The sequence below is a fragment of the Paenibacillus helianthi genome (assembly GCF_001909055.1).
Lineage (GTDB): Bacteria > Bacillota > Bacilli > Paenibacillales > Paenibacillaceae > Paenibacillus_AQ > Paenibacillus_AQ helianthi.
Genome location: NZ_LVWI01000081.1, coordinates 57,672 through 115,342, shown reverse-complemented (window position 1 = coordinate 115,342; position 57,671 = coordinate 57,672). Strand labels below are relative to the sequence as shown.

The following is a 57,671-nucleotide window of genomic DNA, read 5'->3' as shown; positions in this document are numbered from 1 at the left end:
ATGACAAACATGCCTATCGTCAGTCTGTTATCCAGAACAAGATTTCCACCATAGAGAAAAATAAAGATCACTGCTCCCCATTTCAGCGGATCACTCAGCATAATCTGTCGGTTAATGATCTCCCCCTCTTTAACAATGCTATTGAAGTAGGCAATGAATTTTTTATTATACAAACGGTTTTCCCACTCTTCCCGATGAAAGGCAATCACTTCCCTCGTGGATGAAACCCCTTCCTCCAGATGGATTAACAATTTTGAACGATGGCCGTTAACCCCGGAGGATATTTTTTTTCTGATAGGAGCTAAATACCCCCCGATGATGATATACATCAGCACAAATAGCAATAAAACCATCAAGATGATGGGACTGGCCTTATCCACTAAAATGATGATTGCAATCACAGATACTGCCTGTTGGAACAGTCTCGGAAAATCACTTGCTCCAAAGTGTGCAGTTACCTGCAAATCTTGCGTGAAATGATATACATATTCCGCCGTGCGTTCTTTTTGTATTACGCTTACCGGGATTCGGAATATATGTTTCATTAACTCAATCCCCATTGATGTCCGCATTTTGGCAATTGAATGCTGCAATAGATGGGGGCCAATTGTGAACAAGATGGAATATGTCAGATATGCTATTCCAAGTTGAAGCAAGATGAACCAGAATTTGTCTGTTTGGCCTCCGATCATGACGCGGTCTATCATTTTTTGCTGGAGAGCAATTGTTGCCACATTAGATAACGCCTCACAAAACAATACCAGAAAGGATAACCCATACAAGCCCTTTATCTTTCTAACATGAGACCATAACCACTTATAATTAGCCACCCGAAGCCTCCGTCCCTCTGGAAGCTGCAAGTGTGCTAAAGGCTCCACCCAATGCCAATAGCTCAGCATATGACCCGTTCTCTACCACTATCCCGGCTTCAATGACCACAAATCGGTCAAAGTCCTTTATTGTCGATAACCTATGGGCAACAGCAATAATAGTCCTTCCTTTAAAAAGCTCATTCATCGCTTTAAATACTTGAATCTCGCTTGTATTATCCAAAGCTGAGGTGGCCTCGTCTAACAAAATAATTGCTGGATCGTGAATAAACATGCGTGCGATGGCAATTCGTTGTCTTTGACCTCCTGAAAGGTTAACTCCCCGTTCACCAATTTGTGTATCATACCCATCCTGCAGATTAAGGATAAAATCATGAGCATATGCCGCTTTTGCGGCCCTCACAACTTCCTCCTGGGTTGCGTCCGGTTTACCGAATTTTATATTCTCCGTTACTGTGGAGCCAAAAACATAAGTATCCTGAAATACATAACCCATCGCCATTCGCAAGGATGAAAATGAAATATCTCGCAATGGAACATTGTCTATAAAGATACTCCCATTATCAGGATCATAAAACCGTCCAATCAGCTTCAATATCGTGGTTTTTCCATTTCCGCTCTTCCCCACAATAGCTACCCGTTCACCAGCAGCGATCGATAAATTTAGCCCGTTTAGAACCGATTGTCCAGAATTATACGTAAAGCAGACATTATCCAAGCGAATATCCCCCTTTACTGGCATCAACCCCACTGGATTTGACGCTTCTACTAGTGAGGGCTCCGAACGTAAGAAGCTATACAATCGTTCTGCCTGATGCATAAGCAGCCTCTGTTCGGTAATGTTGGTCACGACAGCCGTCAACCTATGCATAACCGTAAAGTAATAGAGGATAAATGAGATAAACTCACCTATGGATAACTGGCTGTGTCCAAACAGAAAATTACCATATACAAAAATGGCAATGCCGCCAATATTATAAGTGATTCGTCTGTTTGTCCCCCGGAGATATGCATACCAATATGCTTTAATCATACTTGCGTTGTATAATTTCACTTTTTGCTCGTATCTGCCGATTTCCCATGTTTCCGATTCATAGGCACGAAGCTCTAAAGAAGCGGATATACTTTCATATACCTTCTGATTTTCATCAATGCGGGCTTGCGACATGTTCTTCCCGTGAATTGCCGCTTTGCGTTCAAGCATCGGTCCAAATACGTAATAGAGCAGGAAACTCGGCAGCACGATGACAGAAAGATGAAGACTGGTGGACAACATCATTACAGCCGAAATGAATGAAAAAATAAGACCCTCGATCAGTACAGGAAAATACTGGCGGTACAGACTTTGCATGGATGCAACTTCTGTATTTAGCAATGAGAGCGTTCTCCCTACCGGATTTTGCTCATAATAAGCAAACCCCAGCTTGCGCAGATGTTGGAAAACGGCAAACTGAATATCCTTGGCGGCTTTTTCCTGGAGATGACGACTTAGCGTATTTTGCATCATTTTGGCAGCGAGTATTACTACAATGACTCCAATTAGCACAAAGATAAAGAGGGAGAACTTGCTATAGTCTTTAGCCGGAAAAATAACATCCACAAAATATTGAATATATTTTGGGATAAACAATTCCGCAGAGGATAATAAAAAATATGAGCAAATAAGCAGCGATAAGATCAGTATATAAGGCTTTACAAAGGATAATGCCCACCAGTAGACTCGCCACAACGAAACCGGCTTATCAATGGTGGCGCTTTGATCTTTTCCGGTGTCTGACTTCAGTTAAATCCCTTCTCCCGCTATGGAGGTTTCACTTGAATCTTCCATTATCTTCTCTATAATCAGAGCAGTTGTTTGCTCAAGATTCTGCCCAACTGCCAACTCGTAAAAGTGTACTCCCTCTAGCAGTCCATGTACCCGAAAATTGGGTTCCTGATCACATTTCAACAGTAGCCAATCCGGATGATCCCTGTCTTCATTAATAAAATGAGCCGAGATTTGTGAAATCCCTTCTTCGTAACTCAAAGATTTAATACTAGAGACTTCTTCTCCCAGATCGATCCTGGAAAAAATGATATGCCGCAGTGAACTTCTGTTAACGATACTGGTACCCAGTGCCTGTTCAATTTCGTTGATTGCAATCGGCACTTTCGGCAGTGAATTATCCCCGCTATTTTCTTCGCTTGGCAGTAATGAACTGTATTTAGAAATTGAAGCCAATGTTCCTCTGCCGATTAAACAGACTGTTGGCCAACCGTTAACGGACGGAAGCTTGTCATTGCCTCCCCTTCTGATTTCAAGCACATCATTGGTAATATAATTTGAACCACAATAGCCAATCATGCTGAGCAGTGTAGTTGTTTTACCGGCACCTTTATTGCCTGCTACGGCGACTCCATTCCCATTATACTCAAAAGATGAGGCGTGCAGCCTCGCACCTCCTCCAAGTTCCAGCTGTCTTGTCTGAATTTGCCGAATGGCTTTACGAGTGATTTCATATACGATATTTTCACAGCTTCCTGTAATGCTCAGTTTGTGACTATTACGATATATTGAGAACTCTTTTTCCTTGAAAATGTGCATTTCACTGTCAAGAAATCCGATCATAGCCATCTCTCCATGTTCGATTGTATGAGGTGAATATGCAGAGGTATAGGATTGGGCATATCTTGAGAGGTCGGGTTCTATGCTGATATTCATCTCCCATTCACCCTTTTCATCATTCATTAAGCGAACGTCATAAGTGATTTCTAACAGTTTTATCAACCGATCACATAAACTGCTGCTTTCCTTAATGATGATTCCAATACTGGTTTCATAATTCTGCACAATAATTTTATAAATCATAGCAGCTTCTCCTTCATTATTGGATTGTTTTCACATAAATAATTGAGATACTGCTTCAACCCTTCTTGTATAGAGGTATATTCTGAGAGATAGCCTGCATTCCTGAGTTTGTTGTTGTTCGACTCTGTAAACATCTGGTACTTTCCAATCAGCTCCTCAGGAAAATCAATATAGGTAAGCCTTCCGTATCCCAATGTTCCTATCATTGTCCACGCAATATCATTAAAACTGCAACTTATTCCTGTACCACAATTGAAAATCCCTGAAATCGCAGGTCGTTGTAAAAAGAACAGGTTTATGTCTATGACATCATTAACGTGGATAAAATCTCTTCTTTGTTCACCGTCACGGTCAGCTTCTGTTCCCCGAAACAGTTTGATTTCCCCATGTTCTTTAAGCTGGAAATACATTTTATAGATCATTGAGGCCATTCTCCCTTTGTGGGCTTCCCCAGATCCGTAAACATTAAAGTAACGCAATCCAACGATCTGGCTCTCTGCATCTGGGAGTATGGATGTTACATATTGATCAAATAGATACTTTGAATGCGCGTACAAATTCATCGGTTTCTTACATTTGGAACAATCTTCGACAAAACCACCCGTACCCTGGCCATATATTGAAGCCGATGAAGCGTATACAAAAGGAATTCTGTTCTTTAGGCTTAGGTCCAACAATTTCTTGCTGTACAAAAAGTTATTTGCATACAGATAGTCACTGTCGGTCTCCATCGTATCCGAACAGGCACCTTCATGAAAAATAAAGTCTACCTCCGAGGCAAAGAATGGGTCCGACATACGTTCTTGCAATTCATCCGGAGACAATATCATGTTGTATCTAAGACCCTTTAGATTTCCCAAGGTATGAGGGGAAACACGATCTGCTATAATCACATTATCCTCTCCAAGTTGATTCAACCTTCTCACCAGGTTGCTTCCAATAAAACCAGCACCGCCGGTAACGATAATCATATATTTATATCAGCTCCTCTGAACTATAATTGAAGAGTATGTTAGAAATTATGGAAGACGTTGAATATTTCTCGATCAGAGGAACGATAACGACGTCGTTAACTATCTCTTTGCCCACCACATTGGCATTGTCATAATCCCCGCCTTTTACGATTACATCAGGCTGCAGCTCATGTATAAGATTTAATGGTGTCGGTTCATCGAATATAATGACACAATCCACAAAATCGAAGGATGCAATGATTCTCAACCGATCCTTTTCCTTAATGATAGGCCGCTTCTTTCCCTTCAAAAATTTTACGGATTTATCCGAATTGATCCCTACGATCAAACGGTCCCCAAATTTTCTGGCTTGCTTCAGCAAGTGAATATGCCCATAATGAAGCAAATCAAAACATCCGTTAGTAAAGATGATTTTTTCGCTGTCTGCTTTCCATTTCCCCACTAGTTCTGCTGCTTCATCAAGGCTTGCTATTTTTGCCCGAAAATCATTTAATTCACTTTCTATCTCAGCTATCCTTTTTCTTATTTCGGCTTTGTTAACGCTACTGGTTCCGTCCTTTTCTACTGAAAGACCTCCTGCAATATTGGCGTAGTACACTGCATGCTCGATTCCACTTCCTTCGGCAACGGCTACTGCTAATGCTGCAACCAACGAATCTCCTGCCCCGGTCACATTCCGGGTTTGATTAGCGTAGGACCGATATTCTTTTGTCCCTTCTTCATTTATCAGGCATACGCCTTTTTCGGCACGAGTAATAAGCAGATGATCTACGTTCAATTGATTTCGTAGTTCCATGCCTTTATTTCTGATCTCCTGTTCATCATTTCCTGAAATTCCTGCAATTTGGAGGAACTCTTTATGATTTGGCGTAAGAAAAGTGGCCCCACGATACTTTTCCCAATATTTTTCTTTAGGATCAACGATTATCGGGATATTCTTCCTGGTACATTCCAGGATCATTTCCTGACAAAGAAAGTTGGCGCATGCTCCTTTATTGTAATCGGAGATAATGACCGCCTTGATATTTCCACTTAACTCACCATTGAACCACTCAAGGAGTTCATCGTGGTTATATTGTGCCTTAAGTGAACTATTCTCGTAGTCTATCCTGATTAACTGATTTCCTCTTGATACAACTCTCGTTTTTTTTATAGTTTGCAAAGAATTTTTCACACCGATGCCATCAATTTCATGTGAATGCAATAATCTCCTTACCTGTTTGCCATCATCATCATTACCTACAAAACCACCTATTTTCACCTTCCACCCAAGGGATCTGACATTACAGGCGACATTTGAGGCCCCCCCCAAACAATAGAATTCACTCTGCCAGTTGAACACAGGCACAGGGGCTTCAGGTGAAATTCTTTCAACATCACCAAGACAATATTGATCCAAGATAATATCCCCAATGACCAGAATAGTACCTTGTTGGGAATCAATATTCGATTTTAGCGGCAAAACCGGTTTGTCTATTCTTCGCATGGATCTATCTCCATTCAATCTTAGTTAACATCTGATATCAGCTAAACCCACGGCTAGCCTGTGCAGTGTATCCTTTTCCGAAATGACTTTTAGAATATGGCTGGGTGTGCTTCGTGGATTACAGATTCCGCACAATAAACCCGTAATTGAAGCTATAGTATCTGTATCACCTCCCATTTCGACTGCCTTGCAAATTGCAGCTTCCGCGTTCCATAATGCAGAAGCCAGCGCAAGAGCAAACGGGACTGCTTGGACAGTTAAGCCTCCGAATAAATCTCCTTCACCTGCCTTTTCCCGATATTTTTCGTAACCTAAATTGCATGCGGTTTCTATTTCCTGATATACTGCTGGCAATCCATCACAATCGCCATAACCTCTCATTAACCATGCGCCTTTTATAGATTGTTCAATAACCTGATCGCATGCGCACCCATCCAGAAGAGCGCTGGCGGCAAAGGCTATCGCCGCAGCTCCAGCTAAGGCGGATTTACTGTTGTGGGTAATTTGCGTCGCTTTCAGAACCTCAGAGACAAGTCTCACCTCATTTTTTATGGAAAAAGCTATACCTAGTGGAGAAATCCTCATAGCTGCTCCAGAATTAACTGAAAAGCGCCTCTTATAAGGATTGGGATCCTTCTTCAATCTTCCGGTCGAAGATTCGATTTTGGCATATTTATCGGGCAGGCAGATAAATGCCTTAACCAATTCTTTTTTATTAATTCGATGGTAACAGACAAGATTCTCTGCAATCACAATTGTTTGATAAGTATCGTCCGTGACTTCACCATAATTCCACTTGGTCCGGGATGGACTTGAAGGAATAGGCGTAACCAGCCTACGTGGAACTGCTCCGTATGTATTTATAAGTTCAGCCGGGTTATAGCCAACCGCAAGCACGCCAAGTGCATCACCACAAGCCAACGAAGACAGTCCTCCCCAGATACGTTCATAAATCTCCATGCAAGCCTCCGTCTTCACTTAGTTGATATTCATCATTAAGATTTGATCATTGCAAGCTCTATGCTTTTTGTTGCATTTTTTTATGTTTATTTTGACTGTCTTCATTTCGGCCTTTGAAGCTGCCTCAATTCCAACCAACGAATCCTCAAACACCCGACATTCAGGTGGCTTAACCTTCAATAGTCTGCTGGCCCGCAAGTAGATTTCAGGATGCGGCTTGAGGTACACGACATCTTCTTTCGTTAATATCACGTCAAACACATTACGGCAGCCAAGGCGCTCTATAATATGTGATACAGAAATTTTTGAGGAATTCGAAACTACTCCAAGGTTGAAATGGCCGTAAAAGGACTCTTTGATTTTTTGCACAAGCATAAAATTAGGTACCATATACCTGTCTAGATATTCAGTTATTATAGTGTTTTTTTGTTTAATCAGTTCCCGCAGGACCTTTGTATCATATTTGTCTCCTGTCATATCCTTAAGCATGCTCAAAGAGCCACAGCTAAACATTCTATAATATAAATTTTTATCAAAAGCTAAACTATTTTGCTTGAACACTTTTTGATAGGCCTTTTCATGAGCCATAATTGTATCTGCTAACGTCCCATCACAATCGAACAGCAAAGCTTTTATCCTATGCTCCTTCATAAAATTAATCACCATCCATCAATAGTTTTTGTAGGATTTGAGATACCATCGGGTAGGCAAGATCGTCGTATACTGACGATACCAGTCCAGAATATCCTCCGAGACATTGACGAAGGCATACTCCTTCAGCAAATCCAGATTTAATAAGTCGTTAAGGACGTATGGTGTAGAACATAACGATTGATGCATCCATGATTTTGCTAGCTCAAATTCAAGCCTGCATAATTCTTCAACGGGATCTCCAAACCGGCAACGCTCCCAATCCAATATTGCACTAATAAACCAATTACCTTTATGTTTCTCGACTAATATATTGTTCGCCTGTGGTCCCAGGTCACTATGGAGCAGTGAATCCGGTTCATAGGGATTTGGAAAAACACATGACATAGAATGGATAAGATAATTTATTGCTTTTCGGTAGGAGGAATTCGGCCTTTCATATTGATACTCATGTAGTTTGGCAAGCAAGGAATCGGCAACCGATTTTTTTTCATCCGGGAAAAAATCCACTACTTTCATTGAATGCACCTGCTTTAGATATTGAAGCAATTCGGTAATAAGTCTAGCTCTTTGGCTCGGCTCGATATCCCAGAATACAGATCCAATGGGAACACCTTTCATTTGTTGCATGATTAAATACTCTTGGTTACCCAGATACCCCACACACTCTACCTTTGGAACAGGAAGATCTGTTGCCTCTAACTTTCTAAGAATATGCGCTTCCTTATGTAAGCTGTCTGATCCAATTTGTTCTTCCTTTAAGAATCTATTTCTAGACATTTTGATTACTTTTGGGCAACCGTTAATCTGAAACTGAAAGATATCATTGAAATGCCTTTGGCTGTGCAGCTTCACATCTGTATACTTCACCCCATATAACTGGCGGAGCAACTCTTTCACCCTACTCACCTCCTCAATTCATCAGCTTTAGGAATTTCTGAATAATCGGCCTAAGCTCAATGTTCCTATTAGCTTGCATATAAACTCGTTTATTTCGAAGCAGCGCCCAAAATATGCCCTCCTGCCAAAAATAAGAGCCCTCTTCCCTGTTTTCTATCTTAATTTGGTCTCTAACAGCTTGCGGTGAAGAAAGATAAAGCGGCAGATCAAATCCGTCCATATAGTCTATAAACAATAAATAAGACTTTTCGCTACCATGCCCAGTGGTATGCAAACATTGATGAATATCTTTCGTTTTTTCAGGCATGGTTCTATTCCCAAACTCTGAGTTGTAATAAAGCCCCTTGGCTTCTTCACTTAAAAGACAGATTATAGCTGGTAATTCCAAGTTGCCTAGTAATTCATCGAACCCATCTGCTCTCAACATACAGGTTCCTCAAAATAACTTTTCTCCACTATTTCACATATAATATGCCCTATCATGATGTGTGCCTCCTGAATTCTAGCAGTATTTGTGGTTGGCACCTGGATACATACATCGCAGAATTCATTCATCATTCCACCTGTTTTCCCGGTAAACCCTATAATGATTGCACCTATTTCTCGGGCTGCCTGAACTCCACGAACAATATTCTTGCTGTCGCCAGAGGTCGAGAAAGCGTATACAATATCACTTTTATGAACAAATCCTTTAATTTGTCTTGCAAACACTTCCTCATATCCGTAATCATTCCCGAGCGCTGTCATAATTGAAGTATCCGTCGTCAGCGCATGAGCGGAAAGCGCACCTCTATTGATTCGGAATCTACCTACCAGCTCTGCTGCTAAATGCTGACAATCTGCTGCACTGCCGCCGTTGCCAATTAAGTATACGGATCCATTTTGCCGCAGGGCCATTAGAGTAAAGTCGATTACAAGCTGGATTTGACTAATCAGTTGAGTGTCCAACCGATTGATCATTTTGTTGTGCTCATTGATTAGTTCCTGGATCATAATTACCCTCCTAGTTAAATAATGGACTTGATTTGATCCCACACCTCCTTTACCGTGATCTCCTTAATGCAGGCAGCTGGAGCATCTGATGCGGTAGGATAAATGCAGGACCAGTTGCACCCAAAGCACTCCCATTTCTTCTGAACAACGATCGGCAATCTACTATTGCCAAATTTATCAGGATAAGGCAAAAATCTCGCTGGATGAAAACCACCTACAATACATATGGAAGGAATGTTCAAACTTACAGCAATATGTACAGCACTTGAATCATTAGTAACAAGAAAACTGCAACTGGAGATAAGATCTGCAACTTGCTCTAGTGAGGTTTGTCCCATTTTATCGATTAGCGGTGAAGTACTTCTCTTCATGATTTGGCCGGCGAGATGTTTCTCTTCATCGCCCCCACAGATAAGACCTGTCATACCGGTTTTCTGATAGATCAGATTTGTTATTTCGGCAAAAGAAGAAGTCGGCCATTTCTTGATGTCTCTACTTGAACCCGGAAAAATAATATAATATGGATTTTGCAATAGTTTGTGCCTAGTAATAGGTAAGGGCCATTCAGGAATACCAGATGTAAATGAAGGAAGACCAATAAAGTGGTTGAATTCCGCATTTCGGTCTAATTCCATCATAGTTTCTATTCTTGACTCTATTAAATGCGTGTACCATTTATTGCTTATTTTCCGCTCCATGCTGCTGATATTATTTAAGTCTCCGCAGAATCCGATTTTGACGGCCGCCCTAGAAAATCGCACCACGGCATCGCTGTACAGAAACTCTCTTGAATACATAGGATTCAATAAGATGGCAGATTCAAAAGCAAATATGCTTTTAAAAATTTTTATTCTGTATGATAGATGATGCACAAATTTGGAGCGGTTTACAGGAATAATTCGGGATAGAAGTCGATGATTAGTAAATAATTCTGAACAATATTCATTGCAGATCAGGATGTACTCGTATTCCTCGGCTGGATATCGTTCAATCAAGGAATTGAAGGCATCCAGCCAAAGAACTGTATCTCCCAATGCATCTAATCGGACAATGAGTAGTGGCGTTTTGGCAATCGGTTTATTTGGCTTGACAGCACTAGAGCAATGCTTAAATATAAAAAGCAGCAATGTATCAAAACAATATAGTCTAATAAGGGAAATACTCTTTTTCATTACAGAAAACATATAGTATACCTATCACTCCTTAACATTAATTTCATTTACAGATCAGCCAATTCACCGCATCCTGCAGGTTATCAGCAATATAATCAGGACTGGTTTCAATCCAATTATCCCTATATCTCCCTAAAGCTTCGTTCCCCCAACCGGTTCTGACTAATATTTTTAACGCATTCACCGCATAGGCAGCCAACATATCTGTATCACCAACGTCGCCAATAACCGCACATTTTTCCAAATCCAGATTATATTTTTCAGCAGCTTTTAGTAATAAACCCGGTTTAGGTTTTCTGCACAAACAGTTATCAGTTGCTTCATGGGGACATATAAAAGCATCATCGAAACCAAAGGAGGAAAACTGTTCCATAAATTCTTCTGTTGTTGCTTCACCTTTGGAAATATGGTATTGATTGGTAAAAGCAAACACCATGATGTCATGCAGTTTGAGTTTTTGGACTGATCCCAAAGTATAAGGGAAAAGAGTAAAATGCTTCGGATGAATAAAATGACCTGTGCCTCCCATCGTTCCGTCTCTATCAATAAATACAGCTTGGATTGAAGACTTCATGATTCCCCTCCTTTAAAAATCTTTAGGACTTATTGTTATCGTGTTTTCCAGGTATAGAATATTTTTCTCCATACCTCTGCGACTCACATAATTTAAGAGGACAGACTGAATAGAATCGTTTAAAGCATACAAATGGGTAATTTGTAGAAGCTTCTCATCAGGTAACATCCTATACCCTACAAAACCCACAATTTCAGAGGTTGTCTGGGCAAAGGTTATTTCGTAGCCATCCTGCAAACTTAAGTACTGATCAAGCTCATCTAAAAAAGAATCTAGGCGAAACCCCTTTAAAAACGTTTTTATTCTTTGGTGTTCTTCACCTCTGTAATGCCATCTTTTTCTGCCCCTCAAAAAAATCATACTTTGCAGTCCTACCGAATCATTAACTTTTCCAAGAAACCATTGTATGACCTTTGGTAGTTTTTCTGCAAGAACAGCCAATTCCTTTGTTTGTTTCTTTGGCATCCAGTCTTTGCGAAGTTGAAAGGCACTTCTGAATTCCTCTAGAAAATCAGTGAAAAAGCTTTGATACTGTTGAAACGCGTCTTTTTTCGTTACGAAAAGATGCTGCTGTACAAACAAGACGGCTCTGCAAATAGAAATGTATAACATCGGTATTACTTTATATTTTTGGTGAGGTGCATATTTCTCTAGAGTGCCAAGATCACAAATTTCAGCATTGTCGGCAACGTCATGATAAAGTTGTATACGTTCAAGTGTGGAGTGAACGAATGCACGGATCAGGCTATTTGGCGATATAAATCTTAGTGTAGCTTCTATCCATTTAGATTGATTATTTCCGGACAACAGTTTCCCATGTTGCCTGGTTTCAAATAGAGCCCTGATTACAGCTGAATTATCAAAATACATATACTCGCTTTGAACAAGTGACGCAGTCTCATCTTTAAAGACAATTCCGATATCAATAACCGAATCCCCGGTTCCGGCAAGCCGCCCTCTATATTTCTGATTGACATCTCTGATCAATTGATTAATATTTTCCAGACATTTCATATTTCTTGCAGGCAAGAAAACCAGAAAATCAATATCACTCCACGAAGGAAGAAATTCGCCATATGAATTGCTGCCGATCTGATAAACAGCATCAATTATAGGTTCATATATCCTTAAACACAGTAGAACTTCATCTATAATCTGATCTTTCAGCAACAAAATAGATGTATCGTTATTGTTAATCACTGATATATGACACACTCCTTCATTATGTAAATGCAAGAATACCTAAATTATCCACTTCTTCAGGATCATCTTCGTTTCCGTAGCCTCCCATATTAACCGGCAATAAGCGCTCGCCGTAATCTTCCCACAACACTGAATAATATCCGTATTTGCAGCTTGTATCAGCACTCAAGACTTCTTCTAATGGAATTGTGACTTCGACCTCTGTCTGACTTCTTTGTACTTCTTCAAGCTGAATTCGCTTGATAGGTTTAGTATCCAATTCAATTTCTATTTTGTCGTTGAATACCTTAAACAAAATTTCTCTAATATTAAAATTAGCTGATGGTCCGCATAAATCTAACGAATTTGTATAAAAGTAAAACGACAGATGGTATTTCTCAGGCCAAGTCGATTGGATAATCAGGTACAGATTTTCAGCATCGTATTCATATCTGTATGCATACTGCAGGTTATGATCTCGATAACCAAAGCATTTCCGGAAATTCCTAGGTAATACAGAATCTTTCCTATTTAAAATTTTTACAGGTTTGTTGAAATTAACATTCATCGGGCTGAACCAGCGTTCTAGACATAATCCCCGATACTCAAGAATTCTATCATTATAATTAAACATCCGATGGGAGAATGAAGTTTTCCAAGCAACGACGGAGCCTGTTTCATATCCTTGGTAGTTGTAAGTATTATTAACCGTGTTAAAGATCTCAATGATATTTGTGGGTATGCAATCAAATAAGGAATTCAAATTATTCAAAACACAAAATATTTTGTGTAGCATTTCATATTTATTGCTTAACTCTGCTATTAAGTTCCAATCCATTCGGGTTTGGTATTTATTAAGATAGCTGTAGATATCAACATAATCTCTCAATCTGAAGCCTCTCTCCACGCCGACTCGCTCTTCCGAATCACTGTAGGCATTCGCACATAAATGCAAGAAGGTATGTAGCATATCGTTTGATACTATTTTTACTCCTTCGACAATATAAACCTCGTTTTTTTCACAGAACTCTTTAATATGTTTTCTGGGAATGGCGCTAGTATTGCTTTTTAGTTCAACAGCTATTTTTAATTCCCCCACCTGTTTCAGATACCAATATTCATGAAAGATACCTTGATTTGATGAATTTTTGACCAAAGTTTCAACAGCATATAAACTGTCGCTATATAAAGTTCGTTCAAATTTAACATCCCTCAACAGTTCTGAGAATGCCAGAAAATCGTTTTCATCAACAACAATATCTATATCGTTACTGTCCCTGGCATTCAAATCATCATAAAGTAAATTGGAGATGACAAATCCCTTTAAATAGGTATATTTAATCTCTCTTTGCTGTGTTATTTCAATAATTTGTTTAAGTTCGCTTAATAAACGATTCTTGAACATGGCTTTATAAGAAAACCGCTTCGCAAATGGCTCCTTCTTCTCATCCGGTATATATCGCTCCATTGCTTTATAGAGAAGTGTGAATAGCTTATGCCGTACACATACTGTAAATAAACGATCCCAATCCATCTGTTCAATGAATTCTTCGCAGTCAAATGATGTTAATTCAAAGTGATACTTCGCCAAATGCAGTAAAAACAATTCTTCGTGCGATAGTTCGTTCATATTAGTTCTCCTGTTCAAAATGAAGTTTACGATAAGTCCAATATGAAATCGATTACATTTACCAAGCTATCTGACTAATGACGTTTTATATTAAAGAATTATAAATCATAAAACAATAAAAACGTTTTTATTGAATATAAATACACAATATCATTTCAATAATGTCGAAGTCTGTCACAATATGGAATTAAAGAAAATATTTTGAACAAAAAAACCGACGGTACATGCACCATCGGTTTTTCTCGCTTCATATCAAATCTAAAGAGGCTTGATCAAGAGTCTCATGACAAGCAGTACTTCACAAGTGCATCGCGCACGCCATTATTATTATTGGTTCCCGTAATTACATCTGCAGCCGCCTTAACCTCAAGCGGTGAGTTATCCATGGCAATACCAAGTCCGGCGTATGTAAGCATGGAAATATCATTATAATAATTCCCGATGGACAAAACATCCTCTTGAGATATACCCAGATGTATAGCCAGATTCATTAACGCATTGCCCTTGGAGGCTTCCGGATGCATTAAATCTACGAAAAACTCCCCGCTGCGGACAATATTATACTGCTGCGTCCAGGTGCTCCATTCCCGCTGGGCTTCGTCAAGAATATCCGATTTGGTGAAGACAGTAAACTTGACAACCGGTTCGCGAAAATCCTCCCAGGCCGGGAGCGTCGCTGGTGTCACCCGAAAATGCTCATACATATGATTAGCTTCCGAGGTCAGATTAGCGACATTATCTACATACATGTCAAAGGCAGTATTCACATCATAATGAATATTATGGGCACGGCAGTACTCTATATACGGGTCCAGACCGCGGGCATCCAGTCCATAGATATGCAGTACCTCGCGGTCTTCTACACGCACCGTCGCCGCTCCATTATGTCCCAGGACATACCCGGCCAGTCCCATCTCTTCCATTAAAGGAATCGAATTCTGCGGGCTGCGCCCTGTACATAGGACAATCAGCCCGCCCTCCCTTGTCACTTCAGCGATAGCCTCCTTATTTTCAGAGCTCAACTGGTGATCGTCATTCAGGAGCGTGCCGTCTACATCCAGCGCAATCAGCTTGTATTTCATACCCCACCATCCTTGTTCGTCTTTATCTGTATCTAACCATTGTATATTACATCCGTTAACAGAGACTGTTAATTTAATTAACCGTGGATAAAACCTCCACTGATTCCCTTAAGTTTCCGCTTCCCCGCCGCCAAGCAGCGCCAGTTCTTCAGCAGTCAACTCCCGGCAAGCACCGGGCGCCAGTTGCTCATCCAGCTTCAGCCCGCCCATAGAGACCCGCTTCAAGAAAATCACCTTTTTGCCAACCGCCAGAAACATCCGCTTCACCTGATGAAATTTCCCCTCTGTAATGGTCAGTGAAATCTGGGAGAGGGTTTTGCTTCCGCGTTCCCTTCCCATAAGGGTAAGCTGTGCAGGCAAAGTCACATATCCGTCCTCAAGCTCAACACCTGCGGCAAAAGCTGCTACATCTGCAGCATCCACCTCACCCTCGACCGTAGCCTCATAGGTTTTCGGGACATGCTTGCGGGGCGAGAGCAGCTCATGGGCCAGTTGCCCATCATTGGTCAGCAGCAGCAACCCTACCGTATCCTTATCCAGTCTTCCGACCGGAAAAGGCTCAAACTGTGCATATTCCTGCTTAAGCAGATCCAGCACTGTCCGGTCCCGTTTGTCTTCTGTGGCTGACAATACGCCAGGCGGCTTATTCATCATCAGATAGATGAATTCACGGTAAATTACAGGCTCTCCACCCACCTGGATTCTGTCCGTGTAGGGATCAACATGATAACCACTATCCTTAATAACGGCGTCGTTCACGGTAATCAGCCCTTGCTTCGCCTGTTTGCGGATATCACTGCGTGAACCTTTGCCCATATGGGACAATACTTTATCGATCCGCTGTTTTTTTACAGCATTTCCTGATGCACTCATCCTTTACGTCCACCTCCAGCCTGCGGGATATTCATTCTTCAGCATACCGTCCTGCCATTTCCCCCAGCCAGCGCTGTACCCGTCGACACAGACAAGCACGTAACCTTTGGCGGAATTGCCAGGCCGTACCGTTAAGCGTTCCTCGGGGATAGACAATGTTTCCCCTTTCAGATAGGAGACCGCTTCGCTGCTTCCGCTGGATAATGAGAGGCTGCGGATACTCTCGGCGGGATGCAGAGCGGTAGCGAGCGGATGTCCGGGAATAAATCTGCCGCTGCGGATATGACCCGCATACCAGCCGGGACGAATCGTCTTTAGGCCGTTAAGTGCAGCCTTGGGCAGCGGTGAGAGATACAAATGGTCACCGAACAGCACCGGAAATCCGGATGGCTGCCAGCCTAGCTGGTCTTCGGTAAATAGGGAATACGCAGCTCTTGCGGCCTCTTCTCCCCCGCCTTCAGACTGGCGTCCAGGCGAAGTACCGCCGGACTTGCCGGAGGTTCGCCCCCCTTTGCCGCCCCGTCCGCTTACCTGTCGGGCAGAACCAGCTCTGGCAGTGGCCTCACCCTTGACTCCATTGTTCCGCGAAGAAACGGAAAGTGTTCTTTCCGCAACAGCCTGTCCCGGATCGGATGCAGTTTCCTCTGGGGAACGGGGACTTCCGTCATGGCGCAGTACAGCCATAAAATGCCCCTCGCCCTTGACCTTATGCGGCCACAGCCGGGCAGCTCCAGACAATCCTTGAAGTCCAGGTGCAAAGGAACCTGTTCCGCCTACAGTAACAAGCGAAAACTCAGGATGAGTATCCAAAAACTCACTGATCGTACCTTCGTTCTCCTCCGTGGCAAAGGTACATGTGGAATATACCACGGTTCCCCCCGGCTTCAGCGCTTTTACGGCTGAATTCAGAATGTCCCTCTGCATAGCAGCATACTTCAACGGCGTTTCAGGCTCCCACTGCTTGACCATATCTTCATCCTTGCGGAACATGCCTTCACCCGAGCAAGGCGCATCGATCAGAATACGGTCAAAAAAAACAGGAAAAGCCGCAGCAATCCGTTCCGGACTTTCATTCAATACGATTCCGTTGCGGACACCGTACAACTCCAGGTTCTTAGCCAGGGCCTTGGTCCGCTCCGGGTGGAGATCGTTGCTGATGAGAAGCCCTTCACCCTTCAGCTTGGCCGCAATCTGCGTAGATTTACCTCCTGGCGCGGCACATAAATCAAGCACATAGTCGCCTGGTTGTACGCCGAGCAGTTCTACCGGAGCCATCGCACTTGGCTCCTGAATATAGTACAGTCCCGCATGATAATACGGATGTTTGCCGGGTCTCGCCCCTTCTTCTGTATAGAACCCGGCTGGGCACCAGGGAATTGGAGCAAGTTTGAAGGGAGAGAGCGTGCGCAGTTCCTCCACCGATATTTTTAATGTGTTGGCACGAATGCCGCCATAAGGAGTCTCCTTGTACGACTCTGCAAATTGCTCATACTCCGGTCCCAGCATTTCCTTCATGCGCTGCATAAAAGTGCCGGGCAATTGCACTGCCATGATGCCGTCCTCCAATAATCAAGGAACACCCCTGCGGGTGCTCCTGTGGTAGTCTTGCTATTCAGAATTCCCTATTCGCGCGGTGGGAAGTTAGTGGTCTCTGAGGACCACGGCGCTGTGGATGATTGGGTACAATCTCTTTACCTGCAGCGGTCACTTCTTCTACCAGAATCGGGTCAATCAGCTCAATCGTGAGATCATAATATTCAAACGGCTGGTCCGCATAGGAGTCCAGCTTACGGGCATAATCTTCAACTTCACGGACCAGCTTCGTAAGATTGATTCCCAGGGTATCCCCAGGATACTGCTGGAGCACCTCCTGCGACCGGTTCAGCATCATTAAGCCGCCGCGCACATTGTTGTTCCGGAAATGATACAGTCCTACTGCAGTCTGCAGCAGAGCCTTGTACAGCGGATCACGTTCCCTGGCCAGCCACAGCTCTTCAAGAACCTCATGACATTCAAAATAATCCCTGTCCCGGTTGAAGTAGACCAGGAAAGCCAGGTACAGCGGTTCATAAGCCATCCGGCAGACTGTCCTTTTTGGCATCCGACAACAGCTCGCGCACATGTTCCAGCAGGTCCTTCATCGCTTCCATATCCTGCGCCTGCCAGATCTGATTGAAGCGTTCCTGGCTTTCAATGGCTTCATTCACCAGATGGTAGAAGTACAACTGATGTATGGCTTTCAGAAGCTGGGTCGTTGTATTCGAATTTTCCTCGAAGGTTTTCTGCGCCTCCAGAATTTCTTCACGGATACTGGACATTTCACTGTCCAGTATAGACGCGGCTTCCGCAGCCGTCTTCAGGCGCAGCCGCATTTCATCAGGCAGGCTTTCCCGGTATTTGTAATTCAGGGAATGCTCAATGGTTGCCCAGAAGTTCATAGCGAGCGTGCGGATCTGAATCTCGGCGAGCACGATCTTTTGCCCCAGGGCTGTCTGCACCGGATATTTAATGATCATATGGAAACTGCGGTAGCCGCTTTCCTTATAGTTCGTGATGTAATCCTTCTCGTAAAGAACCTCAAGATCCTTGCGGGCGCGGATATATTCGGCCACTCTGCGGATATCCTCCACGAACTGGCACATGATGCGAATGCCGGCAATATCCTCAATCCCTGTTTCCAAATCCTCCATCTTTACATTTAAGCGTTTGGCTTTCTCCAGTATACTTGACAGCCGCTTGACGCGCCCGGTTACGAACTCGATCGGTGTATACTCTTCTCTTTTCTTGAGCTCCGAACGCATTGTTTTGAATTTAACCTTCAATTCCTCCACAGTTTGTTCATATGGAAGTAAAAATGTTCCCCAGTCCCTGACGTCCATCGCCTTCGTCCTCCTGTCCATTCATCCTTCAGTGATGATCAGCGCCCACTGCTTCTAGGATATGAGAGAATCCGTCCTGCCGCAGCAGCTTCCGTAATCCGGCATGCACTCTGCGGTTAACCTCCGGTCCTTCATAGATGAGAGCTGTATAAATTTCGACCAGACTCGCGCCTGCCCGGATCTTGTCATATGCGTCCTGGCCGGTAAAAATACCGCCCGAACCAATGATCGGCAGCTTACCTCCTGTCTGGCGGTAAATCCTGCTGATAATTTCCGTGGAGCGGTCACGCAGCGGCTTGCCACTGAGGCCACCTGTCTCTCCTGCCTTGTCACTCTTAAGCCCTTCCCGGCTGAGTGTGGTGTTGGTGGCAATCACACCGTCCATTCCGGCGTCAGCGATTGTATGTACCATATATTCCAGTTCGCCGTCGCTGACATCTGGCGCGATCTTGACCAGCAGGCTTTTGGAAATACCGCTCTGTTTGTGCTGAAGCTCCATTTCCTCCTTAACCTGGGCAAGAAGATTAGACAGCTCGCTGCCATGCTGAAGACTGCGCAGGTCCGGCGTATTCGGCGAGCTGATATTGACCACAAAAAAATCACCGTACCGATATAGCGTACGGATACACTGGCGGTAATCCTCATGTGCCGACTCATTAGGCGTTGTTTTGTTACGCCCGATATTCACCGCGACCGGAATTCTTCGTTTCCCCAGCGCCTTGAGCCGTCGTGCCATCGCATCAGCACCTTCATTGTTGAAGCCCATACGGTTGATCAGCGCTTCGTCAGGCAGCAGCCGGAATAACCGCGGACTGTCGTTTCCAGGCTGTCCTTTCGGTGTTACCGTGCCCACTTCCATAAATCCAAAGCCAATGGAAGAAAATCCTCCCACAGCCTCAGCATTCTTATCCAATCCTGCCGCAAGCCCCACTGGAGTCGGGAAATGCTGGCCGAATAAATCCACTGCAAGATCGGCGGTCTCGGGAACGCCGTACATAAGACGCATCGCGCTATTGCCACCGGGCACCAGATCTGATTTGTTCAGTCCGCTAATGACGAGATGGTGCGCTTTCTCCGGGTCCATTTTAAAAAAAATAGGTTTGCCTAAATGTCGATACAGCACCGTTCTCGCTCCTTCAAAGGGAACCCTTAAGTAGGTCAGGTGACTCCCCGTTTCTGTAGGTTTCTTCTTAATTTTAGCTGTTTCCGGGGGAAAAGAAAAGTTTTTTACCGGGCGGAGTTTCCGAACGAAATGCTGAGTATAGTAATTTTGTTGTAAACGCATTACAATGTAAGGGTAATCAATGATAAATAGAGAAAGAAGGATGGCCAATATGTCTACAAAACGCAAACCTCCAACACTGCAGCAAAAAAAAGAAGAAGTCAACCGCAAAGCCATACTATGGATCAGTGTTAGTCTGGTGCTGCTGGTTCTTCTAATTGTTGTTCTATTTATTGTTGCAGGAAACTAATTCAGCCAATGGTAGACTTTGTTGGGGTTGGTCTGATCTAGCGGTGTGCCGGAAGGGAAACTTTCCTCAGGCAACAGCAGTCCGTCAGGCAGAACCCCTTTACTAATCTGGACCTTCGTCCCCATCGGTACCATTGCGAACAGCTCCTCCACATCCCCGCGTTTCATACGGATACAGCCCAGTGACTCATCCTTGCCGATACTGTCCGGCTCATTTGTGCCGTGTATGGCATAATTTGTGTCCGAAAGCTGCATACCGCGGCTGCCAAACTCCCCATTGCTATGCCCGTTCGGATTGACCACCTTATCCGTAATCGCAAATTCTCCTTCAGGTGTCCTGTTCCCCCCAAGCCCAACCTCATAGTTCCGCAGAATGACACTGCCGCTGGTTACTGCCAGACGGTGATTTTGTTTATCCACGATAATTTTCAGCGGACTGCTAAAAAAGGGCTGCTGCGTCTCTTTGCTTTTACCAGTCTTGGCACCCAGATTCCCTGCTTCTTCACCCACTCCCGTCGTTGGCACAGGTGAAGCCGTACCTGCTGAGGATTGGGGCATCTGCGAATTTAATGCTCCCCGAAGCGCACTGAATTCCTGCTTCATGAGCGGCGTCGTCCCCCCGAGATAATTCCCCGGAAAAGGTTTGGCCAGCTCCTTTAACGATTTTGGCAACGTACCCTTACTGTTCTGATAAGATCGGATAGCGCTCCAAAGTGCCGCCAACTCTTCCTGCTTATCCTGCCATATTACTGCCTGCTTCTTCAGCCCGCCAGCTTCCGGCGGTACACAGGCACAGGCTGCCGGATCATAAGACTGGTATACAGTCTTCCCTTGCTTGTTCTTCTCGACCGTAGCCACAAGAGGCAGGTTACTCTTCCAGACCAGCCAGCGTCCCGACTTTTTCATAGCAAGAACTGCTGTTTCGGAAGGAGCCTTCCGGCTCTGCATAATCTTCACCAATGCCTGGCCCGCCGAGGCCATGTCTTCACCTGCTGCCGTAAAAGCCATGGCCGGCTGAGCTGAAGTTTCAGTTGCATCCTCTGACGGTTCCGCAACCGCCGGCTCTTTCAGGTTACCGGTAACAGCAGCCGAGGCTGGCTCTCCGGATTCGTCCGTACTTGCCACAGGGGCCAGCGCTGAGGGGATCACCACGAGCAGAAACAGCATCAGCGCAAGGAATGTCCGGCGCATCCGCAGCCTGGATTCGCGCCGCTGCCGGCCCTCCCTGAGAAGACCTTCCTCATATTCACGGAGCATATCCGCCGGTACCTTACTATGCTCAAAGGCTTCATATACTTCACCCGCCTGGTTGAAGCAATAGTTGGCCTTCCCCTGCTGGCCGTTCTTATAATATTCCTTACCAAGCAAGTACCATGCCATCTTGTTTTCAGGATGCAGTTGAACATATGCTTTGAGATGCTGCGAGTTTTTCATCGGGGCCTCCGCGAATTGTGAAGTACTTCAATCAATCTTTATATTTTATATCGGCCGAAGTATTAAAAAAAGACATCCCCAGCCGCATTTATAACGGCAAAAAGATGTCTTTCTGGAATAATAAGGATCAGCAGCAAGGTGAACCTTAGCTCTGATCCTTATCTTTTGCGCAGATACGAATAACCCGTAGGACTTTAGCCCTCTTTATTAAAAGGCACGTCTGCAATTTTGATGGAGTCCGTTGGACATCCGTCAGCAGAATCCTGCAGATCATCGAACAAATCATCAGGAATCGCGGTTACCCCGTGGTTGCCGTCGTTTTCGTAGATCACTTCTGCCAGGCCTTCGTCATCGTAATCAAAAATATCAGGGGCCGTCGCGCCACAAGCACCACATGCGATGCAAGTATCTTTTTCGACCCAAGTGTATTTAGCCATTTTATCTCTGCCTCCCGTTGAACAATACAGACTACTGTAGCAGCCTGTTATTTTTCTCATATTAATATAAATAGAAAACAATATCAATGAAATTTCAGCACATTTCCATTTTCACCGTTTCATGAGGAAAGCCAATCGGACGTTAGAAGATAGCCCAGTTCACTCCTCAGCAGGGTCTACTTTATGAAGATTGTCCTTCTGCAGGGAAGTCCCCCGCTCCTTGTGGTTACGCAGACGCGCTGAATGACTGTCGCTGAGCATCCCTGCCGTTAGTACTGCATTCTCGCCGAACTTGTTACGCAGCATGTCCATCGTTTGGTTAAGCGATTCTTTCTTCGGCTGCCGCTGGTAATCGAACAAATCCAGCTGAATTGCAGAATCCTCCTTAGCGGTCAGTCCATGCAGTGTGACTCCCAGCAGCCGCACAGGCTTGTCACCTTTCCAGTGCCGGGCGAACTGGTCGCAGGCTGTCTTATAAATATCCTCGGCGCTCTCCGTAGGCGTCTCCAGCTGGCGTGATCGGGTGATCGTCTTCATATCCGGCGTGCGAATCGTGAGCTGCACCCCTGATGCTACCAGTCCCTGCTTCCGCAGCCGCCTCGCCACCTGGTCGCTCAGATTCAGCAGAATCGGCCGCGCTTCAGCCAATCCGATAACATCACTCGGAAGTGTTGTAGTGTGCCCGATGGACTTGCTCTGCTCCCGTTCCGGGTTCACAACGCCGTAATCAATTCCATTCCCCGCCCGCTTCAGCCATGCACCCATCACTCCAAAATGCTCAACAAGCATCCGCTCTTCTGCTGCCGCGAGTTGACCGATGCTGTAAATTCCAAGTTTACGCAGCTTCTCCGCCGTCTTGCCCCCAATACCGAACATTTCATTGCAGGGCTTATCCCACAAAACACTCGGCACATCACGCAGCCGCAGCACAGAAATGCCGCTGGGCTTCTTCAGATCGGATGCAATCTTGGCCAGCAGCTTGTTCGGGGCAATACCGATAGAGCATGGCAGCCCAAGCTCCTCCATAACTCGCCGCTGAATTGCTTCGGCTATATCTAAAGGCGTACCGAATTGACGTGAACCGGTAATATCGAGATAACATTCATCGATCGAGACAGCTTCCAGGAGTGGAGTATAACTATATGCAATCTGCATAAAAGCGTTGGAGTACTTGCGGTAGAGATGAAAATCCGGCTTAATTAATAGAAGCGAAGGACAAATGCGCAGTGCCTTCTGTACCTGCATACCCGTTGAAATTCCAAGTCTGCGCGCAGCATAGGAACAGGTAACGATGATCCCCCTGCGGAGCTCTACACTGCCGGCAACGGCCGTTGCTTTTCCTTTGTATTGTTCAGGGTCTTCTGCCTCATGCACAGAGCAGTAAAAAGCATTCATATCCACATGCAGAATAACTCTGCCGCTTGCCGGATAATAGTGATCCACATTCTGCACAATATCTACCTTCTCATCTTCAGGGTTTCCATTGTCAAATCCAGCATACCTCTTCTCCCGGCGCAAGGTCAACCGGACACAGGGCTCCTGTAAAGTTCTTTGTTACATTCCCGCGTAAAAATGCTATAATATAAAAATTCATTTACCTAAAACGTATGTTATTATGGCCCACCAAACCTAATCAAATGCTCAAACTTAAGGCATCTGCTAATGAAGCGAGTGTTGTATGAAGCCGTTTCAGAAGTACTGCTCACAAAACTTTTAGGAGGACTCTCATGTCTAAGTCCATTTCCATCTTCGATACGACGTTGCGTGACGGCACCCAAGGTGAAGGCATCAGTCTGTCGGCGGATGACAAGCTGAAAATTGCCAAGAAACTCGATGATCTGGGTGTTCATTATATTGAAGGTGGCATCCCGGGGAGCAACAACAAGGACATTGAGTTTTTCAAAAGAGTCAAGGAACTGCACTTGAATGCCAAAATCACTGCATTCGGCAGCACCCGGCGCAAGAATTCCATTACTGAACAGGATGACAACCTGCAGAGAATGATTAATGCCGGTGTTCCGGCAGCCACCCTGGTCGGCAAGACCTGGGACTTCCATGTTCACACAGCCCTGCAGACCACTCTGGAAGAGAACCTCGCCATGATCGGTGAGTCTATTGCCTATCTGAAACGTAAAGGCCTGGAGGTCATCTTCGATGCAGAACACTTTTTCGACGGTTATAAGAACAATCCCGAATATGCTTCTGCCGTCCTGACAACGGCCCGCGAAGCTGGCGCAGACTGGCTCGTAATGTGCGATACAAATGGTGGCACTCTACCGAATGAGATTCAGGAAATGGTCTCCGGCATGGCCCTTAAGCTCCCTGGGGCTTCACTTGGGATTCATACCCATAATGACTGCGAACTCGCCGTCGCAAATACACTCAGCGCCATCAGTGCAGGTGCGCGGCAGGTACAGGGAACGATCAACGGTTACGGCGAACGCTGCGGAAACGCCAACCTCTGCTCGATTATTCCTACTCTGCAGCTCAAAATGGGGTATCCCTGCATCCCTGGTGATTCCTTGCCCCAGCTCACGAATACCGCCCACTTTATCAGTGAGGTTGCCAATGTGAATCTGCCTGTAAATCAGCCATATGTAGGCAATGCTGCATTTGCGCACAAAGGCGGCATCCATGTGTCGGCAATCCTGCGGGATTCCCGCACTTATGAGCATATTGCCCCCGAGCTGGTAGGCAACAAGCAGCGGGTGCTCGTCTCCGAGCTTGCGGGTCAGAGCAATGTTCTGTCCAAGGCACAGGATATGGGCCTCAGCCTGGATCCAAGCAGCGAGCAAGCCCGCAAGGTGATCGACAAAATCAAAACTCTGGAGCATCAGGGGTACCAGTTCGAAGGTGCCGATGCTTCCTTGGAACTACTCCTGCGCGAAGCCACCGGAGAGGTAAACGAACTGTTCACCTTTGAATCCTTCAAGATGCTTGTGGAGAAGACAGCTGATCACCCCGTTGTCTCCGAGGCCTTTGTCAAGCTCAGAGTCGGCGGTGAGAGCCTCTATACCGCTGCTGAGGGTAACGGTCCAGTTAACGCACTGGACAACGCATTGCGTAAGGCTCTACTGACCTACTTCCCTCAGCTCAAAGACATGCATCTCTCAGACTACAAGGTACGTGTGCTTGACGAGAAGGATCAGACAGCTGCAAAGGTTCGTGTACTGATTGAGTCCAAGGATTTCAATAACACCTGGAGCACCGTCGGGGTATCCAGCAATGTGATTGAAGCCAGCTGGGAAGCGTTGGTGGACAGTATGCGCTATGCGCTTCTGGGGCAGATCTCCCTGCAGAATGAAACCGAAGCAAACCAGGCGCCCAGAGGACTCGTGAATCACTAGTTGAGCCAAGCATTTTTATGGTCCGGTCAAGACAAAGCCCCTCGCAGCCGGGAATATCCCGCATTGCAGAGGGGCTTTGCCACCTAACCGCTAGCTGCCTGTTCAGGAACCGGTAAGGGTGATGATTTTCTTTTCAAGCTCTTCCGGAGATAGAAACCCCAGGATCACCTCGGAGATGACTCCGTTTTTGTCTACAAGCACATTTGTAGGGAATACCATCCCTTTATATTTGTCGAATACCTCGCCCTTCAGGTCATACATAATGGGAAAAGCCAGCATATATTTTCGGACAAAACGCTCCGCATTGGGCTTGTAATCCTGGCTGGTCACATTGATCCCATATACATCGAGGACATTTTTGTATTTTAGTGCCAATGCATTCAGTGTCGGTGCCTCCTGCTGGCAGGGATCGCACCAGGAAGCCCAGAAATTCAGCAGCACTGCTTTATCCCGTGAGCCGCCTACAGCATAGCTTTTACCGCCTTCCTGGAGGGAAAACGCCGGGGCCAACAGCCCGGCATTCATTCCACTTTCCGGTTCAGAGCTTTGCTGAATCGCCGGGACTGCTTCCGGCTCAGATTTCGTGGTTCGCTCCACCGCCAGAAAGACTAAAAAAACAATGACGGCCAGCACCGTTATATTTCGTTTGTTTATTGCTTTCATAGTTGTTTGTCCTTTGCAAGTGAGATGGTTTTCTCCTATTGTACCCCCAATGTCCATAGTTTCAAACCAGTCATGATCTGCAAAAAATAGAACAAAAAAAGAGGATTCCGTCGATGACGAAATCCAATGAAGAGAGAGGGGTGAACAAGTGACAGCATTCCAGGGAAATATCCAGCCGATTAAGCTGAATACATCCGTACAGCAGGCGCTGGGGAAGCACTTGCTGTCCTGTTATCCGCATGAAGCATGCGGTGTACTGCTGGGTACTGCCGCAGCGGGGGGCATGCGCATTGACAGGTATCTGCCTCTCCGCAACGTAGCGCCTGACCCGCTGCATACTTTTGTCCCTGATCCGAAAGAATGGATTAGAGCACTTTATCTTGAGCCGGCACCTGTTGGCTTGTTTCATTCCCATCCGCATACCGCACCTTGGCCGTCCAGCGCAGATATTCAAGGACTGCCTTCACTAGGGCCAGAATTTCAGATCTATCTGATTGGTTCTCCTGGTCCGAAGAGCGGGGAACCTATGTGCTTGCACGGGTTTCAAATCCTCCGGCAGCAGAAACCCTCCGGTCAGCTAATCTATAAGCTGCTGCAATCTCCTGTCATGCTCTGCTGAGATAGGAGTATAGATCCCCTAAAGTCTCTACCTGTTTCTTCTGTGAAATCTCCCGCATATAGCTTACCCATAGCTTTGCCGTCATTTTGGCATCCTCCAGCGCATGGTGACGGCCCTGGATTGGAATGTCATGGATGGCAAGCAGCTCATCCAGTGTGTAGTTGCTACGGTGAGGTTCCAGCCAGCGGGCCAGCATCATCGTATCCAGCACTCTGTGGGTTAGCTGAACCTTTGATGTTTTCCACAGAGCCGCATTCAAAAATGATTTATCATGATTGCTTCCATGCGCGACCAGTACCCGCTGCCCTACAAAAGACATGAAATTATGCAGTCCATCGATCAGTGAAGGTGCTTTGGAAGTCATCTCTTCCGAGATCCCGGTTAGCTTCGTAATATCCTCCGGAATCGTGGTTTGGCAATTCACCAGCGTATAGAAGCATTCCTCTTCCTTGATTTCTTCCCCTACGACCTTAATGGCGCCAAAAGACAGAATCTCATCACCATGCTGATGGGAAAATCCTGTCGTTTCCAGATCAAAGATTACCGTTTCTAATTCAGAGAGCGGGGTATGCAGTACTTCAGGGCGCCGCTTCTCACGCATAAGAGATCTGATAAAGGCCATTTGCTGCGCAGTTTGCTGTGCCGTTTCCCCGCCCCTTATGGACGCGATGGCGGATGGCATTCCGCCCTGTCTCAGGTTGTTCCAGAACCCTCCGCCTTTGTTCGGCTCCTTCATGACTGCCTCCTTTCCGCTGACCGTAGCTGACGCTGCAGGGCCTTGTGGAGGCGCCTGACCAGCAGCAGGCTTTCCCGAAGCGCGGACATGAACTGCTTGTTCTTCAGATCATTCTCAGCAATATAATCACTGCTGGATAATAATCCATCCTGAACTGTAAAAGGGGTATTCACACGCATGCGCAGAGCAGTCAAAAAAGCCCGCCGGATTTCTTCCAGATGCTCGTACTTCCCCAGCTCTGCCAGATGCTCCAGCCGCTTCAGTGTTGAACTGTCCCACACACCATGCAGCAGCGACAAGTGCCTGACGATATTGACCAAAGGAATATAGACACCATACTTAACATCAAAGCCGCCGGCATAATCACCAAAACGCTCTGTAAGTACCTGCCCCAGTAAATTAAGCGTTGCCTTATGACGGACTGTATTGCGAAGCACAGCGGTAGACAGCTTCATGTTATTCACAAATCCGGCATGGAAGGCTTCACGCCACTCCTTAGACAATGCAATACTCCCGGCCACATGGCGCATATCTGAAGCGATAATGAGATAACGGATCGGCTCCCACTCAAGCTGGTTCATCCAGCCTTCCAGCTGCTGTTTCCATTCAGGCAGAGTCTTGCGCCACAAGGATTCGGAGCACATGACTTTCCCGTCGCATTTCTCATAGCCAACTTCCTCAAGCAGATTAGATAACATCACACCGAAAGCTTCAAAATAACTTTTCTTAAGTCCATCCGGCTCACCTTCAACAATTAGCCCGTTATCCTGATCACTCCACATTGTAGCTTCCTGTCTGCCGGCACTGCCGAATACAATAAAGGAATAGGCACAGGGAGGCGGGCCGTAGCCCGCCTCCTTCATCTGCGCCTCACATATGTTGACTGCTGTCCCGGCAATCCGGTCATGCATATCATTGACCCGGGACATCCATTCCTCAATCGGAATAACGTTTAACTGCTCCAGCAACACTTTTTGACAAGCGGTACGCCTTGCCTTAAGCTCCTGCGGCGAACCGGCTGTTACGATGGACAAATAACTTTTATCTTCGTTCCAATCTGCCATCTCCATCGAATCCACACGGTCCGCCTCCCAACAAGTAAAGTGATAAGTTATTTAAGATTTAAGGGGTTTGGATTCTGATTCTGCGATCAATTTCATTTGTTCCGGATAACCGTAAGTACCATGCTCACTGATATCTAGACCCATCAATTCTTCTTCCTCAGTAACACGAAGTCCGATAGCCATCTTCATTACATACAGAATGATGAAGGACATTACAGCTACGAATATGAACGTACCCGCTACGCCGAGAATCTGGACTCCCAACTGGTGGAATCCTCCACCGTAGAACAAACCAGCCTTACCTACAAGTGCTCCTTTAGTGATCAGATCAGGTGCTGCGAACAACCCCGTGGAAACCGCCCCCCACATCCCTGCAATACCGTGTACGGAGAAGGCATAGATAGGATCATCAAGTCCAGCACGCTCCAGCCACTGTGAAGTCATGAATGTAAATGCTCCAGCGATAAAGCCAATCAGGATAGCAGCCCAAGGCTCTACATATGCACAAGCACCAGTGATAGCAACCAGCGCAGCCAGAACCCCGTTCAGCATTGCCGGAATATCCGATTTTCCAAAGTACAACCAGGATGCGATTAGTGCAGCCAGACCGCCTGCTGCAGCTGCGATGTTAGTTGTCAAAGCCACATGTCCGAAGAAACCGCCCATAGGGGACAACGCACTACCTGGATTGAATCCGAACCAGCCAAACCAGAGGATGATTACACCAAGTACAGTAAATACCTGATTATGACCAGGAATGATAACAGGTTTACCTTCTTTATTAAACTTGCCAAGACGTGGCTTAAGCAAGATGGTTGCTACTACTGCAGCCGTTGCACCTGTAAGATGGACAACTGTCGAACCTGCATAGTCCTGCATTCCTAGTTCTGACAACCAGCCGCCGCCCCATACCCAGTGGGCAACAACCGGATAAATCACGATAGAGAACAATATTCCGAAAACAATGTATACGCTAAGTTTTGCCCGTTCGGCCATACCACCGGATACGATAGCCAAGGAGACTGCCGCAAAAGCCATTTGGAAGAGGAACTTAACATTTAGGGTTACATCGGAGAAGGCGAGGGAATCAAATGAAGCCCCTTGGGTATCCCCACCGTACAGGAAACCTGTAGTCCCGAAAAAACCATTGCCGTTACCAAATCCAAGACCAAAACCGATAGCCCAGAAACACAAGCTTGCAATTGCAAGTGTCAGTACCGTTTTGCCGGCAACATGACCGGCGTTCTTCATCCGTACTGAACCGGCTTCAAGCATTGCAAATCCCGCTTGCATAAAGAATACCAGAATGAAGGCCAGGAAAGTAAATACTGTATCCAATCCGATTTGCAAATCCGGCGCTGTCGGGCCGCTAGCCGCGAATGCGCTAACCGGATAGGCCATCAATGTAATCATGGCCAAAAACATCACTATCATCTTTTTTCTCATTCTTTACCCCACTCCCCAATGTTATATTTTCTAACAAAGCGTGAAACTCTTAATGTCATTATAATCAGAAGTCAGGTAAATTGACAAGACTATTTTTTTGAATGCTTTATTTAATTTATGGAAGCTCATGTTTTCCCCAACGAACTGCATCCCCTCTATATCTTTCGGATAAGCCGCAGAATTCCCCAGCTTCTTATGAGACGTAACATGATAGCGGATACATGGAAACCAATATATTTGAATTCATTTATATGTATTTTTATTAATTTTTTCATCGAATCATGTCTTAATGGAACAATTTTATTTTTTCAGCTCAACGCTTTTCCGAGAAATACATTACATGTTATGTTACTTTTTAAAACAAGGGAATTCAACCTTTACCGATTCATTGAAAATACTTACTGTAAGAGTGCATTAACCGAGCATTGATCGTGCTTTGTCAGCATATACTTAAAGTAAGTGTGACGTTTGACTGTATGGTTTTTATTTTGGTATCATTAAGTATGCTCTATTATATAGAAAGAACATATTAAAATTCAGAAGAACTAAAGTTCTTTCATCGAGGTGAGAACCCATGGGGATATGACCCTTTACCGGATCGGCGAGCTGGCCAAAGCTGCCCACACCAGCGAACGGACGATTGATTATTACACGAAGCTGGGACTCATTGCACCGGAATCAAGAAGTGATAAAAATTACCGGTTGTACAGCCATGAAACCCTTGTTGCTTTGGAACGTATTAATCAATTAAAGCAAGAGAAATATACGTTGGACGAGATCAAGACCATGATGAGCAAGTGGAATGAGGCTACACCTGAAAATGACGTCTCAGACCGGTTAGTCGAGCTTGAGCTTCAAATGCAGCGCCTGGAGCGTGAGGTAAAGGCACTGGAGCCCGTCATTAGCGGTTTGAAGCCTGGTCAAGCCAGACGTGCACTTGCAGCCCTGCTTCCTCAAGGAGTTGCCTGCATGGAGGCAATTAAGCTCCTGCTCATACAGGGGCCGCCAATGTAAGTAAACCGCTTAATAAATCACTTCGGAGGAATGACATATGAATTCTTTTATGTTTCTATTGGTAATAGTCGCTTTTCTATTCTCTTTATGGGCCCAGTTCCGTGTGAAGGGCAACTTCAATAAATGGGCCAAGGTAGCCAACACAAGCGGAATGACCGGTTATGATGCAGCACGTCGCATGCTTGATGCAAATGGCTTGGGAGATGTGCCGATTGAGCCCGTACGCGGTTCCCTTTCTGACCACTATGACCCTATCCACAGGGTTGTCCGTTTGTCAGAGCCCGTGTATTATGAGCGCTCCATAGCCGCCATTTCTGTGGCCTGTCACGAGGTAGGGCATGCAATTCAGCATAAAGTCCATTATCCCATGCTTACGCTGCGTCACCGGATGTTCCCGGTGGTCAACTTTGCCTCGGGAATCGCACCCTTTATGCTGCTGGCGGGTTTTCTGTTCAGTTCCTTTAACCTCATTGGCCTTGGCATCATTTTCTTCTCCGCCGCTGTAGCCTTCCAGCTTGTAACGCTGCCTGTTGAATTCAATGCAAGCAACCGGGCACGTCAGGTCATGGTAGAGCAAGGCTTTATCCGTAATGAGGAAGAACGCGGAGTTGCCAAAGTACTGAATGCAGCAGCTTTGACATATGTGGCGGCTGCCCTGGTATCCTTACTCGAACTCCTGCGTTTGATCACAATGTTCCTCGGAAACCGCGACTAACCGCTAATCGACCTTATTCATAACAATACCCCGGAGGCTAAGAGCCTACCGGGGTATTGTTATTCCTGTTTTTGAAATAGGTCAGCAGAAAAGTCCGAAAAGACCGGGCCACCAGCGGCAGTTTTCCATCAGCTCTGTGAATAAGCCCTACCGTCCTCGTTATAGCCGGGTCGACGATCCGAACCTGGGCCGGCTGCATCGGATTGGTCTGATATAGTGCCATCTCCGGCAGGAGGCTTACTCCCATTCCTGCAGCAACCAAACCGCGTATCGTGTCTGTTTCTCCGCCCTCAAAAGCGATTTGCGGCTTAAACCCTGCCTGCAGGCAGGCTTGCCATACAATGGGCCTCAGGGAGTATCCCTGGCTGAACAGGACAAACTTTTCTTCCCGGAGCTGTTCAAGACGGATGACCTCCTCCCCGGCCAAAGGATGATTCTGAGGAAGAATCGCGAACAACTCCTCGGTCATGACAATATCTCCAGCGACATGTCCATCATCCTCCGGGAAAGGCGAGATAAACGCCAGGTCCACCTCTCCTGAGATTACATCCTTGATCAGAGAAGGGTATGCCCCCTGCTTAAACCGGAATTTCACATGAGGATAATGCTTGCGGAATTCAGCAACGATTGTTGGTATTAGATGAGTTCCCAGACTGTGGGGAAATCCGATCCGGATCTCGCCGCGTTCCGGGTCCAGAAATTCATGCACCTCAGCAACGGAGCGCTCCAGTTCCTTAAGCACAGACTCCACTCTTTTGCAAAAGAGCTGCCCCACCGGGGTCAACTGCAGGTTACGCCCCTTTTGCATGAACAAATCGACACCAAGCTCCTGCTCCAGCTGATGAATCTGGCGGCTGACTGCGGACTGGGCGACATGCAATTCCTCCGCTGCTCTTGTTACATGTTCCTTCTGGGCCACCTTTAGAAAATATTGCAGCTGTCTGAGCTCCACTTGAGCACCTCCCGTTATCGTCGGCTTCTTTTAAAGATGCGAATTATGAGTCCATAGAGGAAAAAGCCGGCAGCCAGCCCGCTGAGATGGGCCATCCAATTCACATTCGGAGTCGCAAAGGACATAATGACCCCCATCACCAGAAGGCCGTAGAGCGTCTTGCGTGAGCTATCGTCCATCATCTCCCTTTGTATCAGAGCAATATATAGAAACGCGCCATAAATAGCATAGATTGCCCCTGAGGCCCCCACGGAGACCATCACTGTATCCACAACCGAACGACTGCTGATAACAACGGACAGATAATTGGCGATGTATCCGCCAGCCATATAGAGCAGGGCGTAACGCCACCAGCCCATCAGGCGCTCAAGCGGGGGGGCAAATATCAGAAGGGCAAAGCAGTTGAAGAATAAATGGGCAAACCCGTTATGTAAAAAGGTTGCTGTCACATAACGCCACATTTCATCCTTTTCCGGCCCCGCATTTAAGGTCGCTCCAAACTTCTTAAGTGTCTCCAGATTGGTCGAACCGCCATTGACCGTCAATACAATGAACATAAGCACATTTAGCAGAATCAGAATACAGGTTACCGGATAATAACGGATGTACCCTTTCCATTTCTCGTACCTTATGAATATCATAGCACCATCCCTTATGTAACATAATTTGTCCTCGTTGGACATCCAGCTTCTAAAAAGATTATAATTTATGTTGGCAGTATGAATCCAATCATGCAATTCAAGGAGGAAACAAGGATATGACGCAAGAAAGAACAGGTGTAGCCACATTCAAGGGCAACCCCATTACTCTCGTAGGGCCTGAGCTAAAAGCCGGAGATACCGCACCCGATTTTGTGATAGGCAAGAATCTTCTGGAAGAAGCTTCCCTCAGCGATTATTCCGGCAAAATCAAGCTGATCAGCGTTGTACCTTCTCTGGATACCGGAGTGTGCGATGCACAGACCCGCCGCTTCAATACTGAAGCCGCTGAGCTCGGTGATGATGTGGTCATTCTAACCATCAGCATGGACCTTCCGTTCGCTCAAGCCCGCTGGTGCGGCGCAGCCGGTATTGACCGCGTTGTAACACTGTCTGACCACAAAGAGGCATCCTTCGGACAAGCCTATGGCGTACTGATCAAGGAATTCCGCCTGGACATGCGTTCTATCTTTGTTGTAGACAAAAACAATACCTTGGCTTATGTAGAATACCTGGCTGAAATGTCCGAGCATCCGAATTATGAAGCTGCCGTAGCTGCCGTAAAAGCACTGCTGTAATTGGAAAGAGAACCAAATCACATATAGCAATAGCCCATCTTTTAAAAAAAGCGGCAGAAGGTCATCCTTCTCCCGCTTTTGGTTTATGATCCAACATGAAAGGTTATTCGGGCAAAGCCCGAAACCGTATACAATCCATGAACAGGAAAAATTCCCATGGTTTACGCTTAGTCCACTTTATATTTGCCCAGCTTTTTCTCCAGTGTCTGGTATAAGCGCTGAATAACACGGTAGTTGGCACCCAAATCGCCAAGCGATCCTCTGGATGCCGAATAAATATCAACGGCACAGCGTACCGGAGAAGTATTCAGTACTGACACCGTGATATCAAGAGTCCGCCCAAAGCCCGTCCTTTTTTCCAGGGTGATTTCGCCAACAGACTGCACTTCATGAAGCACTTTGAATCCAGGAACCTTCTTAAGCGTAGAGGATACTTCATCCCACGCCTTGTCTCTTGAAAGATTGTAATAACGCGTCTTTAAAGCCGGGTCTTTAGCACGGTCGCTTGTTCCGTCATGACTGCGAAATAATCCGACCAAGGTTCTTTTCAACGACAAAATACTTCCCCCTCTTCAAATCCCAAGTTCATTAGTCTAAGTGTAACATTCTTAACCCCGGAACAAAAGGGCATAGCTCACTTTCGGGTTATTGCTCTTATACACAAAAAGGTACCCCGTATCCGCAACAAAGCGGGAAAACAGGGCACCTTGTCAATAACAGTAGAAAACCCGCCTATGCCGTCCGGCTACAGTGTCTTCTGAACCTGCTAGAGCAGGTGGGTGACCGCAGAAGTCGTTTTTGAATTCCCCAAGTCGTATAGACAGGGCATTTCAGCTGCGCTTCATATAGATCTCCCAAGACATTATCATTGGTTCAAAACAACGAGCAACCGTAACGTACATCGCAGGAATTACCCTTATTATATTGCGTTTTGACGAAAATGTAAACCTGTATGCGCTTTATTTAACACTTGAATACAGTTTTCGCCTATAAATCCCGGTTTTTATTATCGTTTTGTTAAATCCGTTTGAGGTCTTTTGTCGTTCTCTTCATCTTCATCTTCTTCATCTTCATCCAGATCGTCTTCCGCTTCTCTCTCAGCTGCCTCAAGCGCCGCAAGCTCTTCCTCTTGCTTCTTCTTCTCCACCTGTTCCTGAAGCTTATTGTAGGTAGCATAGAAATTAAAGAAGGCCAGCATAGAAATCAGTGTAGGAATACAAATGGCATAAAGCACTGTATACCGCAAACCTATGTAGGCTAGAACCGCTGAGCCAATAAGTGTCGAGAACACACGGATCGGCCGGGCGATGGTCAGCAGTATCGAATTCGTCACCACTTCTTTGAAGGTCATTTGGTAGTGAACCACAATCGAGAAGAAATTAAACATAGAGACGAACAAAATAATCATCAGCACCAGCATCAATATACCGACAATTCTGAAATTGGCCATCTGAGTCATGTATACGGTCACATCTACATACATAACGACGAACAGCAGGGTATAGATCGCCCCTCCTAGCATGCTCTTCAAATAATTCTCTTTATACCCCTGAAAAAAAGTGCGGAATGTACTTACATCCGTATTGCCCATAACCCATTTGCGAACAACGGTAAACAGTGCTGCCGTTGCCGGAAATACGGTAAAAGGCGCCAAAATACCCAGTGCCCAGTTGAGTGTGATCTGTTCATTAGGGCCCCCTGCACCTGAACCCAGCATAATCATCTTAGTTACTGCCATGAACAGAAACGGAACCGAACATAACGCCCACAAAATATTACTGAAGGCGATACGCGAAATCCACTCCGTGATGCGATATAAACCACCCATTGCTCCCTTAAACTCCAATTTCCTTCCTCCTGTCTGTCTCGCACATACTGCGTATCTTAACTATACCTTATTTGACCCGAACTTTTCCAGCGCCCAAGTTTGAGATTCTGGGTTAATGTCTATGCATCCTTGACGGAGAGTCCATATATTAGAAATGTAACCACTCAAATCAACAACTTTTGAAGGAGGTTGACCTCATGTCCGCACCTGGCTGCTACAATCCTTGGACTTCCACTGGGACCATTCTCGTACTGTTCATTCTGCTCGTAATCATCACTCGTACTTTTGTCTAAAAATAAAACCTTGCTACAAACCAAAAAGAAGACGAGAGCCGTCTAAAGGCTTCTCGTCTTCTTGTGTTATCAGGCCTGCTAATTAAATATCGTAATCTTCGCGTTTAGCCGGGCGTGTGCTAGTGCTGCTTGGGCGTGTGGATGGTTTGCGGTCACTGCTGCGTCCAGCGCCTGCATCACGGCTCGCACCGGAATCACGGTTGCCTTTGTAGCCGCCGCCATATCCGCCGCTGCTATTGCTACCGTAGCCGCTGCTATAACCGCCACGACTGCTGCTGCTGCCGCTGGTGCCGCCGCTTGCATTGTCACGGTTGCCTCTGTATCCTCCGCCTGTACCTGTACCTGTACCTGAACCTGTGCGGTTACCGCCATATCCGCCGTTAGGCTTGCGTCCACTGCGGATATCATTTTTGCCACCACGACGTTTAGCACGGATAGGATCTTCCGGTGTCAATTCAATCTGAGCATCTTTGGTGTCACCGGTAAGCAGCTTCATTGCTGCAGACAGCAGTTGAACTGAATCATATTGCTCCAGAAGCTGAATAGCAATGCCTTTGTATTCGTTCAGCTCACCGCCGTCTTCTACCATTGCCAGCAAACGTTCAGCTGTAATGCGTTGTTTGCCTTCGATAGCCTCAGCCATCGTTGGAAGAGGTTTGCGGGTAATACGGTGACGGGTAACACGCTCAATCAAATGCAGGTGATCCATCTCACGTGGCGTCACGAAAGACCAGGCAGTACCTTCCTTGCCGGCGCGGCCAGTACGGCCGATACGGTGTACATAGCTCTCCGGATCCTGTGGAAGGTCAAAGTTAATAACATGTGTCACGCCGGAAACATCGAGACCGCGTGCCGCTACGTCGGTAGCTACAAGCACGTCAATGCTGCCATCGCGGAATTTGCGCATTACAGCATCACGCTGATTCTGGGACAGGTCACCATGAAGGCCGTCTGCAGAATAACCACGTTTCTGCAATCCTTCAGCAAGCTCATCAACCCGGCGTTTGGTACGGCCGAATACGATAGCCAGATCAGGAGACTCCATGTCAATCAAGCGGCTCAGCGCTTCAAATTTCTGCCGTTCAGGCACTTCGATGTAAGCTTGATCAATCAAAGGTGCACTGATTTGCTTAGGAATTACAGAAACATGTTGTGGATTCTTCAGGAACTGCTGGGCAAGACGTTGAATGTTAGGGGGCATTGTTGCTGAGAACAGCATGGTTTGGCGTTCTTCTGGTACAAGCTTGAGGATCGATTGAATATCCTCCATGAATCCCATATCCAGCATTTCATCCGCTTCATCCAAGACGATGGTTTGAACATCATCCAAACGGATAGTCTTGCGGTTGATATGATCCAAAAGGCGTCCCGGTGTACCGATGATGATTTGCGGTTTCTTTTTCAGACCGCGGATTTGACGGCCGATATCCTGACCGCCGTAAATAGCCAGGGAACGGAGACCTTTGAAACGGGTCAGTTTGCCGATTTCTTCGGCGACTTGAATGGCAAGCTCACGGGTCGGTGTCATTATGAGAGCTACGATTTTCTCTTCTTCCCGGGGAATCTTGGAAATGAGGGGAATACCAAAAGCAGCAGTTTTACCGGTACCTGTCTGTGCCTGGCCGATAAGGTCCGATCCTGCCATTGCAATTGGGATAGCCTGCTCCTGAATGGGTGTAGATTCCTCAAATCCTAGCTCTGTGATTGCTTGCAGCACTTTTGGCTCCAAGCCGAATTCTGCGAATGTTTTCAAATTATTCATGCTCCTTCTATACAGTGGACATTCCACATGCTTGTCTGTATTCTTAAGTAGCGGTAAACACATTTATAGGCTGTCCAATCATGCCGGATTCTCTGCATGGTTTAGCTCGCATTGGGACCAAAAGATGTCCTGATCAGGCCTGGGTGAATATGCCTGAACAATTGTGTTCTTGCACTCTAATCAATGCAAAAAACACTATTGTAACGTCCTACTCAAGAATATCCTATACATTATATCACAAACCCGATTAGGAATACCAGTGTATTCCTTACTTTCATTACTTACATTACGCGTCAGAGGTGAATTTGCTTGTCAAGACTAAAACAAATCGGGAATTACCTTGCAATTATCTTCGGTTCAGCGATGATTGCATGCGGCTTTAACCTGTTTTTAATTCCTCACAGACTGCTGAGCGGAGGAGTTTCAGGGCTGGCCATGTTGGTCGGATACTTTACCCCGTTCAATATCAGCTTAATGTATCTGTTGTTCAATGTACCTTTACTGGTAGCAGGCTGGTTTCAGCTCGGACGGAGATTTATTGTCCTGAGTATCCTGTCGGTAGGTGCTACTACCTGGCTTATGACTTTAATCCCAACGGCCACTGTAGCTTCAGATATGTTACTCGCCTCCGTATTTGGGGGAGTGCTTGTTGGTGTCGGCGCCGGTGTATCCTTCCGGGTGGGCGGTTCTTCAGGGGGCTTCGATATTCTGGGCTCCATAATTATTAAGCACCGTGACTTTCCAATTGGTAATGTGCTCGTTGGACTGAATGGGCTTGTCATTCTAACTGCAGCCTATTTTGACAACAATTGGAATTTAGCACTGGCATCGATGGTTTCTATTTACGTGTCAGGCAAGGTCGTGGATCTGATTCACGTCAGCCACATTAAAGTGACGGTTTACATTGTAACCACACGCACCGATGAACTGCTTCAACAGCTTCTTGGACTGCAGCGCGGAGTGACAAAGATTAAAACTGAAGGTGCTTATTCTCATGTGGAGCGGGACATGCTAATGACAGTGACTACACGTTATGAGCTGGCTGAATTAAAGCGGATTATCAAAAACAGTGACCCGCAGGCTTTTGTGAACATCGTAGAAACAGTTGGGGTAATGGGTTCCTTCCGCAAAAGATAGGCTCAAAAAAAATGCGCATACTTTAAAATTATGATATATTAGACTCACGCAGGACCTTACAAATTTCATGAAGATTGTGATTTACCCTCTTTTTTCCTGGCACTTCGTTTTCCGATGAAACCTGAATTCAATTCAGCACTATTCGAAAAAGGAAAGGGTGATTGTTGTGGAAATGGAAACGGTAAAACTGTCAGCAATCGTCATGAGATGGTATCCGGATATGATACCTTTTCTGAAGCAGGATGAATTGAACTCTGTGATTGTTCTGCGTGACGGTCTGAGTATTCTGGAACCGGAAGATGCGATGGATATTATCCATTACAGCATTTACGAGCATCAGAATTCTGCGTATCTTCAATAAGTAAAATGCTTGGAACCCGTTTTAATAGTTGCCGCTTTGGATTCGGCCGTGGCCGGACCCGAGCGGCATTTACTTTTTTAAAGCTTTAGGTACCACCTTTTTAAAGGCCAGGGCAATCATTCTTATGAATTGTATGGTTTAAAATCTGTACATCCCGTTTATAAACAACAAGAACGGTTTTTATGCGAACAAAATTACGGGGATTGTTACAAGTCTGTTCTTTTTGGACGCTGCCGTTCCTTTATACTTTAAGGGAATGTACATAAAGGGAGAGAATAACAAATGAATATCACCTGGGCTCTACTGATGATGGCTCTGGGAAGCGTCGGCGTACAGCATAATTCACACGAAGCCGACGTGACCGCCGCACTACAGTCCGCCATAAACCCATCCATCGCCGCACAGCACTCATCAAATCCTAACGCTTCACCGAACACCGCGGGAGGAAACGAAGCAACACCTGCTCCAGGCGCTACGCCGGACGCCGAAGCTTCCCCGGGTGCTACAGACACCGCACTTCTAACCGATCCTCAGCCGGATGCCCCTAAGGTCAAAGGCATTTACGTAACAGCCTATAGCGCTGGTGGATCCCGGATGGAGACTTTGCTCAACCTGCTCGACCAAACCGAGCTGAATTCTATGGTCATTGATATTAAAGACGATGCCGGATACATCACATATAAAACAGATAACGCAGAGCTTCAGCAGATGGGCCATCCTCAGCCGTTCATTGGTGACATCAACAAACTGATGGAACGTTTGAAGAAGCATAACGTCTACCCCATTGCACGGATTGTTGTATTCAAGGATTCCGTACTCGCCAAGAAAAAACCTGAGATGTCCTTTGTTACTGCCAATGGTTCAGTATGGACCAATAAGGGCGGAGACAGCTTCGTGAATCCATATAATCAGGATGTATGGAAATACAACGTAGATATCGCCAAAGAAGCCGCCAAACTCGGCTTCAAGGAAATCCAGTTCGATTATGTTCGTTTTCCTGAAGGCTTCGAAAAACGCGCAGACACACTCAAATACACAAAAAGCGACCGTCCACGGGTAGAGATCATTTCTGATTTTGTTAAATATGCCAAAACCGAACTTAGCCCGCTCGGCGTACGTGTTTCGGTTGATATTTTTGGCTATGCAGCCTCTGTCCCTGCTGCGGAAGGCATCGGCCAGGACTTTGTAAAAATCTCCAAGAATGTCGATGTTATCAGCCCAATGGTCTATCCAAGCCACTACTCAACCGGCTGGTTTGATGTGAAAGATCCGGATAAGAACCCATACGCCACTATCAAAGGCTCCATGGTGGATACACATAAGAAGCTTGATCCCCTAGGCAGCTTCAAACCAATCATCCGTCCCTGGATTCAGGACTTCACCGCAAGCTGGCTCGGAAGCGGGCATTATGTCAAATATGGCAAACAGCAGGTTGAGGACCAGATACGTGCCCTAAAAGAAAAGAACGTCGATGAATTCCTGCTCTGGAATGCCAATAACCGTTATACTTCCGGTGTAGATTACGAAAAATAAGAAAAAAGTTTTCTGCCATTTTAGAATTCTTATTTTACAAGCATCCATTATAGACCCCACATTGTGGGGTCATTTTACTGGGATTGGTCCCGGAAATTAAATATAAGAATGAAGAGGCTTATATACAATGATACCCACGACTTCAATGAAGCAAAAGGCTAGACAATTCCTGTATATTTTATTTCCTATCCTTATTACACAGGTTGCGTTGTCCGCCATCACTTTTTTTGATACGAATATGTCAGGCAAATATGGCACGAATGACTTGGCCGGCGTAGCGATTGGAACCAGCCTGTGGATTCCCATCCAAACCGGACTCAGCGGTATCCTCATGGGGATTACACCCATAGTATCTCATTTGATGGGAAGTAAAAATGAAAAAGACGTAGCTTATCAGGTTACTCAAGGCATGTGGCTGTCCCTGCTCATATCGCTCTTGGTGCTGGTATTCGGTGCGTTTGCCCTATCGCCTGTACTTGATTTCATGAACCTGGAACCACAGGTGCGTGATATTGCCTTCCGTTTCCTCTGCGCCATCTCCGTAGGAATCATTCCGCTGTTTGGTTACACCGTAATTCGCAGCTGTATTGATGCTCTCGGGCAGACAAGGGTTTCTATGTTCATCACGCTAATTGCATTACCGGTAAATGTAGGCCTCAACTATCTACTGATTTTTGGAAAATTTGGATTCCCCCGTCTTGGCGGCGTTGGTGCAGGCGTTGCATCAGCTATAACCTATTGGGTGATTTTTGCCATCTCTCTGTTCTTCGTCTATCGGTCCGAGCCGTTCCGCAGTCTGCAATTGTTCCGCAGATTCTACTCCATGTCCCGGCGGAGCTTCAAAGAACTGCTTAAGATCGGAGTACCCATCGGCTTCTCTATTTTCTTCGAAACGGCAGTCTTCTCCGCAGTTACGCTACTGATGAGCCGGTTCGATACCGTAACCATTGCTGCCCATCAAGCGGCAATTAATTTTGCCTCCACATTGTATATGATCCCGCTGAGCATTTGCATGAGCCTGACGATCCTCGTCGGCTTTGAGAGCGGGTCCGGCAGATTGAAGGATGCCCGGCAATACGGAATTATGGGTATCGGGACTGCTGCTGTACTCTCTCTGGTTACAGCTCTCGTGCTGCTATTCGCAGGTAATCACGTCGCCGGCTTGTATTCAGATGAGCCCGAGGTCATTTCACTTATTCAGCATTTCCTAATTTACGCCATTTTCTTTCAGATTTCCGATGCAATTGCCACTCCTACACAAGGGGTACTTCGGGGCTACAAGGATGTGAATCCGGCTTTTATTATCTGTTTTGTTGCTTACTGGGTAATCGGTCTACCCACGGGATATCTACTCGCAACCTATACAGATTTAGGTGCTTACGGATACTGGATTGGCCTGATCACCGGGTTAGCCATCGGGGCTATCCTCCTGCTGTCCCGTCTTGTCAAAGTACAGCGCCAGTACGGACATACCAAAACCAATACTGCCCGGATATAACAAAAAAGAACAGCGCGGAATCAATTCCGTAGCTGTTCTTTTAGTTATCGGCTTTTCACCAGCAGTTCTACCGCCTCTTGAATGACTTGATTGGGCGAATTCCCTTGCTGTAGCTCCTCCTGGATACAATGCTCCAGGTTGGCTCCGATGACGGCACCTACCGTACGGTCTACGGCTGTTCGTATTGCGGTGAGCTGGATAACAATCTCCCTGCAGTCTTGTCCTTCTTCCAGCATACTTAACACGCCCCGAACTTGTCCTTCAATGCGTTTCAGTCTATTCTTGATCCCTTTATCATATTCCATTGCTATACACTTCCTTTAGATGAACAAATTGACGCCTGAATCCTCAGCGGCCCCTAGGTAACTGGCGACGCCGCCAAATTCAACGCCTGCTATTAATTCCTCCTGCTTGATTCCCATGATATCCATACTCATTGTACAGGCCATCAGCTTTACACCTGCATGGATGGCCCCCGACATCAGCTGTTCAAGAGAGTCCACATTCTTTCGTTTCATGGTGTGCCGGATCAGTTTTGCCCCGAGACCGCCCATATTCATTTTGGAGAGGGACAATTTACGGGTACCTTGAGGCATCATCATGCCAAACATTTTGTCCAGTCCCTTTTTGTGAACCTCTGGAGCCTGCTCGCGACGCAACAGATTTAATCCCCAAAAGGTGAAGAACATCGTGACTTGCTTGCCCATAGCAGCTGCCCCGGAGGCAATAATGAACGAAGCGATCGCCTTATCCAGATCCCCGCTGAAGATAACCATAGACGTTCCTTCCTTCTCAGCTGTTGAGGTAAGAGGAGCCGCATCTGCCTCCACTGGCTTTTGAATTCCTTTACGCACAAGGGCCTGAACCTTGCCCCCTGACACATCCAAGGATTCCAGTGTATTCTGCGTCTTGAGACACCACTGCCGGATATCCGCGGCAAAACCAAAATCTGTTGCTACAATTTCAAGCTGCTGTCCCTCTTCCATAGACTTCACGGTCTCGTATACTTTGAGTATAGGGCCAGGGCACTGCAATCCGCAAGCATCCAGCATAAGCCGCTGTTCAGTAGGACTGGAAACTTCTGGAACATTAATCCGATTTTTCTTTTCTCCTTCTGGATCTACACCTCTGTCTATGGCCATCACAGCGTAGGTTTTATAGCCTCCGTCAACATTTTGCACATCGTATCCATACTGCATCAGCATTCTTGCCGCGATATACCCTCTGAGACCGACTTGGCAGGATACCGCAAGCTTTTGATCAGAAGGTATTTCAGTAAGGCGGTTTCTCAGCTCGGAAAGAGGGATGTTGATGGAACCGGGAATATAACCGGCAAGACGCTCCACCTCATCTCTGACGTCGATAATAAGCCCCCCGGACCGGGTGAAGTCATCCACTTGGTACCATTGAAGATTCTTCACCATACCTTCCATTACATTAGAAGCAACATATCCGGCCATATTCACGGGGTCTTTGGCAGAAGAATACGGTGGCGCGTAGGCCAGCTCTATATCCGCCAGTTCGTCTGCTCTGAGCTTTCCCCGGATAGCCGTAGCAATCACATCAATCCGTTTGTCGGCGCCTTCACTTCCCACTGCCTGAGCCCCAAATATTTCTCCTGTCTGGGGGCTGAACAGCAGTTTAATAGCAATTGGGGCTGCACCTGGGTAATAGCCCGCATGTGAATTTGGGTGGATGTGTATGGCTTCATATGGAACTCCCAGAGATTTCAGTGTTTTCTCATTATTCCCGGTAAGGGCCGAGGTCAAGCCAAAGGTTTTGATAATTGCTGTGCCCAAAGCGCCTTCATAAGCAATGGACCGGCCATTGATATGATCTGCGGCAAGACGGCCCTGACGGTTGGCGCCCCAAGCGAGTGATACCATGGTTTCAAAGCCTTGAACTTTATCTCTGACTTCAATAACATCCCCTACTGCATAGATCGCAGGATCACTTGTCTGCAGTGTGGCGGTAACTTTTACAGCCCCCCGGACTCCCAGCTCCAGTCCACTGTTTCTGGCCAGCTCATTCTCCGGTGTAACTCCAATGGCTAGAATAATCATATCCGTAGCAAAAGTCGTACCAGATGCGAGCTGTAGCAATCGGCCACCCTCTATGATCGCCTCCACACCCTCATTCAACCGGAGCTCCACTCCGTTCAACCGCATGTGTTCTTCAACCGGTCGTGCCATTTCGGGATCAAGCGGGTTCAATATCTGTGTACCCCGGTCAATTACCGTCACTTCAAGCCCGCGTTCCCGCAGATTCTCCGCCATTTCCAGCCCGATAAATCCAGCTCCGATAACCGTTGCGTGCTTCGGATGCTGATGATCGACATATGCCTTGATCCGGTCTGTATCTGGAATGTTTCTCAGTGTGAACAGATTATCCGCACTGGTGATCCCAGGAATTTGAGGAACAACCGGTCGTGCACCGGGAGACAGGATCAGAATATCGTAAGGAATCTGAACAACTTCACCTGTGATCACATTACGGGAAAACACTTGCTTGCTCTCACGATCAATGGCTGTAACCTCAGTCAATGTCCGTACATCGATATTAAATCTCTGCTGTATCCCCTTGGGAGTCTGGAGGAACAACTTCTCCCTGGAGTCTATAGTTTCTCCAATGTAATATGGAAGTCCGCAATTGGCAAAAGAGACATGCTCTCCCCGCTCCACCAGGATAATCTCGTCTTGTTCATTCAATCTCCGCAGACGGGCAGCCGCTGAAGCCCCGCCCGCTACACCGCCAACAATTACAATTCTCTTACTCATTCCGTTTGCCTCCTCATTTATATACCCTATGGGGTATATAATATACGGGCGGGGGTATATAGTCAAGTGTAAAAAAGACCGCCTTCGCTAGGCGGCCTTGATGAAAAATATCTATAAGACTATTGGGAAAGACGGGATGCCAGCTCGTAAAGCTCGGTATCAAAGTCTTTTTTGGTATTAACAACCAGATCGATGTCTGTAAGCGTAAGCTCACCCTTGATAATGCCGCAAGCTTTGTCAGACTGACCTTCGATCAGGGAACGTACAGCAAAGTCGCCTAAACGGCTGGCCAGATTACGGTCTCCTGGAGTCGGAGTACCTCCACGCTGAATATGTCCAAGAACTGTAACGCGCGCGTCCAGGGAGGCGTGGCGGTCTTTCAGCGCCTGAGCCACATCTTCGCCCTTGCCTACACCTTCAGCGACAATTACGATACTGTGACGTTTACCTCTGGCAAAGTTGTCGCGCATACGGTCGGCTACTTCGTTCAGATCATAAGGCATTTCCGGTACTAGAATCGTTTCGGCTCCGGAAGCAAGACCGGCATGTAGTGCAATATCCCCGCAGTGGCGGCCCATAACTTCTACGATCGATGAACGCTCATGCGAGGACATCGTATCACGAAGCTTATTGATGGCATCAACTACAACACCTACCGCAGTATCAAAGCCAATGGTATAGTCGGTGAACGAAATATCATTATCGATGGTACCCGGCAAAGCCATAGTATTAATGCCAAGCTTGCTAAGTTTGTTAGCTCCCTTATAAGAGCCGTCTCCGCCGATAACAACCAATCCGTCAATTCCCATCTCGTTCAGGATATCCGCACCCTTTTGCTGACCTTCGGGGGTCACAAACTCGAGGCAGCGGGCCGATTGGAGAATGGTGCCTCCGCGCTGGATAATATCACCGACACTGCGCAGATCCATAGGGAAAATGTCACGGTTCAGCAGGCCCTGGTATCCACGCTGGATTCCGAACACTTCAATACCGTAGTAGATTGCACTACGTACTACTGCGCGTACAGCGGCATTCATGCCCTGCGAATCTCCTCCACTGGTTAATACTGCGATTTTTTTTACGTTTGCCATCCTGTTAGTTCCTCCTTAAAATTGTGCGGAGCCCGTTCTTGATCAGAATAACGCCCCGCAGCCTCTAATACATATGTCTGCGTATCCAGCGGCTGTTCACGAAGAAGAATAATCTTGTCAGAGGACTTCTTCTCATCAGACGTCTGGATACTGAGCGAACCTCCCGCTGTTCGCTGACTTTCGGATCGGATAAATAAAGTGCCAGCAAGCCCTCGATGACCATGCGATGCATTGAGGTCTCGGGTAGATTCCGGACATCCCTGCGGGCCCACTCCACAATGGAAGCGATCCGATTCAGCATGGTATCACTATTGTCATAATAATTGCAGAAATTGAGATCCCCGCCAGCCCGGTCCTCATCCTGATCGATCAGGTAATCCAGCATAATGTGCAAACCGCATAAATGCGGAAAGTATGCCGCCCGAATGGAGGCCGCTGCCGATGTGCTCAGCTTGGGGTCGCATGAAGCCAAAAACAGCATAAATACGCCGAGGGTTGAGCCTGTTGCCGCCGCAAACTCATTCCACTGCAAATGCGGGGCCCGCTTGCCTTCCACCTCCCACCATTCCTTCAGGGCAGCCTCCCTGAGATCGGGTCGGATGTGCTTATAGACCTGCAAATCCGTATACAGCACAGCCAAACCATGCACTTCTTCAGCTGCGGCAGCATAGCCGGGTAAGAGTGCAGTCATCTCCTGGCATTTGCGGACAAGTCTGTGCAGATATCCTCCGTCATTCTGTTCAGTGCGAAGCGCATAGTAATTACCAAGCTCAGCCTTAGGGTTAATGGCATCCAGCATGGATTGATGCAGCAGCCTGAAATCGGCAGGATCAAGAGATGTGCTGCGGTCACACAGGTTGTCCAAATAATCACTGATCGTTTGATAAGCAACAATAAGCGGAATCAGTATATGTCTCATCGACAAATTGCCGGCGGCATATATTCCGCCACCCTGGCAGTGAAACTCTTTGGTCTCAATGCTGGCAAGCGCTTGCTTCCGTAGCTCGGGGTCGGGAATCCCTTCCGCATCCTGGCGCCAGAAATGGAGACATTCCCGCACTTCCGGCAGCACGTACTTGTAGACCCTGCTCATCAGCCCGATTGGGCCGCGTGGGCTAAGGTAACGGCCTTGCTCAAATTCATTCAATGACAGTGCCTCCACATTGTTGTCTCCTTATCCAAATCATCATTATTATAATATGCAGAGCGTATTTGTACAAACAACAAAATCACTTTCGCAAAACGCTGAAAGATTCAGAAATCTCCTGATTTCTGCGGACATCCGGCGTTTGCATTGTGCTATACTAGAACGCGTTCAACACTAAAGTATGGATTACGAAGCCGTATCTCATATTCGGAGGAGTGCAATTTCATGTTATCAGGACGGACCGGAGGCCAGTACAGCGATCAAAACTGGCTGCGATCCTTTATGTTCACACTCTACGGCACAAGTGTGCTGGTAGTATCTTATTTCCCATTATTTTATACTCACCTTGGTTTCAGCAGTCCCCAGATCGGAATCCTGTATTCTATAGGACCGCTGATCTCCATTCTGTCCAACCTGTTCTGGAGCATGATGAGTGACAGGCTGGGCACCATCAAAAAAATCTTGGCCATTCTTCTGGCCGGCCAACTGGTTACCGCACTGCTGCTGGCAAGAACTACGGATTTTGGGGCCGTGATGTTTATTTTGTCCCTTTTCTATTTCTTCTATTACCCGTTATTCCCGCTTGCGGATACGATGGCGATCAAAATTGCCCAGCGCCACGGGCGCAACTTCATTACGATCCGGGTATTCGGATCACTTGGCTACTCCTTCTTCGCACTGACCATCGGATATGTGCTGAGAGCTCTGGGCTCATCGTCCAGCATAGCGGTCTGCATAGTAATCGTAGTGATTGCGCTACTCATTACCTTTGGACTGAAGGATGTCAAACGGACCGAAGAAAACAACAAGGCCATGATCGCCGGTTCCGAAGAGGAGCCGCTTAAGCGTGGAGGACTGAAACAGATTTTGCTGCAAAAGGAAGTCCTATGGTTCTTCGGCAGTGTCTTCGTGCTTGCGATCGGATACCGGATGAATGAAGCCTTCTTAACACTCAGCCTCAAAGCCATGAATGCCGGAGATGAAATTATCGGCTGGTCGCTGCTGGCTTCAGCCTTGAGTGAAATTCCCGTTTTTTTCGTCCTGAGCAAATACGGTGACAAATTCAAAGAGCTGCCGCTGCTCGCTTTTGCCAGTCTGATGTTTGCTGCACGGTTCCTGTTCATGTCCTTGGCGAATGAACCCGGTACTGTGATTGCTATACAGGCCATGCACAGCATTTCATTTGGCATATACTACGTGACAGCCGTCCGGTACATTACGCGCATTATCCCCGATCATCTCCGTGCAACCGGCATGGCTATCTTCACAGTTGTATGGTCGAGTGCGGCAGGTCTGCTCAGCGGAACATTTGGCGGGTTCCTCTATGAGGATGCTGGACGGACGGTATTCTATGTGGTGGCGATGAGCTTCTCGCTGCTCGCCTTCGTCGGTTTTTTATCCAAGCACCTGGTGGACACTGGCTTCAGTATCGCCCGTTATTCCCGCCGCAAAGGCAATTAATTCTATCAAGGGGCTGCACTTCTTGCTACCGGCGGCCCTTCGTTGCTCTAACAAGTAAAATAAAAAAACACAGTTCCCGAAAGAACTGTGTGCTTTGAAGTTGCTGGTTATCACTCTTGCAAGTGTTGCCATTCCAAAAATATATGTTGTGACTGACAGACAAACTGTCCAGCCGTTTATTATAGTTTAACTACGTTAGCTGCTTGAGGACCACGGTTACCGTCAGTAATATCGAATTCTACCGCTTGGCCTTCATCCAAAGTCTTGAATCCGTCGCCTTGAATTGCTGAGAAGTGAACGAATACATCTTCGCCGCCTTCTACTTGAAGAAAACCATAGCCTTTTTCTGCGTTAAACCATTTTACTGTACCTTTCAAATGAACAACCTCCTAAAAATACCGCCATATATGACGAATGCTTACATTATACCCCAACTATACCTCCAAATCAATCCATCATTTCCCTTCTCCAGTGATAATATTTGCTTTTCACTTCCCCCGTGCGTTATCATTGAGCCAAAAGCCAAAAATCGCCAGGGTGGTATTGATAATGATCAAAAAACATGAAATATACAAAACAGACAAATGGAATATGATGACGGTAGAAGTTCAGGGGCGCTATATTGTTCTCCGCGAAATTTCTGATCAATGGGGAGAAGAAACGCATACCTTTATGAGCCGTCCAGCTATGATGCAATGGGTCAACAACCGTTTCAACAAAGAATCGTATAAAGATAATGAAGAAGAGTACAAAAATATCATTGCTGCCTTCAAACAGGTCTAGCCGGGAATGGATAACGAGAATTTAGTTATTTTCATTATTGTTGTTCTCTGTCTTGGAGCAGTACTGATCATGGGCAAGGAAAAAGTGCCGCCGCGCCTCAAGCGCGGCATGGCCCTGACTGCGGTCATTCTCATTGCCATGGCTTTTATCTTCATTATTTATAGCTTGGTGGCATAGCTTCTGAGGCTGGATCATTCATAATCAGGATTTGGGAGGGCATACTAAGTCAACCTTAAAGTGTTAAGGAGGCTTCCGTTATGTCCTTTGCTGTCAAGTCCCTCCCGCTTCTGCTTGCCTTAAGCCTGCTGCCGGGCGATCCCGCTGCTTATGCGGCACCGCAGAAGAATATGCCTATTACATCCCATCATCCGAGGAGGATTTCTATGGAACAATTATTGAAGAGAAGTGAAGTGCCCGCCGAAAACCGCTGGAAGCTTGAGGATATGTTCGCCTCACAGGAGCAATGGGATGCAGAATATAAGGAAGTCAAGGAGCTTATTAATGGCGCGGCCGATTTCCAGGGCAAGCTTGACTCTCCCGAAGCACTCAAAAAATGCTTTGAGCTCGACGATAAGCTGTCCCTGCTGACCGAACGCCTCTATGTCTACGCGCACATGCGCCAGGACGAGGATACGGCTGCCCCAACCTATCAGGCCCTCTCCCAAAAAGCGAAGAAGCTTGGAGTGGAAGCCGGGGAAGCTCTTTCTTTTGTCACACCGGAAATCCTTGCCCTGCCAAATGAGAAGCTCGACCAGTTCATTGCCGACCCTTCCCTGTCGGACTACACCTTCACCTTGACGGAAATGAAGCGCGAGAAAGCGCATGTTCTGTCCAAAGCGGAGGAAGCTCTCCTGGCCCAGGTGGGTACGCTTGCCCAAGCGCCGCAAACCGTGTTCAGTATGCTGAACAATGCGGACCTTAAGTTCCCGAAGATCAAGAATGAGGAAGGCAAGGAAGTAGAGTTGACGCATGGCAGCTACATTCAGTTCCTCGAGAGTCCCGACCGTGAGGTCCGCAAAAATGCTTTCAAAGCGGTGTATGAGACATACGGTAAGCAAAAAAATACAATTGCTGCCACGCTAAGCGCAAACGTCAACAAAAATGTCTTTTACTCGCGTGTCCGTAAATATCCCTCTGTTCTGGAAATGTCGCTCTATGGTGACAACATCCCCAAAGAGGTCTACACGAACCTAATCGATACCATTCATGAGAGCCTGCCGCTGATGCACCGTTACATGAAGCTGCGCCAGAAGCTGATGGGTGTTGACGAGCTACATATGTATGACCTGTTCGCACCGCTCGTGGACGAATACAAGCTGGATATCACTTTTGAAGAAGCCAAGAAGATTACCAAAGAAGGCCTGAAACCACTCGGCGAGGACTATCTGGGTGTGCTGCAGGAAGGTTATGACAAGGGCTGGATTGATGTCTACGAAAATGAGAATAAACGCACTGGCGCTTACAGCTGGGGAGCCTACGGTACCCATCCTTATGTGCTGCTGAACCATAACGACAACCTGAACAGCATGTTCACACTGGCTCATGAAATGGGCCACGCCCTGCATTCCTACTATTCGGACAACACGCTGAAATACCGGGATGCACAGTATACAATTTTCCTCGCAGAAGTAGCTTCCACTACCAACGAAGCACTCCTGATGGATTATCTGCTGAAGAAGTCAACCGATCCGAAGGAAAAAATGTACCTGCTTACTTATTATGCCGACCAGTTCCGCACTACGGTGTTCCGGCAAACCATGTTCGCTGAATTCGAGAAAATCATCCACCAGCGTGCTGAAGAAGGCGAATCCCTGACACCTCAGGATCTGTCAGAAATCTACTATAACCTTAACGTCAAGTACTACGGCAAGGATATGGTGGTAGATAAGGAAATCGAAATGGAATGGGCACGGATTCCTCATTTCTACAACAGCTTCTATGTCTACAAATATGCTACCGGCTTCTCCGCGGCTACCAGCTTCGCCAAGCAGATTCTGGAAGAAGGCAAACCGGCGGTAGATAAATATCTCGGCTTCCTGAAGAGCGGCGGCAGCGATTATTCGATCAACATTCTCTCCAAGGCAGGCGTTGACATGTCTTCACCTGCACCGATCCGCGAAGCGATGAGTGTCTTCGAAAGCGTGATCGAACAAATGGAACAGTTGACCAAATAAGGCATAAAGCTTAGTATTACTGTAATCCCTTGCCCTCTGCGGGCAGGGGATTTATCTTGTCATTTATGTATAGAGGAGGAAGTTACATGAGGTTACAATGGTCACTTATCTTAGGCCTGATTTTCGCCTTGCTCACCGCCGTGTTCGCAGTCATTAATGTGGACCCGGTTCAGGTTAATTTCTATTTTGATGTTGTCAACATTCCACTGATCCTGGTCATCCTTGGTTGTGCGCTGATCGGCGGGGTGATTGTCGGCTCTTACGGCATTTTTCGCCAATACAAGCTGCAGAAGCAGATCAAAGGCCTTACGGCAGAACTAAACAAGCTCCGTGATGCAGGGAATTCCCTGGATGCGGTGCCAGTAAATCAGGACAGCTTGTCCTCTAACAGCACGTCCCAGCTATAAGAGATAGCCCGTAAGAGAATCTAATATATGTGTTGAACTGAGGACACACAAGTTTGAAGAACGCAATGAGTCTCTTAAGGAACAGAAGCTATTTGGAATAAGTATAACTAAATTGGTTGAAGCCCTGGCTTCATGCATCATCATCCCATCCGGCCGCTTTCAGCTGAATTAGCGATACTTTTTCCCACATAGGATACTTCTTAAGCTGAATGGGTTGGATTAGTGAACCTTTTTCCGGCTAAGGCTGAAGTCCCCTTCATCAACTTTCCAAGTTCAATCTATATAGAATGTAGATCCACAGTTTAATAGAAAAGTTATATAAATGACCATAACCCAAATTAGCATGTGCTGATTACATCGCTTATAAAGAACAGGAGGACATTTACCTTGCTTACCATACAACCTAATGAAGAGTACATTCTAACCATTCTCAAAAAATTGCTCGATACTCCCAGCCCCAGCGGCTTCACGACTGCGGCCATGAACCTTGTGGCTGAGGAAACGGCAGCATTGGGTGTACCTTTGAGCTGGAACGAAAAAGGCGGAGTCATTCTGACCGTTCCCGGACTTGATCCTGCACGCACCATCGGTATCAGCGCCCATGTGGACACGCTTGGAGCCATGGTGCGCTCAATCAAACCGAACGGTACGCTGCGTCTAACTTCTGTCGGCGGATTTACTATGAACAGCATCGAAAATGAATATTGCATCATTCACACCCGCACCGGATTAACCTATACCGGCACAATTCTGAGCAGCCATCCTTCAGTCCATGTCTACGCAGATGCGCGTGACTTCAAGCGCTCAGAGGAAAATATGGAGATCCGGATCGACGAGCTGGTCTCCACCAAAGACGATGTCCTGAAGCTCGGCATTGCCGTTGGTGACTTCATCTCCTTCGATGCGCGGGCGGTTATCACACCCAGCGGCTATATCAAATCACGCCATCTGGATGACAAAGCCAGTGTAGCCGCTCTGCTCGGGCTGCTGGAGAGCATCAAACGCGAAGGCTGGAAACCGCTGCATAACCTCTCTCTGCTGATCTCCAATTACGAAGAGGTTGGTCACGGTGCTGCCTGGATTCCTGGAGAGATCAGCGAGATGATCGCGGTCGATATGGGTGCCATGGGTGATGATCTAAGCTGCAAGGAGACCGATGTCTCCATCTGCGCCAAGGATTCCTCCGGACCGTATGATTATGCCATGACCGGCCGGCTGATCGAACTGGCGAATGGTCTGGCGATTCCGTTCGCAGTCGATATCTACCCGCAGTACGGCTCCGATGCTTCCGCCGCCCTGCGAGGCGGGAACAATATCCGAGCTGCGCTGATCGGACCGGGCGTACATGCCTCCCACTCCATGGAGCGCACTCACAAGCAGGCTGTGCTGAACACAGCCAAGCTGCTAGCGGCATATGTGGGCGCAAACTGAGGCCGCACTTGCTGGCCTGCAGCGGGCTTCACAGCGCAGGCCATGGCTCACAGCCGCCGTTCTCCTGACGGCGGCTGTTGCTGCTGTGGCGGCTATCGTGATGCTGACGAAGCCGCAACCGAGGGAGGCCTTTCATGGCCTCCCTCACAAATACAGCTACCTGCAGGCGGACAGCTCCAGCAAGGTGCAGCTGCATATGATGTCAGTGGCACCTGCTGACATCGTGCTGCGCAGCGCAGGTACGCCGCTGCGCCCGATTGCCGCCTACGGGATTAACGGCGGCTTCTTCTACGGCAGCGACCTGCTGTCGGTGGCGATCCTGAATGACCACCCGGTGAACGGCGTTCAAGGGGCGTATGGCTCGGGCTGGTTCAACGCCAAATATCCGCGTGGAACGCTGGTATGGGACGGGGCGAGCGGGACGATGTCGGTTCAGGTCGTCTCCTCGGGAGATGACCTGTCCGTCACGGACCGTGGGCATTATTGGGCGCAGGGCGGGATCAGCATGAACCTGCAGCATGAAGATCTGTGGCAGGCCACGGCAGCCACAGAGCATCTGCCCTATGCTGACGAGCAGCGGATGCGCTCGGGGCTGGTCTACGATGGGGACGGGAAGCTATGGCTGATCGTCACGCCATCGCGCTGTACGGCAGAGGCATTCCGTACAGCCATTCTGGAGACCGTCCCCGGCGAAGAGCGGGAAGGGATCTTCCTCGACGGCGACGGTTCCTCGCAGATGAACGCCGAAGAGGCTGTGCTGACCGGCGACTCGCGCCCGGTCGTACAGATGATTGCCGTGGCAGGCGGCAGCTAGCCTGCCGGGCAGGACCCACTGGCTGAAATGACGGATTAACATCATCAATAGCCAACAGGAAGTCTTCTGTTGGCTCGTATAGGCGGACGTTTTTACACAGCCAGGTGTCTACCGGCTGGTGCTGGCGCCCGCTTTTTTATAGTTAGCAGGCAGGTTTCCAAATCACGGAAACCTGCCTGCTTGGATTTCTGAATGCTTATTCCCAAACTTGATCTATTTTGTCCGAATAGTACAGGATAGCATGGCGGTAGCTGCTGATTCCTTCGTTGACAGAAGTCTCCGCAAGCAATGTAAGCAGCAGCTTCATCGCTTCGCTGTGACCGCCCAGATTGTGCAGCGTCATGGCCAGAAAAACCGCAAATTCCTTCTGCTGCGGAAACTCGTGCAGCCCCTGCTCAAGCACTTCCTTGGACAGGGTATATTCCCCCAGTGTTCGATAGGTGCTGCCAAGTCCCAGAAGTGCACCCATGCGCTGCTCGGTGGGCAGGCCCAGTGACAGACTGCGCTCGTAGTAAGGGATGGCCTCCCGTTCGAGGCCCAGCACATCATGTGTCCAGGCCAGCTGATAATGCAGCTCAGCATTCTCTTCATCCCCGCACAGCAGGGCAAGGAGCAGTTCTCTTGCCTCTTCAGCCTTGCCGGCGGTGCGAAGGGCCACCGCGGTTTCAATCGAATAAGTCAATCTCTTCTGCCTCCTCTTTGCGCGGTAAAGCCGCACGCTATACGAAAACACAGCAACCAGGGCAGGAGCTCTGATTGCTGTGCTAGTGTCACAAATTGGTGAGTCATCAAGCATAAAAGCAAGGTAGCCATCTCTGGGATGACGTAAAAATGTCGCTTGGTATCCACAGATTAACGGATACCCGAGTCCTAAGCTTTACCAGCAATCTTCTCTGCCAGCTCATTCAGATACGTCCAGCGCTCCATCAGGCGCTCCAGCTCAGCTTCTGCCTGCCGCTGCTTCTCCACCAGCTCCTGAAGCTTACCGGAATCTGCAAAGGCTGCTTCCATCTGTACGCTGATGTCCGCCAGAAGCTGCTCCGCCTGCTCAATGGCCCCGTCAATCCCCTCATATTCACGCTGTTCCTTGAAGGTGAATTTCAGCTTTTCTCTGGAAGGAGATGCAGTTGGTGTTGCCTGTCCTTGTTCCGGTGCGGAGCCGCGCTTGCCTGAACTCTCTTCTGCTGTACCAGCCGGGACATTCTTCGCCATCCATTCCTCGTATTCACTGTAGTCCCCTACATGCAGACGAATGCTTCCCTGTTCAAAAGCAATCAGCTTATCCACCGTACGGTCCAGAAAAAACCGGTCATGGGATACGGTAAACACTACGCCCGGGAATTCATCCAAATAATCCTCCAGCACGGCAAGTGTGCCGATGTCCAGATCGTTGGTCGGCTCGTCCAGCAGCAGTACATTGGGCGCTCCCATCAGGACGCGCAGTAGATACAGACGTCTCTTCTCTCCTCCGGAGAGCTTGGAAATGGGCGTCCACTGCATAGCCGGCGGGAACAGGAACCGTTCCAGCATCTGTCCGGCTGTAATTACACTCCCGTCCGCTGTACGGATGATCTCCGCTTCTTCTTTTACATACTCTATGGCCCGCATGGTGTCATCCATATCCTGATGTTCCTGGGTGAAATACCCCAGCTTGACGGTTGCCCCCAGCTGCACCTCTCCGCTGTCCGGCTGAAGTTTGCCGGCAATCAGATTCAGCAGGGTTGATTTGCCGCTACCGTTCGGACCCACAATGCCCACCCGGTCCTGCGGCACCGCGATATAGGTCAGATCCTTAATCAGTGTCCGTCCATCCATTGATTTGGTAAGATCCTTGATCTCAATGATTTTGCGGCCCAGACGGGTCGAAGCCACGGAAATGTCCAGTGCGCCCGTTGAAGCTACGCCTTGGCTATCCTTCAGTTTCTCATAACGGTCAATTCGGGCTTTCTGCTTGGTCGAACGGGCCTTAGCACCCCGGCGGATCCAGGCCAGCTCGGTACGCAGCAGATTCTTGCGCTTCTGTTCCATGGATGCCTCACGCTCCTCGCGCTCAGCCTTCAGCTCCAGGAAGCGCGAATAATTCGCTTCATAACGGTACAGCTGTCCGCTATCCAGCTCCAGCATGACACTCGCTACCCGCTCAAGGAAGTAGCGGTCATGGGTTACCATCAGCAGCGCGCCGCGCCGCTTCTGAAGATATTGCTCCAGCCAGGCTACCGAGTCTGTATCGATATGGTTCGTAGGCTCATCCAGGATCAGCAGCTCAGAAGGTGTAATCAGGGCTGCTGCAAGAGCAACCCGCTTGCGCTGACCACCGGACAGCGTCTCCATGCGCGCATCAAACTGCGTGATGCCAAGCTTTGTCAGCACGGTTTTGGCTTCACTCTCCAGCTGCCACGCCCCGGCGGCGTCTATGGCCTGTCCGATCTGTACCAGCCGGCTCTCCAGGACAGAATCGCCCGGGCTTTTATCCAGAAGAGACAAAGTCTCCATATACTCCCGCATGGTAGCGAGCTCTGGCTCATCCCCGGCAAAAACCTGCTGCAACACGGTATTGTCCGGCTCATACGGAGGATTCTGTGCCAGGTACTGCACCCGCACCGAATTTCCTATGGAAATTTGTCCGTCATCAGCCGTATCCAGACCCGCGATGATCTTCAAAAAAGTAGATTTCCCTGTACCATTCACACCGATAACGCCAATCTTATCCCTGTCATCCATTCCAAACGATGCATCCCGGAACAGTGTTTTTTCCCCATAGCTCTTGGAAAGATGTTCCACGGTCATAATATTCATGCTCTGTCCTCGCTTGCCTTATATTTTAAACCGGATCTGTATTCCTTATTGTCCTGCCGGTAAATCTCCAAGTGAAGCATTCATGTTGGCGACGGCACCGCCGATGAAGAGGCTGGCTGCAAACTTCGTCCGTTTGTGCACGTCCTCTTCCGAGAAAGAGGGGTCAAACA

59 protein-coding genes and 1 other RNA gene (2 of these 60 cut by a window edge) are annotated in these 57,671 nt (G+C 47.2%); 18 read left to right on the top strand and 42 right to left on the bottom strand.

From position 1 onward, the window contains the following. From A3844_RS27605 to A3844_RS27510, 20 genes are all read right to left on the bottom strand, one after another. A protein-coding gene (locus tag A3844_RS27605; RefSeq protein ID WP_074086134.1) for an ABC transporter ATP-binding protein crosses the window boundary here: on the bottom strand, positions 1 to 830 show its beginning. Its footprint begins 922 nt before the window's first position; only the first 830 of its 1,752 coding nucleotides appear in the window; its start codon is at positions 828 to 830; the stop codon falls past the left edge of the window. Then, positions 823 to 2,559, bottom strand: a complete 1,737-nt coding sequence (locus A3844_RS27600) for an ABC transporter ATP-binding protein (RefSeq protein WP_074086133.1) — start codon at positions 2,557 to 2,559, stop codon at positions 823 to 825. Before A3844_RS27600 ends, A3844_RS27605 begins: the two co-directional genes overlap by 8 nt. A gap of 54 nt (positions 2,560 to 2,613) precedes the next feature. Further along, positions 2,614 to 3,678 carry a phosphoenolpyruvate carboxykinase (ATP) gene (locus tag A3844_RS27595; protein WP_074086132.1) on the bottom strand — a complete coding sequence of 355 codons (1,065 nt, stop codon included), beginning with the start codon at positions 3,676 to 3,678 and terminating at the stop codon, positions 2,614 to 2,616. Continuing rightward, complete coding sequence (gene rfaD, locus A3844_RS27590; RefSeq protein ID WP_074109119.1) at positions 3,675 to 4,649, bottom strand: ADP-glyceromanno-heptose 6-epimerase; 975 nt, start codon at positions 4,647 to 4,649, stop codon at positions 3,675 to 3,677. Before rfaD ends, A3844_RS27595 begins: the two co-directional genes overlap by 4 nt. A 4-nt stretch (positions 4,650 to 4,653) precedes the next feature. After that, positions 4,654 to 6,138: a PfkB family carbohydrate kinase gene (locus A3844_RS27585; protein WP_074086130.1), complete on the bottom strand. Its 1,485-nt coding sequence runs from the start codon at positions 6,136 to 6,138 to the stop codon at positions 4,654 to 4,656. A gap of 24 nt (positions 6,139 to 6,162) precedes the next feature. Beyond that, positions 6,163 to 7,098 (bottom strand): ADP-ribosylglycohydrolase family protein, encoded by a 936-nt coding sequence (locus A3844_RS27580; protein ID WP_074086129.1) that lies wholly within the window; start codon positions 7,096 to 7,098, stop codon positions 6,163 to 6,165. An 18-nt stretch (positions 7,099 to 7,116) separates the two neighbouring features. Then, on the bottom strand, positions 7,117 to 7,749 hold the full coding sequence (locus A3844_RS27575) for an HAD family hydrolase (protein ID WP_074086128.1): 633 nt from the start codon (positions 7,747 to 7,749) through the stop codon (positions 7,117 to 7,119). Positions 7,750 to 7,767: 18 nt separating this feature from the next. Next, a complete protein-coding gene (locus A3844_RS27570) occupies positions 7,768 to 8,649 on the bottom strand; it encodes a phosphotransferase family protein (protein ID WP_074086127.1) in 882 nt (293 codons plus the stop codon). A 13-nt stretch (positions 8,650 to 8,662) separates the two neighbouring features. After that, positions 8,663 to 9,076: a hypothetical protein gene (locus tag A3844_RS27565; RefSeq protein WP_074109118.1), complete on the bottom strand. Its 414-nt coding sequence runs from the start codon at positions 9,074 to 9,076 to the stop codon at positions 8,663 to 8,665. Continuing rightward, the gene (locus A3844_RS27560; RefSeq protein ID WP_074086125.1) at positions 9,070 to 9,642 is read right to left on the bottom strand and encodes a D-sedoheptulose-7-phosphate isomerase; all 573 of its coding nucleotides are present in this window, start codon (positions 9,640 to 9,642) and stop codon (positions 9,070 to 9,072) included. Before A3844_RS27560 ends, A3844_RS27565 begins: the two co-directional genes overlap by 7 nt. Before the next feature lie 14 nt (positions 9,643 to 9,656). Next, positions 9,657 to 10,826: a glycosyltransferase family 9 protein gene (locus tag A3844_RS27555; protein ID WP_074109117.1), complete on the bottom strand. Its 1,170-nt coding sequence runs from the start codon at positions 10,824 to 10,826 to the stop codon at positions 9,657 to 9,659. A gap of 31 nt (positions 10,827 to 10,857) precedes the next feature. Next, positions 10,858 to 11,388: an HAD-IIIA family hydrolase gene (locus A3844_RS27550; RefSeq protein ID WP_074109116.1), complete on the bottom strand. Its 531-nt coding sequence runs from the start codon at positions 11,386 to 11,388 to the stop codon at positions 10,858 to 10,860. A gap of 12 nt (positions 11,389 to 11,400) precedes the next feature. Then, positions 11,401 to 12,588, bottom strand: a complete 1,188-nt coding sequence (locus A3844_RS27545) for a hypothetical protein (protein ID WP_074109115.1) — start codon at positions 12,586 to 12,588, stop codon at positions 11,401 to 11,403. Between the two features lie 22 nt (positions 12,589 to 12,610). Beyond that, complete coding sequence (locus tag A3844_RS27540; RefSeq protein ID WP_074109114.1) at positions 12,611 to 14,200, bottom strand: nucleotidyltransferase family protein; 1,590 nt, start codon at positions 14,198 to 14,200, stop codon at positions 12,611 to 12,613. Between the two features lie 281 nt (positions 14,201 to 14,481). Further along, positions 14,482 to 15,282, bottom strand: a complete 801-nt coding sequence (locus A3844_RS27535) for a Cof-type HAD-IIB family hydrolase (RefSeq protein ID WP_074109113.1) — start codon at positions 15,280 to 15,282, stop codon at positions 14,482 to 14,484. A gap of 108 nt (positions 15,283 to 15,390) precedes the next feature. Next, positions 15,391 to 16,155: a pseudouridine synthase gene (locus tag A3844_RS27530; RefSeq protein WP_074109112.1), complete on the bottom strand. Its 765-nt coding sequence runs from the start codon at positions 16,153 to 16,155 to the stop codon at positions 15,391 to 15,393. A gap of 3 nt (positions 16,156 to 16,158) precedes the next feature. Then, a complete protein-coding gene (locus A3844_RS27525) occupies positions 16,159 to 17,706 on the bottom strand; it encodes an RsmB/NOP family class I SAM-dependent RNA methyltransferase (RefSeq protein ID WP_074109111.1) in 1,548 nt (515 codons plus the stop codon). A gap of 61 nt (positions 17,707 to 17,767) precedes the next feature. After that, on the bottom strand, positions 17,768 to 18,232 hold the full coding sequence (locus tag A3844_RS27520) for a DUF309 domain-containing protein (protein ID WP_074109110.1): 465 nt from the start codon (positions 18,230 to 18,232) through the stop codon (positions 17,768 to 17,770). Next, positions 18,222 to 19,034, bottom strand: a complete 813-nt coding sequence (gene yjbM / locus A3844_RS27515; RefSeq protein WP_074109109.1) for a GTP diphosphokinase — start codon at positions 19,032 to 19,034, stop codon at positions 18,222 to 18,224. The genes A3844_RS27520 and yjbM overlap by 11 nt, the downstream gene beginning before the upstream one ends. 28 nt (positions 19,035 to 19,062) lie before the next feature. Beyond that, positions 19,063 to 20,157, bottom strand: a complete 1,095-nt coding sequence (locus A3844_RS27510) for a quinone-dependent dihydroorotate dehydrogenase (RefSeq protein WP_074109148.1) — start codon at positions 20,155 to 20,157, stop codon at positions 19,063 to 19,065. A gap of 211 nt (positions 20,158 to 20,368) precedes the next feature. Here A3844_RS27510 and A3844_RS32910 point away from each other — a divergent pair, with 211 nt between their 5' ends. Then, positions 20,369 to 20,506, top strand: a complete 138-nt coding sequence (locus A3844_RS32910; protein ID WP_167374753.1) for a hypothetical protein — start codon at positions 20,369 to 20,371, stop codon at positions 20,504 to 20,506. On the opposite strand, the gene A3844_RS27505 is transcribed toward A3844_RS32910, so the two are convergent. From A3844_RS27505 to A3844_RS27495, 3 genes are all read right to left on the bottom strand, one after another. Further along, the gene (locus A3844_RS27505) at positions 20,503 to 21,939 is read right to left on the bottom strand and encodes a L,D-transpeptidase (protein ID WP_074109108.1); all 1,437 of its coding nucleotides are present in this window, start codon (positions 21,937 to 21,939) and stop codon (positions 20,503 to 20,505) included. The two genes, A3844_RS32910 and A3844_RS27505, sit on opposite strands and share 4 nt — an antisense overlap. Positions 21,940 to 22,133: 194 nt before the next feature. Continuing rightward, entirely contained in the window at positions 22,134 to 22,376 is a 243-nt protein-coding gene (locus A3844_RS27500) for a ferredoxin (protein WP_074086114.1), read from the bottom strand. A gap of 159 nt (positions 22,377 to 22,535) precedes the next feature. Then, positions 22,536 to 23,828, bottom strand: coding sequence for a DNA polymerase IV (locus A3844_RS27495; protein WP_074109147.1), 1,293 nt, complete (start codon positions 23,826 to 23,828; stop codon positions 22,536 to 22,538). Between the two features lie 275 nt (positions 23,829 to 24,103). Between A3844_RS27495 and cimA the strand changes: the two genes are divergently transcribed. Further along, entirely contained in the window at positions 24,104 to 25,723 is a 1,620-nt protein-coding gene (cimA, locus tag A3844_RS27490) for a citramalate synthase (protein WP_074086113.1), read from the top strand. A 102-nt stretch (positions 25,724 to 25,825) separates the two neighbouring features. Here the strand turns inward: cimA and A3844_RS27485 are convergent, their stop codons facing one another. Next, the gene (locus tag A3844_RS27485; protein ID WP_074086112.1) at positions 25,826 to 26,386 is read right to left on the bottom strand and encodes a TlpA family protein disulfide reductase; all 561 of its coding nucleotides are present in this window, start codon (positions 26,384 to 26,386) and stop codon (positions 25,826 to 25,828) included. 148 nt (positions 26,387 to 26,534) lie between these two features. On the opposite strand from A3844_RS27485, the gene A3844_RS27480 reads away from it, so the two are divergent. Continuing rightward, positions 26,535 to 27,005, top strand: a complete 471-nt coding sequence (locus tag A3844_RS27480; protein ID WP_074086111.1) for a M67 family metallopeptidase — start codon at positions 26,535 to 26,537, stop codon at positions 27,003 to 27,005. Here the strand turns inward: A3844_RS27480 and A3844_RS27475 are convergent. The 3 genes from A3844_RS27475 to A3844_RS27465 are packed head-to-tail and all read right to left on the bottom strand — an operon-like array spanning position 26,992 to position 30,251. Beyond that, positions 26,992 to 27,741 carry an exonuclease domain-containing protein gene (locus tag A3844_RS27475; protein ID WP_074086110.1) on the bottom strand — a complete coding sequence of 250 codons (750 nt, stop codon included), beginning with the start codon at positions 27,739 to 27,741 and terminating at the stop codon, positions 26,992 to 26,994. The genes A3844_RS27480 and A3844_RS27475 overlap by 14 nt on opposite strands. After that, a complete protein-coding gene (locus tag A3844_RS27470; RefSeq protein WP_178382027.1) occupies positions 27,738 to 28,820 on the bottom strand; it encodes a DUF294 nucleotidyltransferase-like domain-containing protein in 1,083 nt (360 codons plus the stop codon). Before A3844_RS27470 ends, A3844_RS27475 begins: the two co-directional genes overlap by 4 nt. A 36-nt stretch (positions 28,821 to 28,856) precedes the next feature. Then, the gene (locus A3844_RS27465; protein ID WP_074103811.1) at positions 28,857 to 30,251 is read right to left on the bottom strand and encodes an ammonium transporter; all 1,395 of its coding nucleotides are present in this window, start codon (positions 30,249 to 30,251) and stop codon (positions 28,857 to 28,859) included. A gap of 582 nt (positions 30,252 to 30,833) precedes the next feature. Between A3844_RS27465 and A3844_RS27460 the strand changes: the two genes are divergently transcribed. Next, on the top strand, positions 30,834 to 31,265 hold the full coding sequence (locus tag A3844_RS27460) for a MerR family transcriptional regulator (RefSeq protein WP_074086108.1): 432 nt from the start codon (positions 30,834 to 30,836) through the stop codon (positions 31,263 to 31,265). 37 nt (positions 31,266 to 31,302) lie between these two features. Continuing rightward, positions 31,303 to 31,980, top strand: a complete 678-nt coding sequence (locus A3844_RS27455; protein ID WP_074086107.1) for a zinc metallopeptidase — start codon at positions 31,303 to 31,305, stop codon at positions 31,978 to 31,980. 37 nt (positions 31,981 to 32,017) lie between these two features. Here A3844_RS27455 and gltC read toward each other — a convergent pair whose 3' ends face one another. Continuing rightward, entirely contained in the window at positions 32,018 to 32,932 is a 915-nt protein-coding gene (gene gltC / locus A3844_RS27450) for a glutamate biosynthesis transcriptional regulator GltC (protein ID WP_074086106.1), read from the bottom strand. Positions 32,933 to 32,946: 14 nt separating this feature from the next. After that, positions 32,947 to 33,573 carry a rhomboid family intramembrane serine protease gene (locus A3844_RS27445; protein ID WP_074086105.1) on the bottom strand — a complete coding sequence of 209 codons (627 nt, stop codon included), beginning with the start codon at positions 33,571 to 33,573 and terminating at the stop codon, positions 32,947 to 32,949. A 116-nt stretch (positions 33,574 to 33,689) separates the two neighbouring features. Between A3844_RS27445 and tpx the strand changes: the two genes are divergently transcribed. Then, the gene (gene tpx / locus A3844_RS27440; RefSeq protein ID WP_074109107.1) at positions 33,690 to 34,208 is read left to right on the top strand and encodes a thiol peroxidase; all 519 of its coding nucleotides are present in this window, start codon (positions 33,690 to 33,692) and stop codon (positions 34,206 to 34,208) included. A 167-nt stretch (positions 34,209 to 34,375) separates the two neighbouring features. Here the strand turns inward: tpx and A3844_RS27435 are convergent, their stop codons facing one another. From A3844_RS27435 to A3844_RS27425, 3 genes are all read right to left on the bottom strand, one after another. Further along, positions 34,376 to 34,765: a DUF1499 domain-containing protein gene (locus A3844_RS27435; RefSeq protein ID WP_074086103.1), complete on the bottom strand. Its 390-nt coding sequence runs from the start codon at positions 34,763 to 34,765 to the stop codon at positions 34,376 to 34,378. Positions 34,766 to 34,929: 164 nt separating this feature from the next. Further along, positions 34,930 to 35,121: non-coding RNA, 6S RNA (gene ssrS, locus A3844_RS27430), on the bottom strand. A 93-nt stretch (positions 35,122 to 35,214) separates the two neighbouring features. Further along, entirely contained in the window at positions 35,215 to 36,054 is an 840-nt protein-coding gene (locus tag A3844_RS27425; protein WP_074109106.1) for a YesL family protein, read from the bottom strand. 179 nt (positions 36,055 to 36,233) lie between these two features. On the opposite strand from A3844_RS27425, the gene A3844_RS27420 reads away from it, so the two are divergent. Next, positions 36,234 to 36,329, top strand: coding sequence for a dihydroorotate dehydrogenase (locus A3844_RS27420; protein ID WP_074086101.1), 96 nt, complete (start codon positions 36,234 to 36,236; stop codon positions 36,327 to 36,329). Between the two features lie 82 nt (positions 36,330 to 36,411). On the opposite strand, the gene cshA is transcribed toward A3844_RS27420, so the two are convergent. Then, complete coding sequence (gene cshA, locus A3844_RS27415) at positions 36,412 to 38,082, bottom strand: degradosome RNA helicase CshA (protein ID WP_074109105.1); 1,671 nt, start codon at positions 38,080 to 38,082, stop codon at positions 36,412 to 36,414. Positions 38,083 to 38,400: 318 nt separating this feature from the next. Between cshA and A3844_RS27410 the strand changes: the two genes are divergently transcribed. From A3844_RS27410 to A3844_RS27395, 4 genes are all read left to right on the top strand, one after another. Then, positions 38,401 to 39,228: a YitT family protein gene (locus A3844_RS27410; protein ID WP_074109104.1), complete on the top strand. Its 828-nt coding sequence runs from the start codon at positions 38,401 to 38,403 to the stop codon at positions 39,226 to 39,228. Between the two features lie 172 nt (positions 39,229 to 39,400). Then, a complete protein-coding gene (locus A3844_RS27405; protein WP_178382026.1) occupies positions 39,401 to 39,589 on the top strand; it encodes a hypothetical protein in 189 nt (62 codons plus the stop codon). A 282-nt stretch (positions 39,590 to 39,871) separates the two neighbouring features. Beyond that, on the top strand, positions 39,872 to 41,122 hold the full coding sequence (locus A3844_RS27400) for a putative glycoside hydrolase (protein ID WP_074101026.1): 1,251 nt from the start codon (positions 39,872 to 39,874) through the stop codon (positions 41,120 to 41,122). Between the two features lie 127 nt (positions 41,123 to 41,249). Beyond that, complete coding sequence (locus A3844_RS27395; protein WP_074109103.1) at positions 41,250 to 42,620, top strand: MATE family efflux transporter; 1,371 nt, start codon at positions 41,250 to 41,252, stop codon at positions 42,618 to 42,620. A gap of 44 nt (positions 42,621 to 42,664) precedes the next feature. Here the strand turns inward: A3844_RS27395 and A3844_RS27390 are convergent, their stop codons facing one another. The 4 genes from A3844_RS27390 to A3844_RS27375 form a co-directional block, all read right to left on the bottom strand. After that, positions 42,665 to 42,925, bottom strand: coding sequence for a metal-sensitive transcriptional regulator (locus A3844_RS27390; RefSeq protein WP_074086095.1), 261 nt, complete (start codon positions 42,923 to 42,925; stop codon positions 42,665 to 42,667). Between the two features lie 15 nt (positions 42,926 to 42,940). Further along, a complete protein-coding gene (locus A3844_RS27385) occupies positions 42,941 to 45,397 on the bottom strand; it encodes a CoA-disulfide reductase (protein ID WP_074109102.1) in 2,457 nt (818 codons plus the stop codon). A gap of 119 nt (positions 45,398 to 45,516) precedes the next feature. Next, the gene (gene pfkA / locus A3844_RS27380) at positions 45,517 to 46,488 is read right to left on the bottom strand and encodes a 6-phosphofructokinase (RefSeq protein WP_074086093.1); all 972 of its coding nucleotides are present in this window, start codon (positions 46,486 to 46,488) and stop codon (positions 45,517 to 45,519) included. Positions 46,489 to 46,552: 64 nt separating this feature from the next. Beyond that, positions 46,553 to 47,635, bottom strand: a complete 1,083-nt coding sequence (locus A3844_RS27375; RefSeq protein ID WP_074086142.1) for a tetraprenyl-beta-curcumene synthase family protein — start codon at positions 47,633 to 47,635, stop codon at positions 46,553 to 46,555. Between the two features lie 225 nt (positions 47,636 to 47,860). Between A3844_RS27375 and A3844_RS27370 the strand changes: the two genes are divergently transcribed. Next, complete coding sequence (locus tag A3844_RS27370) at positions 47,861 to 49,096, top strand: MFS transporter (RefSeq protein ID WP_074086092.1); 1,236 nt, start codon at positions 47,861 to 47,863, stop codon at positions 49,094 to 49,096. A 179-nt stretch (positions 49,097 to 49,275) separates the two neighbouring features. Here A3844_RS27370 and A3844_RS27365 read toward each other — a convergent pair whose 3' ends face one another. Next, complete coding sequence (locus A3844_RS27365; protein WP_019911834.1) at positions 49,276 to 49,473, bottom strand: cold shock domain-containing protein; 198 nt, start codon at positions 49,471 to 49,473, stop codon at positions 49,276 to 49,278. 172 nt (positions 49,474 to 49,645) lie between these two features. Here A3844_RS27365 and A3844_RS27360 point away from each other — a divergent pair, with 172 nt between their 5' ends. From A3844_RS27360 to A3844_RS27345, 5 genes are all read left to right on the top strand, one after another. Continuing rightward, positions 49,646 to 49,879, top strand: a complete 234-nt coding sequence (locus tag A3844_RS27360) for a hypothetical protein (RefSeq protein ID WP_074086091.1) — start codon at positions 49,646 to 49,648, stop codon at positions 49,877 to 49,879. 6 nt (positions 49,880 to 49,885) lie between these two features. After that, a complete protein-coding gene (locus tag A3844_RS32905; RefSeq protein WP_167374752.1) occupies positions 49,886 to 50,056 on the top strand; it encodes a hypothetical protein in 171 nt (56 codons plus the stop codon). Between the two features lie 206 nt (positions 50,057 to 50,262). Continuing rightward, a complete protein-coding gene (pepF, locus tag A3844_RS27355; protein ID WP_074109146.1) occupies positions 50,263 to 52,053 on the top strand; it encodes an oligoendopeptidase F in 1,791 nt (596 codons plus the stop codon). Between the two features lie 86 nt (positions 52,054 to 52,139). After that, positions 52,140 to 52,460, top strand: coding sequence for a LapA family protein (locus tag A3844_RS27350; protein ID WP_074086090.1), 321 nt, complete (start codon positions 52,140 to 52,142; stop codon positions 52,458 to 52,460). A 387-nt stretch (positions 52,461 to 52,847) separates the two neighbouring features. After that, complete coding sequence (locus A3844_RS27345) at positions 52,848 to 53,891, top strand: M42 family metallopeptidase (protein WP_074109101.1); 1,044 nt, start codon at positions 52,848 to 52,850, stop codon at positions 53,889 to 53,891. A gap of 28 nt (positions 53,892 to 53,919) precedes the next feature. Here A3844_RS27345 and A3844_RS33595 read toward each other — a convergent pair whose 3' ends face one another. Then, positions 53,920 to 54,087: a hypothetical protein gene (locus A3844_RS33595; protein WP_244169870.1), complete on the bottom strand. Its 168-nt coding sequence runs from the start codon at positions 54,085 to 54,087 to the stop codon at positions 53,920 to 53,922. Here A3844_RS33595 and A3844_RS27340 point away from each other — a divergent pair, their 5' ends adjacent. After that, positions 54,088 to 54,705, top strand: coding sequence for a hypothetical protein (locus A3844_RS27340; protein WP_244169869.1), 618 nt, complete (start codon positions 54,088 to 54,090; stop codon positions 54,703 to 54,705). Between the two features lie 196 nt (positions 54,706 to 54,901). Here the strand turns inward: A3844_RS27340 and A3844_RS27335 are convergent, their stop codons facing one another. The 3 genes from A3844_RS27335 to A3844_RS27325 all read right to left on the bottom strand — a co-directional run. Beyond that, positions 54,902 to 55,387, bottom strand: coding sequence for a tetratricopeptide repeat protein (locus A3844_RS27335; protein WP_074101020.1), 486 nt, complete (start codon positions 55,385 to 55,387; stop codon positions 54,902 to 54,904). A gap of 188 nt (positions 55,388 to 55,575) precedes the next feature. Continuing rightward, a complete protein-coding gene (locus A3844_RS27330; protein WP_074109100.1) occupies positions 55,576 to 57,501 on the bottom strand; it encodes an ABC-F family ATP-binding cassette domain-containing protein in 1,926 nt (641 codons plus the stop codon). 45 nt (positions 57,502 to 57,546) lie between these two features. Beyond that, positions 57,547 to 57,671 carry the 3' end of a TetR/AcrR family transcriptional regulator gene (locus A3844_RS27325; RefSeq protein ID WP_074109099.1) on the bottom strand. Its footprint extends 481 nt past the window's final position, so only the last 125 of its 606 coding nucleotides appear in the window; the start codon falls outside the window, past its right edge; its stop codon occupies positions 57,547 to 57,549.

Coding starts and splice junctions, on each gene's coding strand:
- A3844_RS33595 (WP_244169870.1), bottom strand. CDS start 54,087: ATGCAGCTGCACCTTGCTGGAGCTGTCCGCCTGCAGGTAGCTGTATTT.
- A3844_RS27485 (WP_074086112.1), bottom strand. CDS start 26,386: ATGAAAGCAATAAACAAACGAAATATAACGGTGCTGGCCGTCATTGTT.
- A3844_RS27550 (WP_074109116.1), bottom strand. CDS start 11,388: ATGAAGTCTTCAATCCAAGCTGTATTTATTGATAGAGACGGAACGATG.
- pfkA (WP_074086093.1), bottom strand. CDS start 46,488: ATGGCAAACGTAAAAAAAATCGCAGTATTAACCAGTGGAGGAGATTCG.
- A3844_RS27580 (WP_074086129.1), bottom strand. CDS start 7,098: ATGGAGATTTATGAACGTATCTGGGGAGGACTGTCTTCGTTGGCTTGT.
- yjbM (WP_074109109.1), bottom strand. CDS start 19,034: ATGGACGTCAGGGACTGGGGAACATTTTTACTTCCATATGAACAAACT.
- pepF (WP_074109146.1), top strand. CDS start 50,263: ATGGAACAATTATTGAAGAGAAGTGAAGTGCCCGCCGAAAACCGCTGG.
- A3844_RS27565 (WP_074109118.1), bottom strand. CDS start 9,076: ATGTTGAGAGCAGATGGGTTCGATGAATTACTAGGCAACTTGGAATTA.
- A3844_RS27530 (WP_074109112.1), bottom strand. CDS start 16,155: ATGAGTGCATCAGGAAATGCTGTAAAAAAACAGCGGATCGATAAAGTA.
- A3844_RS27340 (WP_244169869.1), top strand. CDS start 54,088: ATGATGTCAGTGGCACCTGCTGACATCGTGCTGCGCAGCGCAGGTACG.
- A3844_RS27500 (WP_074086114.1), bottom strand. CDS start 22,376: ATGGCTAAATACACTTGGGTCGAAAAAGATACTTGCATCGCATGTGGT.
- A3844_RS27395 (WP_074109103.1), top strand. CDS start 41,250: ATGATACCCACGACTTCAATGAAGCAAAAGGCTAGACAATTCCTGTAT.
- A3844_RS27390 (WP_074086095.1), bottom strand. CDS start 42,925: ATGGAATATGATAAAGGGATCAAGAATAGACTGAAACGCATTGAAGGA.
- A3844_RS27360 (WP_074086091.1), top strand. CDS start 49,646: ATGATCAAAAAACATGAAATATACAAAACAGACAAATGGAATATGATG.
- A3844_RS32910 (WP_167374753.1), top strand. CDS start 20,369: ATGTCTACAAAACGCAAACCTCCAACACTGCAGCAAAAAAAAGAAGAA.
- A3844_RS27475 (WP_074086110.1), bottom strand. CDS start 27,741: ATGAAGGAGCCGAACAAAGGCGGAGGGTTCTGGAACAACCTGAGACAG.
- A3844_RS27560 (WP_074086125.1), bottom strand. CDS start 9,642: ATGATCCAGGAACTAATCAATGAGCACAACAAAATGATCAATCGGTTG.
- cimA (WP_074086113.1), top strand. CDS start 24,104: ATGTCTAAGTCCATTTCCATCTTCGATACGACGTTGCGTGACGGCACC.
- A3844_RS27370 (WP_074086092.1), top strand. CDS start 47,861: ATGTTATCAGGACGGACCGGAGGCCAGTACAGCGATCAAAACTGGCTG.
- A3844_RS27575 (WP_074086128.1), bottom strand. CDS start 7,749: ATGAAGGAGCATAGGATAAAAGCTTTGCTGTTCGATTGTGATGGGACG.
- A3844_RS27555 (WP_074109117.1), bottom strand. CDS start 10,826: ATGTTTTCTGTAATGAAAAAGAGTATTTCCCTTATTAGACTATATTGT.
- A3844_RS27445 (WP_074086105.1), bottom strand. CDS start 33,573: ATGATATTCATAAGGTACGAGAAATGGAAAGGGTACATCCGTTATTAT.
- A3844_RS27455 (WP_074086107.1), top strand. CDS start 31,303: ATGAATTCTTTTATGTTTCTATTGGTAATAGTCGCTTTTCTATTCTCT.
- A3844_RS27405 (WP_178382026.1), top strand. CDS start 39,401: ATGGAAACGGTAAAACTGTCAGCAATCGTCATGAGATGGTATCCGGAT.
- A3844_RS27585 (WP_074086130.1), bottom strand. CDS start 6,138: ATGCGAAGAATAGACAAACCGGTTTTGCCGCTAAAATCGAATATTGAT.
- A3844_RS27525 (WP_074109111.1), bottom strand. CDS start 17,706: ATGGCAGTGCAATTGCCCGGCACTTTTATGCAGCGCATGAAGGAAATG.
- rfaD (WP_074109119.1), bottom strand. CDS start 4,649: ATGATTATCGTTACCGGCGGTGCTGGTTTTATTGGAAGCAACCTGGTG.
- A3844_RS27465 (WP_074103811.1), bottom strand. CDS start 30,251: ATGAGAAAAAAGATGATAGTGATGTTTTTGGCCATGATTACATTGATG.
- A3844_RS27350 (WP_074086090.1), top strand. CDS start 52,140: ATGAGGTTACAATGGTCACTTATCTTAGGCCTGATTTTCGCCTTGCTC.
- A3844_RS27595 (WP_074086132.1), bottom strand. CDS start 3,678: ATGATTTATAAAATTATTGTGCAGAATTATGAAACCAGTATTGGAATC.
- A3844_RS27460 (WP_074086108.1), top strand. CDS start 30,834: ATGACCCTTTACCGGATCGGCGAGCTGGCCAAAGCTGCCCACACCAGC.
- tpx (WP_074109107.1), top strand. CDS start 33,690: ATGACGCAAGAAAGAACAGGTGTAGCCACATTCAAGGGCAACCCCATT.
- A3844_RS32905 (WP_167374752.1), top strand. CDS start 49,886: ATGGATAACGAGAATTTAGTTATTTTCATTATTGTTGTTCTCTGTCTT.
- A3844_RS27400 (WP_074101026.1), top strand. CDS start 39,872: ATGAATATCACCTGGGCTCTACTGATGATGGCTCTGGGAAGCGTCGGC.
- A3844_RS27535 (WP_074109113.1), bottom strand. CDS start 15,282: ATGAAATACAAGCTGATTGCGCTGGATGTAGACGGCACGCTCCTGAAT.
- A3844_RS27540 (WP_074109114.1), bottom strand. CDS start 14,200: ATGAACGAACTATCGCACGAAGAATTGTTTTTACTGCATTTGGCGAAG.
- A3844_RS27505 (WP_074109108.1), bottom strand. CDS start 21,939: ATGAAAAACTCGCAGCATCTCAAAGCATATGTTCAACTGCATCCTGAA.
- A3844_RS27385 (WP_074109102.1), bottom strand. CDS start 45,397: ATGAGTAAGAGAATTGTAATTGTTGGCGGTGTAGCGGGCGGGGCTTCA.
- A3844_RS27520 (WP_074109110.1), bottom strand. CDS start 18,232: ATGGCTTATGAACCGCTGTACCTGGCTTTCCTGGTCTACTTCAACCGG.
- A3844_RS27330 (WP_074109100.1), bottom strand. CDS start 57,501: ATGAATATTATGACCGTGGAACATCTTTCCAAGAGCTATGGGGAAAAA.
- A3844_RS27420 (WP_074086101.1), top strand. CDS start 36,234: ATGTCCGCACCTGGCTGCTACAATCCTTGGACTTCCACTGGGACCATT.